The organism is Candidatus Galacturonatibacter soehngenii (assembly GCF_008830185.1).
GTDB classification, from domain to species: Bacteria; Bacillota; Clostridia; order Lachnospirales; family Lachnospiraceae; genus Lachnotalea; species Lachnotalea soehngenii.
Map to the genome: position 1 here is coordinate 346,030 of NZ_WAGX01000007.1, position 57,671 is coordinate 403,700.

Sequence of the window (57,671 nt, forward strand, 5' to 3'; positions counted from 1 at the left end):
TTAATAGATACCTTGAAATTAGGTGTATTGGTATGTATGAAGAAATAGAAGAAGTGACATTAAGTAGCTATTTATTTAATAAGAGCAATGGCAATCCTCTATATGTTACTTATTTAGTCAATGAACTTTCGAGAGCTAGTATTCTAGATTCATGGATGGATATCCTTGACTCAATTCCAGACTATAATGATGATTTAAAGGGGTACTACGATTATTTATTAGAACAGATTGATGAAGATCATAAAGTAGTATATGTATTATCTGGAGCATCTTTCTATTTAAGTATTGAAGAACTGAAAGATATAACAGGTTTAGGTAGCTATGTTGAAAAGAGGATAAAGATACTACGCAGCATACTTAAAGAAAGTGTTGTAAATGGTGGTTTTATAATTTACCATGAAAGTTTCCGGCGATATATACTAGAATTACTTGAAAGAAATGGGCTATCAATTTATGAGAATATATATAAAGATCTTATCATGTGGCTTGAGAGTATAGGTGTATATAGCAATAATAAAGCATACAACAATTTGTTTCGCTTGTTATATGAATTAGGCCAATATGATAGACTATTGGAATATGCTAATGTTGAGTTTGTTAGTGAAAGTTTATTTAAAGGATATGGATTTAATGCAATAAAGAAAAATTCAGATTATCTTGTGAAAGCTGTAACTAAGAAAAAGTCATTCGATAAATTGGTAATACTTTCAGAATTGTCCAATATAGTATTAAATGCAGAATTTGACTATGAAATTTATGAAGGAAAGTACTCGATGTGCATTGGACAAATTCATGGGTTTCAATGGTTAAGTGAAATACTTATATATGAAGGAAAAGCGAACATGCCTTTGAAAGAAGGATTGAGAGTCTGCTACTCCTGCTCACGTAATTATATTACTCCACCGTGGGATCTATATATAAATGAGATGCTAGAGGAAAGTAAACATAATAGAAATATCAATTGGGAAGAAGAAAAAGAACAACTTAAATATTTGACAGCTGCTTCAGTTGATATTGACAAAAATCGAGATAGTGTTGTTCGCTATGCAACTGATAGTGGAAATATAGAATATATGAAAATTGTATTAAATGAGTATGTTCATAGAGACAGATTAGTTGAGCTCATCTCACTTATTACAGATATGGGATTAATAGAACAATGGCATGGCTTGATAGAGGGCACTGATCAAGACGAGTTAGATGTAGTATATGCAAAAGATATTCTCAATACAGTAAAAACTTCTGATAGTATTTATGGTGATGCGGAAAATAAAATTAAATATCTGGTTGAAAATGCAATGAAAATTTATGAAACATATCCTCATCATGTAGATAGATTAATTGAAGACATTACTGATTTAAGTTGGTTTCATAATTGGATTATCTTTGTTTTTCAAGCTAGTAAGATTGAGAAAAAAAGTGAAATTACCGGAGATGATTTAGTAGAAATTTATTCAAATCTAAATAGGGTAACAGAGGTAGCAAATCACAGTATACGCACTATGGACTTATATGGTTTAAGAGAAGAAATTTATGATACTATCCAAAAGCCACTGAGAGATGTAAGTTTATGTGAGGCTGAATGGAAGGAAATTCTTGATATAATTGTTGAGTTATCAAGTGACACAATGGTAACTTTTCAAAATGCAATGATGGGTCCATTAACGACTGATAGGTTATTTGACTTAGTTACAGAGATAACTAATGATGAAAACTATGACCTTGTTTTACAGCATTTTGGTGAGATTACAGAAGAACAAAAAACAAGAAGAATACATATGGATTTAGCTGATTACTATATGCAGAAGTGTATTTTCCTATGCAAGAATAGTAATACAGATCAAGGAATCAATGAATTCCGAAATGCTATAATAATGATAATGTCATATGGACAACGTAGAGATAGAACACTTAGTAGATTAATGGATACAGTTGAAGATGTTTATAGCATAGATTCAGAAAAGGGCAGGGAGTGTATAAAGCGGTTAGGTTCAATGTCAGTTGCAGTAGTAAGACAAACTGATGGAAAAGAAACAAGCAATTATGAGAATGAGTGGTCTCAATTGTTGTGTAAATATGAGCCAGAATTAGCATTGAGGAAATTCATCGTAGATTCGGAAACATATAAAAGATCTTGGATATGTGAAAATACACTAGAAGCAATACTTACTAATTGGCTAACATCAAAATACTCAAGAATCGGAAATGCATTGTTTAAGACTATGCCTAATAAAAGCAGCAGTGATTTTATACAAGCTTACATCAATAATATTGCCTTGTTAGACAATGAGGGAGAAGTACTTTTAGCAAGAACTTCTATCATTGATTTAATAAGCAAATTTAAATTTAATGATGATGCATATGAAGTAGAAAAGCAATTTATAGATCCTATAACCGGTTTTTGCGAAAAACATGGTATTGATTGCAATTTGATTGAATCAGAAGGGTATACAGTGACACCTACTACTAATCAATATAATCACACTCAAATAACAGAAACTTTTAGTAATAAATATATGGATGAGAGCAATATATATGAGGTTTTAGACTTCATGAAATTATATGGATATTCTGAAGAGGTAAGTAGTGCTGTTAAGACATATTTGGTGAATAAAGAAGAATTATCTCAAGAAGTTGTGTTTGTTATTAATCAACTTGTTGATTTTGCTTTTGAAAATCCTGTTTCTAGTCAGTATTCTAATATTCAAGAGGAAGTAATCTATCTAGGTGGAATGGACGAAATAATAAATAGCATAAAGGCATATATTAATCTACGGATTTATCTTACTCAGAAGGATAGTTGGTATCATAAATATAGTAGTTATGAGTTTTTCGAAAAGGCTTATAATCTAGATAAAAGATTGGTTATTGATTCATACTTTGATTATTTTGGGAGCTTGAATAAGCCTTTTGAGGGTCTTAACGGGTTGTCAGGAAATATAATAAAAATGCTATCATGCGTTGACAACGGTCGAGAGGAAGTTCTAGATTTGTGGGACATAGTTTATGATGTTATTGATTTACGATTGAGTTGTAGATCAGAGATTGAATGGGAAAAAATTGAAAGAGAATTTGAAGGATACTGCATTGAAGAGTTGCTGCATCAGGCATTATTAACGAGATTGCGTTATGGTACAGCGGATATACATAAATCGGTTTTTGCTTCTCTCGAATCAATACTTACGCAAGATACAGAGAGAGCCATGTTTATAAGACCATTTAAACGGGTTTTGACCAATCATTCTAAATATATTAACTTAAGTGTGACTATGTTGATTCAGTTAGTTGAAGATATGTATTCTTATGAGGAAAGAGAGCAATATCAATTACTAGATCTTGATGACTATATTTGCACTAATGAATGTGGAGATGAAGGATTCCTATTAAAGTTTCTGTTGGGGAAAGAGATGATTGAAACTGTCAAACCAAATGTTCAGACTACTGATCAAGGATTTAATGATTTCATTCTACAAGAATTCAAAAGTATATACCCAAGATATAAGTTGCTAGAAGATAGGGGTATATCGGTAGATGATTATATTCTTGGTTTCTTCGGTGAGCTTCATAGTGAAATAAATAGGAAAATTTTATCTGAGACATACATGGACAGCAAATCTAGTTTATTGATGGATAATATCCAGATTCATAGTGATTATCTAAAGTCAATTGGAAATGCGGTTATAAATCATTTGAGTTGCGAAAACAAACCTGGAAATGTTTTTTCAATATTGAGAAGTCTTGAAGAAAGAGAATACTTTTACCATAGTATTAGAGAAGATATACTATTGTTAAATGCAATTAGTAATTCAACAATAACAAGACCTAATGGAATACCACACCCGAAGGATGTAAATGACAGTGTGTCTAGTGTAGATGAAGGAGACTGGATTAGGTTAGCATATATTGAACGAGAATATGTGTATACGGAAGATTTATGGAGAGCCAAGCATATTGGTGATAACTGCAAGATATTTCAGACATGTTCTGCTGTGGGGTTTGGTAAAAGTAATAGATTGCCTTTATATCATGATTCCTATAGAGGTTCTGTTCTTGAACATATATATCCTAAATATATGTATCCGGCAGGTCTTAAGGGTAAAGAAATCGTAGTTTTTACTGATGCAAACATTGGTTATAATCCATTTATGACATACTTTCGATATGATTATTTAGCGCTTACCTTTGAAGTACTTAGTTTATTGGAAATAACAATGACAAGTAATGATAAAGGTTTGATTGGAATAGATTCAGAGGGAAAATGTGTACTTAAGTATCAAAATTGGTGTACGTATAAACACTTAACTGGCGAACATGAAAGAACTCCAGTATTAAGAGGAAGTCAGCTCCTTCTATCAAAAGAGATTTTTGATAAGCTAGTTAGTGAAATTGGTCATGAACCATATTGTCATACTACAAGTGAATTGATTTTTGGTAAATAAGTTTACAGATAATGTAATGAATACTATTTCTATTTCTCAATTGGTTCATTATTGTCACGTCTCTTCTTCGAACGGAGTTTAAGTAGGTTACACTTATTAGGATAGTTATTTTAAGATCATGTAAAATATAATAACCCTTCCGCTAATGAACCAGTGGGTACCAACGACATCATTATTGTCACCTCAAGTCATGTTGAGTGCGTAGCATTGATGTCAAGGGTGGAGGTATATTATTAATAACTTACATGTGATTGATTATTGTTTATGTTTATATTCCCTCAGACTATTTAAAATGTCTTGAGGGACTTTTTCTATGAGGGGACGGTTCTCTATATACTTTTCTATTATCTTCACTTTAGTCATAATTTCAAAAAATATATAAAAAAAACTATTGCATATTACGTTACGTAATGTGATTTAATTTTTACTGAGGAGGAGCTGTGATGAATAAAAAGAGGCATTTTTCTATAGGTGAGATTGCAAATTTAACAGGGGTGACTATAAGAACCTTGCAATATTACGATAATATTGGGTTAGTTCCATTGAATAAGGAATTGACTAATGGCCGTAGATACTATGAAGAAAGAGATCTTACAAAGTTACAGCAAGTTCTCTTTTACAAATCTTTAGGACTTCCTATAAAGGAGATCAAAGAACTTGTGGTTGAAGCTGTTACCGTGGAGCAAGTAGCTGATGTGCTTCAAAAGCAGAAGCAGATTTTTTATCAAAAGTTAAATGATGTGAAAATGAGTATATCTTTAATTGATGCTAGTCTAAAAAGCTTAGGAAAAAACCAAGGACTGATTCCAGGAGAATTAGTGCAGTTAATGAGTACATTAAATAAGGATTTGATCTTTGAATATAAGGATGTTCATTATGATGAAAAAACCGAAAAAGTTTTTATAAATCATTATGAAAAAACAGAGGAAGTTATTGAAACTTATTGGAAGTGGAAGGCTCTCGTAGTAGAAGCTGTTACACATATTATTAATGGTGTTGATCCAAAAGATAGCCAAGGACAGGATTTTGCTAAAAGGTGGGTGGAAATGGTAGCACAGGTGACAGGAGGAAGGCTTGAATTGCTCGAAGCCCATAAAGCAGCTTATGAAAATCGTAATCAATGGCCTGAAGAAGATAGAAGGCTAATGGAGTTTGCTGATGAGTTTATTGATAAGTCTGTGGAAAGCTATTTAACAGTGGAAAAGGAGAAAAAATATGATTGAAATAAAAAGCTTAACAAAAGTTTATAAAGACAAAGTTGCAGTGGATAACTTGTCTTTTGATATTAAGCCTGGTATAGTTACAGGCTTTTTAGGACCTAATGGTGCAGGAAAATCAACTACCATGCGAATGATTCTAAATCTAGTTAAACCATCTAAAGGAGAGGTAATTATTGATGGAAAGCACTATATAGATTTGAATCAGCCAATTTCAAAAATAGGCGCATTAATTGATGCTGATGCTCTTAATCCAAAACTGACAGCACTGCAACATCTGCGATTGATGACTACAGCGAGTGGAATTCCAAGCAGCCGAATAATTGAAATGCTTGAAAAAACCGGGCTGGAAAAGGTAAAGGATAAGCAAATTGAAGAATATTCTTTGGGAATGAAACAACGTTTAGGTATTGCTGCAGCACTCTTAGGGAATCCCGAGACTGTTATATTAGATGAACCTTTTAATGGTTTAGATGTGGATGGTATCAAATGGTTAAGGAGCCTGGCTAAGAATTTGGCAGAAGAAGGGAAAGCTGTTTTAGTCTCTAGCCATCTAATGAGTGAAGTGCAAGCCATAGCAGAAAGAATTATAGTTTTAGCTCAGGGAAAGCTGCTGGCTGATATGTCAGTAGAAGAAATATCTAAAAAAAGCTACAGTGGATATTTAAAAATAAAAAGTGAAAATAATTCTAAGCTAGAAGATTTATTGAAGAAAAATGGAGCCTATATAAGCAAAGGGGAAGAAGGTTCATTGCAGGTTAGAAATGTAGAGAGTGAAAAAATAGGTATTATAGCTAAAGAAAATTATATTGCAATCTTCGAGCTTACAAGGGTTCAACCTTCCTTAGAAGAGCTTTTTATAGAGCTTACAGAGGGTAAAGTTGATTATAAATCTAAGTAGCAATCAATTATATGAAAGGAAGTTAGATAATGACAATTAATAATAGAAAAAGTTCTTTAAGAAATTTGATTAAAGCAGAGTACCAAAAAATTGTGTTTCTTAAATCTTCAAGAATATTTTTAATAACTCTAATTGCAGCAAGTTTAATGCTGGGGTTGATTTTTTCTCTGACAACCAGCGTAACACAAGGAAAGGCTATTACTGAATTATCACCTGTTGATGTGATTTCTGCATGCATGCTGGGAGTGGATGTAACAGCAATCATGTTAATTATTTTTGCAGCTATTTCAAACGCGAAGGAGTTTTCCACAAAACTAATTCATGTTACGTTAGCTGTAACTCCAAATCGAAAAAAATTATTTTTAAGTAAATTAATCACCTACTTTTTGCTAGGTACAGTCATAAGCTTAATTGTAACTGTTTTAACGTGTCTCGCCGGACAGCTGATTCTTGTGGCAAACGGAAGACCAATGGTTTCTTTAGCGGATCCTTTCTTAAGACAGTTTATATTAGGGACTCTTTTTATGCCAGTGTTTTACTGTCTATTAACTGTTGCAGCAGTATTTGTTTTTAGAAGTAGTGGAGGGGCAATCACTTTTTCCTTAGGTATTATGTTTGTTCCAGCTCTAGTAAAAATGTTCTCCCAAAGTATTCAAAAAATAATATTACCACTGTTACCGCAGGCATCCTTGCATAGTTTATCGGGTACAGCATCGAAAGGATCATACGAAATATTAGGTATTGGTGCAAGTATTCTTTTACTGCTTACGTGGATAGGTATTACTTCATTAATAGCTACTTTTCAATTTTTAAAGAAAGACGTATAGGCAATCAACAAGCAAAACATATTATAGATAATTTACGAGGAGTGTTCAAAATAGAAAAAGTAATACCGTTCTTAATGTAACAAAATGGTAAGGCGGAAGAAGCATGAATTTTTATACCTCACTGATTGAAGATTCAGAAATTACAAGCATAGTTTGATACGGTGCTAATGAAAATGGAGAATGAAGGGACAATTATGCAAGCCACTTTTACCTTAAAAGGACAAGAATTTATGTGTATTGATAGTAATGTAAAACATGAGTTCACCTTTACACCATCGTTCTCAATATATGTTACTACTTGCAATACTGAAGATGAAATTCGGAACCTTTATCAAAGGCTTAATGAAGGCGGACAAGCACTTATGCCTTTAGGTGATCATGGTTTTTGCAAAAAGTTTGGCTGGTTAAATGATCGCTTCGGAGTTTCATGGCAACTAAATCTCCTGAAATAAACACAAGAATTTCTTATTAAGTGAATAAAATACTCTCTAATGCGATTGATATGTTCCCGTCTACCGATAACTCCAAAAACGTAGTAGATATGTTTCCGAGAACGGGCAGTTTCAAATGACATTCATTTTATCCTCTCAAGCCACGTTGAGAGTATAATTCTGATGACGTATTGTGGTAATGATGAGAAAAAATAGGGTTTGACCACAACATATAGTGGTTTGAGGGCGAAATTCGGGTCAAAAATTGGCTAAAAAACACCGATTTTTGACCCTTTTAAATAGGGCATTTGACAGATGACATTGGATAATTGGAATGATGACAACGGATATGTAACATTAGATACTTTAATTATTCTTTTATAAAAAGATTGAGTTAATGGATGATATTTATGTCATTGATCATCTCATTTAGATTTAATATCATATAGATTATACATACACATAATTTCTCTTTTTAAACTATCGATTAACTCCGAAGGTTGAATTACCTTTGCATTTGTTCCAAGCTTTAAGAGGAGTTTTGTATAAAAAGGAATTTCATTTGAATCAATTGTCTTTTTAAGTGTGTAGTAATTATTATCAATATACTCTAGATCATTTTGCAAAAAATAGATGTCTTTACATTCTAAATAGGCAATTCTATTTAATTTCACATGTAAATCAATTGGATTGTTAATTGGATAGTTTGATAACCATTCTTTTAAAGACATGAGATTTTCAAAAGTATCCATACTTTTTTCAAAGTCTATTATTCTATCTACACGATATAATCTGTATTCCATTAAGTCTATATCAAGAGCAGGAGAATACCATTTGCCATCATATGCATAAATTCCTAGTGGAACAATCTTCTTATGTGTCTTTGATTTGGGGGAGTTATATTGCATCAATACTATATTCTTATTTATAGCAGCAGCTATTATCTCTTTTAAAAAAGGTGTATCATGTTTAAATCTATATTCATTAATTTGAAGTGTATTATCTAATTCTTTAAATTCATTTAAAGTATCTTTAGGCAAAAGTGAGTATATTTTTTCTTTAACTGAGCTAATGCTTAAATTAAAAGGTAAATTATTATAATTGCCAAGATAGTTAAAAGAGAAAAGAATTGCAAATATCTCATCTTTTGAAAAAAGTATAGGGGGATATACTTGATTATCTAGTACTTTATAACCTCCATTTCTGCCTTGCTTTGAGTATATAGGTATGCCCATATCTGAAAGATCAGTTATATATCTGTGAGCAGTTCTTACGGATATATTAAACTCATTTGCAACTTCTCTTGCTGTAAATTCTTTTTTTGAATTCACAAACCAAATTAAATCGAACAATATTGTAGTTTTATTCATATTTCCTCCCTAAAGTGACAATTAGTGTCATGTTTACATTATATACTAATTTTATTAAAAGTTTAAGGGGGATGTTATGAAAGATAAAATTATAGTAAAAGGAGCAAGAGAAAAGAATTTAAAGAATATTGATGTATGTATTCCAAAGAAAGAAATCACAGCAGTAGTTGGGCCATCTGGTTCAGGAAAATCTGCCTTAGTATTTAATACCATTGCTGCAGAATCACAAAGGCAGATGAATGAGAGCTATTCCAGTTTTATTAGAACAAGATTAGGGAAGTTCCCACAGCCAAAATGTGATGAGATTAAAAGACTATCACCATCAATTATTATAGATCAAAAAAAGATTGGAGATAATAGCAGGTCTACAGTAGGAACAGTAACTGATATATATTCAAAACTTAGACTCTTATTTTCTAGGTTTGGAAAGCCCTTTGTAGGATATTCAGATAGCTTTTCTTTTAATAATCTAAAAGGTATGTGTGAAGTTTGTGAGGGAATTGGAAAAATAAGGGATATTGATACAGAAAAGATTATAGATAAAAATAAATCGCTAAATGAAGGAGCAATTCTATTTCCTACATTTCAAGTAGGAGGATTTAGATGGAGTAGGTATGTAGAGTCTGGTTTGTTTGATAATGACAAAAAAATCAGTGATTATAATGAGAAGGAACTTCATCTGTTATTATATGCAGATGAAATAAAATTAGAAAATCCAAGTGATAAATATCCAAAATCAGCAATTTATGATGGATTAATACCAAGAATAGAAAAAGCTTTCTTTAAAAAGGATATTAGGGAAGGTAGAGTTTATAAACATGAAATAGATAAATATGCAAGAGAAATTATCTGCCCAAAATGTAATGGAGCAAGGTTAAACGAAAATATCTTAAAATGTAAAATAAATGATAAAAACATCTATGATTATTGTAGACTAAGTATAGAGAATTTAATAATTGAGCTAGAGAGTTTAAGCATAAAGAATGCAAAAGAATTGATAGATTCAATTTTAAAAGATCTATATAATTTTAGATTAGTAGGGCTTGATTATTTAAGTTTAAGTAGAAATACTGGAACTCTTTCAGGAGGAGAATCCCAAAGAATAAAGATCATAAAGCAACTTGGAAGCAGTCTTGTAGATCTATTATATATCTTAGACGAACCAAGTGTAGGTTTGCATCCAGAAGATATATTGAGGATAAATAGATTATTGATAGATTTAAAGAAGAAAGGAAATACAGTATTAATTGTTGAACATGATATTGATATGATAAAGATTGCTGATAATATAGTAGAATTAGGACCAAGATCAGGAGAAAAAGGTGGAGAGTTAATTTTTTCAGGAAGATATGAAGATTTTCTAACTGCAGAGACGCTGACATCAAGGGAATTTAAAAAGAAGAATGAATTAAACAATGAAATAAAGACTTTTAAAGAGTGGATAGAAGTTAATAAAGCAAAGGCAAACAATCTAAAGAATATAAATATTAAGATACCTAAAAATGCAATTACTGTAGTAACTGGAGTTGCAGGTTCAGGGAAATCATCACTTATGGATATCGAATTTAGAAAGAGATATCCTGAAGCTATTTTTATTGATCAAAAGAAGATATATACAAATGTCAGATCAACAGTTTCAAGCTATATAGGGATATTTGATAACATTAAAGATATCTTTGCCAAAAAAAATAACATATCTCCATCTTACTTTAGTTTTAATTCCAAGGGTGCTTGCCCAGAATGTGGAGGCAAAGGTTATATAAAACTAGACTTAGCATATATGGATGACATAGTTAGCCAATGCGAAGCATGCAATGGAAAAAGATACAATGATAGATCACTTAAATATAAGGTAAATGGTTTGGATATAAGTCAGGTATTGGATTTATCAATTGAAAATGCTTTAAGCTATTTCAAATACTTTAAAATTAATAAAATTTTACAGCAATTAATAGATGTAGGGATTGGATATTTAACTTTAGGACAGAGCTTAGATACACTATCTGGAGGAGAACTACAAAGATTAAAGCTATCTATCAATTTAAATTTAAATGGAAATATTTATGTCTTTGATGAGCCAACAACAGGTCTACATGTAAAGGATATTGATAGATTGATAGGGATATTTAAGAGATTATCTAGAGATAACACAATAATAATTATTGAACATAATTTAGATATAATGCGTATGGCCGACTGGATTATAGATTTGGGACCATATGCTGGAGAGGAAGGTGGGTATTTATTATATCAAGGGAGAATTGAAGGGATATTGGAATCCCAAAAATCAATTACAGGAAGACATTTAAGGAAATATCTTTAGGAATAATCATTTTAGATAATGAAGGATACAGAGTGGATTTAATTGCTTGTTAATCTATCCTTGCCAAGTAGTAAGGGTATGATAGGTTGATGGATAGAAAACTTATTCATTTACTTTCAAAATACATTGTACTGGTGTTGCTGGACGGCTATAAATTTTTACTAACTTTACCATTGCATAGTAACCACTAAGGGTATAATATCAATCTACGACATCTTTATTGTCACCTCAAGGCATGTTGAAGCCGTAACACTGCTTGTGAAGGAGTAAAACGATTGAAGAAGCAGATGTACGTCTCATGTCAGGAATGTCCAAGAGCACGAGTGAAGCGAATTGGGATTGGAAACATTCTACGGCGGAGTGTGTTGTGTTGATAGAAAGGAAATAGGCTGATATAAAAGACCTTGAAGGTTTTTAAGTGAAAATTAAAGTGTATATTATGTTCCCTCAGACTTTGGTTTGGGATAATCAATTATCTTGTTGACATTGACGTAACGTCATAGCCTATAATTGAAATTGCTCTAAGTGATATCACGATTTCAATTGAATAATAAGGAGATGATTTAAATGGAAATAATTATACAAGACACTTTAAATTTATATAAAGAAATGCTTAATTTGCCTGAAGGGGAAAGAATTGAATTCTTTAGCAGCGAATTACTGAAGCCTTTTAATACGATGTTTGAAATAATGCATATGCCTAAGACACCTGAAGCCATGGGGTGTATACAGCTATCCGGCCGTGACTCCAAGATGGTAGAGATGCTAGAAAAGCTTGAAAAGGCTGATGCATGGAATAATGCCAAAAGAACCATGGAAGCTGCAGCAGCTCGCTTTGAAGAAGCCTGCATTCCAGTACCGGAAAAAGTTGTAGTAGGAATCTTCTTAGGAAACCCAGAATGCTTAGCAATGGTAGAAGGATACACTGGTATGGGGTCTATACCTGGCTATATACAAATAGTGATAGATCCTAATGAAAAAAACCTGCCAAAGCTGAATGCATGTATAGTTCATGAGTTTCATCACAATGTGCTTTTCCATAATGTAAAATGGAACTTTATGACTGATGTAACAGTTGGGAAGTACGTTGCTATTGAAGGCTTGGCTGAAAGCTTTGCAGCGAGCATGTTTGGAGAAGAGTACGTTGGCCCATGGGTAACAGGTATACAAGGAGCAGATTTAGAAACTTCAAGAAGAATAATTTCAAAATCGCTTAACGTAAAAGGATTTATGGAGGTTCGTAAATATATATATGGAAAGCACCCAATGATGCCAGAGACTCAAGACTTTGGAATGCCTTTTTGTGGAGGCTATGCCGTAGGATATCATGTTATACAGGCATATCTAAGAAAGACCGGTATTTCAATAGAAAAGGCTACGATTATTGATGGCGATGAAATCATGAGGGCATCTGGCTATTTTGAAAATTAAATTAATGTAATAAAGCATGCTGATTGTGCAGCATGCTTTATTGCTACCTGCTAGTTTTACAATAATACATAATTGCCAGATAAACGAATTCACTCAAATCTTCATCACTGAATTGGTTGAAATAGTTTTTCCATCTTTTATCAGATTTATAGTCATTAGCAATACATTTCAAAATTTCTGTATCACAAGTCATATTTTGTTCCAGGTAACTTTTCCATTCTGAAATTAATTTCTGTACCTCCTTGGAAGAAGGCGGGGTATGAATTTGTTTTGCTAATTTTTTAAATACTTTTTCCATATTGTTTGCAAATTCATAAGATAAGTTTTCTTTTTCCTTATCAGATAGTTTTTCTAGGTTTTTCTCATATTCTTTGTATTTTTCTGTTTCACCATATACTATTTTAGCTTCACGACTATATTGTTGTTGTAATGGCAAAATTGGCGAGTTATTAAAGATATTCAAATTAAATATTTCTTTTCCTGATACATACTCCTCTAAGGCACTAATAATTGTACCTAAGCGCTGCTGTTTTGCTAGTAAGGTTTGATGATGCATCTTTAAAATTTGTAGTTGTTCCACTTTTGATAGCTGCATAATATCTGATATTTCTTTTAAAGATAAATCCATTTCTTTTAAAAATAAAATAGTCTGCAGACTTGCCAAATCTTCTCTGCTATAAGCTCGGTAACCTTTATCCGATAATCGTGTCGGTTTTAATAAATTTATTTTATCATAGAAATGTAATGTCCTGGCTGTGACACCAGTTATACGTACAATATCTTTAACTGCAAAAAATTGTGTTTTCATTTCAAAAATCCTCTAATCCTTTAAGAATAATATAAAATAGGTCAAATTTTATCTCAAGCTCAGTAAATTAATTGCTCAATTATATCCATCTAATCTCCCCATTTTTGTATTATATAATACTCTATAACCTTATGCCATAAGATTCTTTGGGAGATGAACAAAATTTACACTTGACTATGACGTAAGGTCATAGTGTACTATATACTCGTAATAATAAAGTAATATGACATTCATATCGTATTAAATTATATACTTCATATTTTAATACGATATGAATCATTTTAAACAGACCGAGAAATCGAAATTTTACGAAAGGAAATGACACATATGAACAATACACTGATTGTTTTTTATTCGCTTTTTGGAAATACAGAAAATTTAGCATTAGAAATAGCAATACAGACTGGTGGTGCATTAAGAGAATTAATTCCTGATAAGAATTATTCTTTTGATTATAATACAGCCTGTAAAGAAGTAAGAAATCAAATTTCCCGAGGATTTTCCTCCAAGTTAATATCTGGAAATGAGTCGATACAAGATTATCAAACAATATTTATAGGTTCACCAAACTGGCTTAAAACATTAGCTCCGCCAGTTTTGGGTTTCCTTAGAGCACATGATTTCACGGGAAAAACAGTAATTCCATTTTGTACTCATGGAGGCGGCGGATTTGGCCAAATTGAAAATGATATAACTAGAGAGTGTTCAAAATCCATCATTCTACCAGGTATTGCTGTAAATGGTACTGTTGCGCCGGAAGAGGTTGCAAATTGGCTTGAGAAAATTGGATACGAATTATAATAAACCCTAGATATGGAAAGGGGTATTCAAAATGGAAAAAGTAATGCCATTCTTAATGTTTCAAGATGGTAAGGCAGAAGAAGCAATAAGAAACATGAGTTCTCCTTTATACCATCGTTTTCAATTTATGTTACTTGCAATACTGAAGATGAAATTAGCAACCTTTATCAGAGACTTAATGAAGGAGGACAAGAACTTATGCCTTTAGATGATTATGGTTTTAGCAAAAAGTTCGGTTGGGTAAATGATCGCTTTGGAGTTTCGTGGCAACTAAATCTTCTAAAATAAAAGCAAGAAAGATTACACAATAAAAATAACACTTTAAATTGTGATGAACAAAGCCTTCAAATAAATAAATATTTGGGGGTTTTGTTGCTTACAATTTTAATACAAAGAGTATTAGAATGTAATAGCAAATATCAAGTATCAAATTACCAAGATAATACTTGCCTAAATGTAAAGAGTAATATTATGGTTGAAATCAGAAATTCAAAAAAAATGTAGGAGAATTGCTAGAACTTCAGAAATATACTATTCCACCAAGGGGGTACTAGATACTTACGACATCATTATTGTACTCTCAAGGCATGTGGAGACCGTCTGTTGTCTACAAAGGGTGAATATGTAGAAATCCTTGAATTTACGCACTTTGCGAGGGTTTTTAAGTTCACTGGGAAATCGAATTTTGGAAGAAAAAAAGAGATTTCCAATGAGATTAAAGTCTCAGTAGTTATAGAACTGGTATGAGTGGACACAAAAATATATCGTTCATAAATCGGATGCTTTCAGTAAAATAAACCATCAACAATTTCATAAGAAAAAGTCGAAAGACCGCTTGTTTTCAACATCTTTGATGTGAAAGCAGGCGGTCTTCTTTTTTTGCCAGTTTTCACATGACACCTAGAATAACAGGAGGAATGAGAAGATGAAGAAATCAAAGGAATTGTGTTCATTATGGAACAACGAACAGGAATTACAGACGGGAAACGTCAAAATCAGTGAATTGCATGAGTTTAAAGGACATCCTTTTCGAGTGGAGCATGATATGCAGTTGTTTGAATTATCCAAAAGCATTGATGAAAAAGGAATATTGGTTCCGCTGATTGTTAGACCTAATCCTGATGGAGAAGGGTATGAGATTATTGCAGGTCATAGAAGAAAAGCTGCCTGTGAATGGGCTGGTGTTGATATAGTTCCTGTCATGGTTATGCAGATGGATGATGCAGAAGCCACAATAGCCATGATCGACAGCAATCTCCAACGAGAGCATATCAGACCTAGTGAAAAGGCATTTGCTTATAAAATGAAGTTGGAGGCAATGAAGCAGCAAGGAAAACGAAATGATTTGTTTCAAGATGGAACTTTGTCCCCAGTGGGGACGAAGTTAGAAAATTCTACTTTGGAATTGAATCAGCTGGTCTGTTCTTATGATGATTCGGGAAAATGGCAATTAGAAAGTCAGCCATTAGAAAAAGAAAGAGTACGGACAGATGAATTGTTGGCAAGACAAATAGGAGAAAGCAGGAATCAGATCGCAAGATATATTCGTCTTACGAATCTGATACCTAAGATTTTGGATATGGTAGATGAAGATAAACTGGCATTTCGCTCCGCAGTAGAACTGTCTTATCTGTCAGAAGAAGAACAGTATGAGCTTCATGCAGTTATGGAATTGGAGCAGGTGATTCCGTCTTTATCTCAAGCAAATCGGATGAAACGGATGAGCCAGTCAGGAAAGTTAGATATGGATATGATTTATGAAATTCTTGGGGAAGAGAAACCAAATCAGAGGGAAAAGCTAAAGATCTACGCTGATTCATTAGAAGGGTATTTTCCATCCGATTTTACACCAAAACAGAAAGTGGAACTGATTGAAAAGCTTGTGAAAGAATGGAGCCTAAATCAAGCCAAGACTAAGACAATGGAGAAGAAGGGAAGGTAATTATTATGAATGAAGAGAAATCATTATTTGATTCCATGGGAGTTCGTTATGAAGAAAGAGAAGGATTATTTTATCCAGTAATTACAGAGACGGAAATACAAGAACCAATTCATGCAGGAAAGTATGGACATCTTTGGATGAATTTTATGAAAGAGAACCATACGGATCGTTATCGTCATTTATATCGATTTGGGAAAATAATGGAAAAAGCAGCAGAGGTTGATGAGGAAGCTTATCAGATGCTGGATTCCATGACTGAGAAATATTTAATGAGTCATTCCCTTAAAGATTCCAGTTCTACCATGGAAATGTGGAGACTTCGGGAAGAAGCCAAACGAATAGCGGAAGAAGTTATATTTCAAGATATTGTTAATCAGTTTCACTAAAGGGAGGGATTTTATTTATGAATGAGAACTTAAGGATAGCAGGAAGTCAGAATAATTTTATGGGAAGAACAAAGCAAACAGAAATTACAACAGCACCTAAGGGTAAAGGAGAAGAACGAATGAGAGATTATACTATGAATGGAACTTTAATTATTGGCTGTGACCACGGTTACGGCAACATTAAGACAGCGAATTTTTGTTTCAGAGCATCCGCCGAAGCAAGTGAAACAGCACCGATTTTTAGCAAAGATTATGTGAAATTTGAGGATAAATATTATGTAATATCAGAAGGGCACAAGAGTTTTCTGGCAGACAAGATTGCAGATGATGATTATTATATACTGACGCTGGCGGCAATTGCAAAAGAACTGGAACTTCGAGAATTGCATGAGGCAAAAATTCATCTAGCGGTAGGATTACCGCTGAAATGGGTAAAGGCACAAAGAGAATCGTTTAAGTCGTATCTGCTTCGCAATCGCTACGTGAATTTTGAATATCGTGAGAAGAAATATCTAGTAGAGATTGTAGATTGTACTGTAATGCCACAGTGCTATTCTGCGGTGGCAGAGACTTTAAAAGAATTTACTGGAATTAATATGCTTGTGGATATTGGAAATGGAACCATGAATATCATGTATCTTAATGACAGAAGAGCGATGGAAAATAAATCCTGGACTGAGAAATTCGGAGTCAATCAGTGTGCAATTCGAATTCACAACAAAGTTCTGGATGAAACAGGAACCAATCTTATGGATGATGTGATTGAGCGTTTTCTAAGAACAGGAGTAACGAAAGTAGATGAACCTTATAATTCCTTAATCATAAATGCAGCAGCAGAGTATGTGGCTGAAATATTTGCGAAACTGAAAGATTATGAATATAACGATAAGCTCATGAATCTGCATATTATGGGTGGTGGTCATAAACTGGTGGAAACTGTTGGAGAGTATAATCCAGATAAGACCTTTTTTATCACAGATATCTGTGCAACGGCAAAAGGATACGAGTATTACTGTTATATGGGACTTCGCAGACAAAACCAGAATCGTAATTAGAAATATTTCTGATAAATTGATATGGTTAAAATCTTATGAGAAAGGAGTTTTCAATGATTAGGAATACGAATATCCGATTCTATGAGGAAGAAGAGGAAGACAAAAGGGCATGGGAAATCTTACATGCCCTTGATAAGAAACAATTTAAGTCCCAGAGTAAATTCGTTGTGTTTGCCATACTGGATTATTATGAAAAATGCATGAAGCAAGAGCAAGATCCGTACTTTGAGATAGTCAAGCAAAATTGTAACACCAATACTGATATTTTTATCGGTAACTAAATCTCTTTTCAAATGGTGTTAAATACCCATTTGATGAATGTGGTCTCACATGATTGTAATATACAAAAATATAATCATAAGTTGCTTCATTTAATGCCTCATCTGTTTCAAAGCTATGGTGATTTGCAAAATCTGCTTTAAATGTTCCGTAAAAGCTTTCCATGGGAGCATTATCATAAGGGCATCCTGCCTTACTCATACTTTGAGTAATATTTTGCAAAGAACAAAATTCTGTAAAAGCTCTCGATGTAAACTGCGACCCTTGATCACTATGAAGGATAAGCCCCTTCTTAACGGTATTATGATTCAGTGCATAGGTCAGAGTTTCAATTGCTAATTCTGCATTAATACGATTACTATTTAAAGTTGCCACTGGTGAACGATCATATAAATCAATAATAGTACAATTATATCTTTTCGCTCCATCCTCTCTCCACATATACGTAAAATCCGTACACCAAATCTTATTGGGTTCATCTACTTTAAAGTTTTGATTCAATAGGTTATCAAATTTTTTATAGCAATCGCCCTTTTTGTACTTTGGTTTTTTGGGTACCACAATTGACCTAAGTCCAAGCTCATTCATATATTTATGAACGGTTGGATTACTTAAGCTTATAGATTTTCTATTAAGAAAGATACGCATCATTCGATATCCTGGTCGCCCCGCATACTCATGATAAATCTCTTCAATGGTTGCTTTGATTTCTTCCTTTTTCTTATAATAGTCAGCTTTTCTATGTTTTTTGTAATTATAATAGGCATTTGGCTTTATATTAAATCTCGATAAGAGCCAACGTACACCATAATTTTCATGGTAGAAATCAATGAAATGGTATTGTTCTAATCTAGTTCCTTTGCGAAGAATGCGGCCGCTTTTTTTAAGAAATCATTTTCCTTTTTGGATTCAGCAAGTTCCTTACGAAGTCTTAAATTTTCTGCCATTAAATCTTTCTCATTATTTAACTCTGGATTTGATTCGCATTCTTCACTGTACTCGCGTATCCACTTGCGCAAGCTACCTTCTCCTAAATTGTATTCCTGATTTACGCTTTTCATTTGGCGTCCTTCTTCAAGGACTAATCTCACTACTTTTTTCTTAAACTCTGGGGTATAAGTTTTTTTGATTCCTGCCATTGTAATAGCCTCACTTTCATATGAATTATTTTATCATAAATATCAGTGTTACTGTTACAACTTTAGTTTAGCATCTCAAAGAAAGGTTGGTGAATTAGATGGGTCACACACCCTTTGGATATAGAATTGAAGATGGAAAGGCTGTTGTAGATGATAAAGCAGCAGAACAAGTAAAAGAGTTATTTTCAGGTTACTTGTCAGGGTTATCCTTGAAGAATGCTGCAATAAAAGCTGGGATAGATTGCTACCATGCCACAGTAAGTAGGATGCTACAGAACAAGCAATACCTTGGAGACGAATTCTATCCTTCAATTATTGATGAGGAGATATTTGAAAAAGCAAGGTTAGAAAAACAAAAGCGAGCAGAAAAACTCGGAAGGATATGGGAGCCTAAAGATGTACCGAAAACGGATTATCCTGTAAAGTTCAAAGCAAAACCTCTGGTACAAAAATATGACGATCCATATAAGCAGGCAGAATATGCTTACAGTTTGATAGAAAGTGAGGTGTAACCAGTGGCAGTTAGCAGGAATGTAACAGTAATTCCAGCAATTAAACGAATCGGAAATAATAAAAATAGTGAGAGTAAACCCAAAATACGAGTAGCGGCATACTGCCGAGTTTCAACGGATAGTGAGGAGCAGGCCTCAAGTTACGAAATTCAGATTGAGCATTATACAAACTATATTAAGAGGAACAAGGGATGGGAATTGGCAGGTATTTTTGCGGATGACGGTATCACCGGTACCAGTACGAAAAAGCGTGATGAATTTAACCGCATGATTGAAGAATGTATGGCAGGAAATATTGATATGATCATCACAAAATCCATCAGCCGATTTGCTAGAAATACGTTGGATTGTCTTAAATACATCCGGCAGTTAAAGGATAAAAACATTGCTGTGTTCTTCGAGAAAGAGAGTATCAACACCATGGATTCTAAGGGTGAAATATTACTGACTATCATGGCATCCCTTGCCCAGCAAGAAAGCCAATCCTTAAGCCAGAACGTTAAGCTGGGTATTCAGTATCGATACCAGCAAGGTGAAGTTCAGGTCAACCACAAGCGTTTCCTTGGTTACACCAAGGATGAAAACAAGCAATTAGTGATTGATCCAGAGGGTGCTAAAGTTGTTAAACGGATTTACAGAGAATACCTTGAAGGAGCCAGTCTTTTACAGATAGCCAGAGGACTAGAAGCGGACGGCATTCTCACAGCGGCAGGCAAAGCAAAATGGAGACCTGAAACACTAAAAAAGATACTACAGAATGAAAAGTATATTGGTGATGCCCTTCTACAAAAAACATATACAGTTGATTTCCTTTCTAAAAAGCGAGTAAAGAATAATGGCATTGTTCCCCAGTATTACGTAGAAAACAGCCATGAGCCTATCATTCCACGTGAACTTTTTATGCAGGTTCAAGAAGAGATGGTTCGAAGAGCCAATCTTCGCGGCGGCAAGGGTGGTAAAAAGCGAGTTTATAGTAGTAAGTATGCCTTATCAAGTATTGTTTACTGCGGACAATGCGGTAATATTTACCGACGAGTACATTGGAATAACCGAGGTTACAAGTCTATTGTTTGGAGATGTGTCAGTCGTTTAGAGGAAAAAGGCTCTGAATGTACGGCCCCTACCATAAACGAGGAAACATTACAGGCAGCAGTGGTTAAGGCTATTAACGAACTTTTGGATAACAAAGAGCCCTTCCTCTCAACGTTACAGAAAAACATAGCTACCGTCCTTAATGAAGAAAATGATAATACCACCGATGATATTGATAGAAAATTGGAAGAGTTACAACAACAGCTCCTTATACAAGCAAAATCAAAGAATGACTATGAAGATGTTGCTGATGAAATTCATCGACTTCGGGAATTAAAGCAAAATGCACTTGTAGAGAATGCAGAGCGAGAAGGAAAAAGGCAACGAATCAATGAGATGACAGACTTCTTAAATGAGCAGTCCCATGAGCTGGAGGAATATGATGAGCAGATTGTTAGAAGGCTTATTGAAAAAGTTACGGTATTTGATGATAAACTCACCGTTGAATTCAAATCAGGTGTTGAAACTTATATAAAAGTTAAAGAATAATTTGCAAGTGAATTGTTTTACTAGTCTCTGAACAACAAAAATATTATATTGACATAGGCGTAAATGTTGTTTATAATTAAAAACGACATTAATGTCGTTTTTGGTTATAAAGAAATTTTGGAGGAAACTATCATGTCTCCTAGGGTAAACGATAATTATAAGATAAATAAAAAACAAAAAATACTTGAAGCTGCCAAGAGGGTATTTATAAAAAAAGGTTATATTCAAGCGACCATGCAGGACATTATTGTTGAGGCGGGTATTTCAAGAGGCGCTTTGTATTCGTACTTCAATAATATTGAGCATGTATTTGAGGAACTTCTTAAGTTAGACGATGAAAAAGATATTACTTTTATTAATATTGATGATGACTACACTTCTTCTTGGAAGCAACTCGTAGATTGGATCAGATTTCAACAACATATTATATCGTCTAACAATGAATTTTTACTCTGTAAAAGTGAGTTCTTTTTAATAAAACACCGAGAATCTAACAAGTCAAGTAGCTCTTATATTACAGAGAGATATAAGAAGTTGATAACCGCAATCAGGGATTTTATAGATAAAGGAATTAAGAAAAAGCAATTCCATCCTTGCAAGTCATCAGAATTGATAGCTCTATATATGGTTTCATTTTTTGATGGATTAATGATAGATACATTTAATTTAAGTTTGGAGTTGACAAGGGTAAATGATCAAATTGATATTTTAATTTTTACATTAGAAAATATGCTTAGGCCAATTAAATAATATGAAGGAGTGTTTTTATGTTATTTCAAACTAAGAGAATCATTTTACGAAAAATGACTGCCCAAGATACAGAGATTTATCATAAATGGAGAAATGATATAGATGTTATGCAAACTACTGCTCCGTTGTTAGATGTTTACCGTATTGAAGAAACAGAAGAATTTGTTAATCAAATAATCTTAGGATCCTGCTCTTCAAAATGCTACATTATACTTGAGAAACAATCTAAAAAGCCAATTGGAATTACTTCGTTAATAAATATTGATCATAAAAATCGTAATGCAGAATGCATTATTGATATTGGAGAAAAAGAAGTCTGGGGGAAAGGGTATGGATTAGAGGCAATGAAATTACTTCTTGATTTCGGATTTCTGGAGATGAATTTACACAGAATATCGCTGAGAGTTTTTTCTTTTAATGGAGGGGCAATAAAATTATATGAGAAACTAGGCTTTCAGCAAGAAGGAAGAGCACGCGAAGCTATTTTCCGCGATGGAGTATGGCATGATATCATTCATATGGCAATTATACAAAGTGCATATATAGAACAAATGAGAGAAAAGTAAAAAAATCATACAGAGGAACAGATTTCTTGAGTGAACAGTCATGTGAGTTGTAGGAATATGATGGGTAGTTGGTAAGGCAAATTATTGTGAAAGTAATAGTCTTAATTGCAGGAATAACAGGAAACGGAAAATTCCACTAGAATGAGTTACAGGAATATCGCAGAGGGGTTTATAGCAAGGGCATATACTCAAAATAGGCACGTCCCCACTGTCATGCGGAGGAGGGTTGTTAATGCTGAAAGATTATCAAAAACTTGCTATTGAAAAGGTAAGGGAAAATGCTAAAGGTAAAATTAAAGAAGATAGGGTTTATTTGGAGCAAATTTGTAATCAGTTTAGTGTTGATGTTGAAAAACTGATTAATCAAGTAATGCAAAGTCCTATTACCATAAACTTTCATCCGGATAGATTATCAAACAATAATAAAACAGTCATAGAGAATTTGTTGGAGCAAGGGCGGTATCATGGACAATTTCGTACCGGTACTACTAATGGTGGTAAAACAGCTTTTGTTGGCGGCGACCGCTTTATGTGGGAACAGTGCCTATTTCACAGCGCATATCCGAATAATTCGTTTGATCGCCCTAAATATGGCGCCTTGAATATTTTTAAATATATTGATGGAGCTTCTGTTCGTTTTGGTTCATGTTACCTTGTTTTGAAAAAAGAAATAATTGATAGATGTACTTTTTCATATGGAGACAGTTCGACTAATCCAACAACTTTATGCACAAATGACACTTTTGTTTGTGTTTTGGCAGATTTACTTAGAAATGTACAAAACAATGGAAAACTCCTAAATCAAGTAGTTTCATCAGAACAAGAAGCATTAGCGATTTTATTAAATAAAAGAGATGTTAAAGTCATAGGAAGAAATCTTGATTATTGCATTGAAACGCACATTCATGGAGATGTTTATCTTTTAGATGATGTAGATAGCTTTTATATGGATGAATCTTATCAGGAAACAACATTTGAAGAAAAAGCTAATGAGTTGTGTCATAGGTATGGGATAAAACTTAAATGGATTCCAAAGAGACAGATTAAGCTTGAAGAAATAGGCGATCTATTTCGCGGTCCAATGATTCCGCTATTAGCCAAGAAGATTGATACTATTTGGGGTAATAATCAAGGCGTTATGAACGCTGCCCTTCTGGGGAAAGCATCTCAAGATAGTGAACTTAACCCGGAAAAATGGAATGATATTGGAAGTCAATCAGAGGTTTTCCAATACATAAAGCAACTTTGGCATAAAATTGGATATTTTGGTTGATATAAATGGTTTTATAATAAATCAGATTGTGGTTCTACAACCGCAGGAAAACATGATGAATATTCCAGCGATGCAGGATGAAATGCGCCGTCCCATGATGCTGATTGTATCGGCGAACAAAAAAGTGGATAGATAGAACTAAAACACCTATAAGGTATAAATGGAGGTAATTTATGTTTAAAGAAAAAATTATTATAGAGATGAAAGAAGTATTCAAAGAAATTCCTTTTGGCATAGAGCATACTCTCAAAGTTTTGAAAAATGCAGAAGATATAATGAAAGGAGAAAATATCGGAGAGGAAGAAAAAGAATTCATCAGTATTATTGCTATACTACATGATATTGGTGCGGTTGAAGCACAAAAAAAATACGGTTCTATTGATGGTGTCTATCAAGAAAAGGAAGGACCAGAAGTAGCGAAAGAAATATTAAAAAAGGTAGGCTATAACAAAAATATTGATAGAATATGCTTTATAATAGGCAACCATCATACTCCATCTAAAATTGATGGACTTGATTTTCAAATACAATGGGAAGCTGATTTGCTTGAAAATTTAACGGTTATGGATAAAGAAAAAGAACAGGAAAAGATAAAAAAGTGTATAGATGAAAACTTTAAAACAAACACAGGAAAAAGGATAGCTTATAATCGCTTTATTTTAGATTAGTAGTAGATTATTACAGTTATGTATTTTATATCGCAAAGAAAAAATAGTAGTTAAGTTTAACCCTAGATAATAAGCAGCAAAGGAGTGCGATAAGATGATATCTAATAATACCTCCATGCCTACAACGGATGATGAGTTGCAAAAGAATACGGTTGGTTGTTAAGGATTCTGCTGATGAGTCATCCTACGTTCCAGTGTTGGAAGCGGCCGGATATGTGCTACAGATTCGAGAACCTGACTGGTTTGAGCATCGTTTGTTTAAAGGACCGGATACCGATATTAATCTGCATGTGTTCAGTTTGGGCACATCAGAGATTGATAGAATGTTACGCTTCCGTGATTGGTTGCGGACTAATGATACTGATCGGGACAAATATGCACAAGTCAAACGAAGCTTGGCAAAGAATAAATGGAGGCATGTCCAGCACTATGCGAATGCTAAAACATCAATAGTACAGGAAATCATGAAAAGAGCGAATGGTAATAATGCTTAAGGAGAGTGTCATGTTTTCTTGGTTTGTTATAGGAGGTTATATCAATGAAAAATACAGTAGATAATTTGTCAAAAAGTAAAGTTATTTTAATGTGCGGCCCTGCGGGAGCAGGTAAATCAACACTAGCAAAAAAATTTGAAAGTACCGGGATGACAATACTATCTTATGATGAAGAATCATTCAAACGAGGTTTGAATGAACATCCTTTACCTCAGGAGGTTTTAGAAGATATTAAAACCTATCTTGATGAAAAACTAATTTCACTTATCATGCAAAACATTGATATTGTTCTCGATTATTCATTTTGGTCTAGAGAAATGAGAAATGAATATATTTCATTATTAAAGAAATACGACATAGAACCCAAAATCTATTATATAAAGACACCTAAGGAAGTTGTTATGGAACGTATTCGAAAAAGAAACGGAAATCATCAAAATGATATCATATTGACGGAGCAAACAGCTTCCACTTATTATGATCATTTTCAACCCCCAACTGCTGAAGAAGGTGAAGTTATAGTAGTCGAGGGATATTAATATTGTGGTTTTAGGCATGGAAATTGTACTAGATGATAAGTTTTGTCAAATTTTTTGAAAGATATACTTCCAACAAGGGGATACCAGCTTCAGGTGATATCATTATTGTCATCTCAGAGCATGTGGAATGTGCGGTATTGATGTCAAGGGTGGATAAATAGAAAGGCTGAAAAAAGCTTATAAATAAGGGTTTTCCAGACATTAGGTTTTTCTTCCGGCTATTTTGCCAGAGGAAGTCGTGTTAAGGAACCCTTATTTTTATTGTTTGGGAGATGATGTCAGCTACTAAATAAGGATATGGATGAGTAATATTTCAAATAAAAAAATGAAGAATAATGTAAACTGAACATAACAGGATATGTTATGTTTAATTGATTGATTAATAGAAAGGTTATAATATAATAAGTATAAAGGATGTGAAAAGTATGATAAATATGAATCTGAAAGAATTGCGAAAAGCCCATAGATACACACAAGAAGAGGTTGCTGAAAAGATAAGTGTTTCAAGACAAGCGGTTGCAAAGTGGGAAAATGGTGAAACTGTACCTGATATCAATAATTGTATTGCGTTGGCAGAATTGTATGGAGTTACCTTGGACGACTTAGTAAATCATTCGAAACAAAAAAACGGAATAGGTATTCAGCCTGAAGGGAAACACGTATTTGGAACGGTAAAGGTTGGAGAAAGGGGACAAATTGTAATTCCTAAAAAAGCCAGAGAAATATTTAACATTTGTCCTCAAGACAGTTTGTTGGTTTTAGGCGATGAGGCACAGGGAATTGCCTTGGTGAAACAAGATAAATTTATGCATTTTGTAGAAGCTGCTTATAAAGCGAAAGAATGCAAGGAGTAGTAGATACCTTTAATGCAGAATGAATTTTAAGGGATCCATAAATGTAGTTATCTAATTAAGGAAGGACACGATATAAAGATGAAAAAGAAAAAGAAAATAATATTAAGCGGAATTTTAGTATTTATACTATTTATGGTGGGAAGTTACTTCTATAATAATATTACTTATATTGAGAACCCCCTTAAAAAAATGTATAGAGCTGGATTTGTTGAAAAACAAATAGAGCTAAAGGATGGCACCATATTAAATTATGGAGAAGGTCCAAACAATGGAAAAACACCGCTTCTACTCATTCATGGTCAAGGTATGTCTTGGGAGGATTATGCAAAAGTATTGCCTGAATTATCAAAGCATTACCATGTATACGCTGTGGATTGCCACGGGCATGGAGAATCTGATATGAATCCTGAGAAATATTCGGCTAAAGAAATGGCGGAAGATTTTATAGAATTTATTGATGTAGAAATAGGGCAAAAAACAGTAGTTTCCGGTCATTCCTCAGGTGGAATGATTGCTGCATGGTTGGCTGCATATGCACCAGATCGTATACTGGGTACAGTTATTGAAGATTCCCCCTTCTTTTCAACGGAACCAGGTAGACGAGAAAAAACATATGTATGGGTATATGGTTTTCAATTATATGAAGACTTTAAAAATCAAGATGAAGAGAAGGATTACTTCAAGTATAGTTTAGAAAGAAGTTATTGGAGAAATATGTTTGGGGATTTTCTTTGGAATAAATTTTCTAAAGATGCAGTAGCATATCATAAAAAGCACCCTAATGAGCCTGTACACATAAAGTATTTACCACCACAGATAAATAGGATATTTGAAACCGCGACTTATCCATATGATCGCAAGTTTGGAGAAACATTTTATGATAATACCTGGTTTGAGGACTATAATCAATCCGAAGTGTTATCAAAAATTAAAAGCCCTACAGTATTCATAAAAGCTGCAACAAGTTACGATGGAGATTTACTAGTAGCAGCCTTATCGGATGAAGATGCTGATCATGTGATTGAGTTGTTGGAAAATGGAAAACGGATTAATGTGGATTCCCCTGGACACGATATACACTACGATAAACCCGAAGAATTTATTGAGATTATGATTGAGTTCTTAGATGAAGTTCAATAATGATATAGAAAGAATACAAAGATTGGATAAAAGAGTAATGAAATCAACGATTAATGAATTTTTAAAGAAGGTTAGGAACTTATAATCAATTAGATATGGGGAACTATCAATTTATTTTCAAAATGTAAATTGATAGTGGCTTCTATATTTTAAATATTGAATCCATCAAACTATTGTGTTAAAATATACGTTGATAAAAATAAGAATTTAGGAGGAATCGAAAGGATGACAGCCTCAATACGTTTAAGATAAGCTGGCAATAAAAAAGGCAGAATCTATCCTCGATGATAGGCTTTTTTGTTGTGCTTATTTATACGATATTGAGCATTCATTAGTTACGGTAAGCTATAATTTCTTTAGCTGTGCCTTTATTTGACTATGTCTTTTTAAAGAATGTTTCCATATTGTATGTATGCAGACTAAGCCACATTGTGGATTTTGGCCTGCATTTTTTATTGCCTCGAATATTGTTTAAATAAAATTTAATCAAAATAATGAATGTAGGAGATGATAAAAAATGGAAAAATACAATTGGAAACTTAAGTTTTTTACAATATGGGCGGGACAGGCAGTATCTTTAATCACTAGTGCCATCTTGCAAATGGCGATAATTTTTTATCTTACAGAAAAAACAGGATCTGCGATGGTTTTGTCTATGGCCTCGCTGGTTGGTTTTCTACCCTATGCGGTCTTTGGACCAGCTATTGGTGTGCTAGTGGATCGCTATGATAGAAAAAAGATAATGATTGGTGCTGATTTAATTATCGCAGCAGCTGGAGCAGCACTAGCTATTGTTGACTTATATATGGAATTATCTGTTTGGATGGTTATGGTGGTATTATTTATCCGTAGCCTAGGAACAGCTTTTCATACCCCTGCGTTAAATGCAGTTACACCTCTTCTAGTACCAGAAGAACAGCTGACCAAATGTGCTGGCTATAGCCAGTCCTTGCAGTCTATCAGTTATATATTAAGTCCAGCAGTTGCGGCATTGTTATACTCTGTTTGGGAATTAAATGCCATTATAACCATCGATGTACTAGGCGCCGTAATTGCTAGTCTCACAGTAGCATTGGTGAATATTCCAAAGCTTAAAGTAGAAGAAAAAAGTTTGAAACAAAATTTCATCGGAGAGATGAAAGAAGGGTTTTTGGTCTTAAAGGATAATAAAGGATTGTTTGCTTTATTACTCATAGGAACACTATATATGTTTGTTTATATGCCTATCAATGCACTATATCCTTTAATCACCATGGAATATTTTAATGGTACACCGATGCATATTTCTATTACGGAGATTGCTTATGCATCTGGTATGATGGCAGGTGGTTTGATATTGGGGTTATTTGGGAACTACAAAAAGCGAATCCTATTAATTACAGCATCCATTTTTATGATGGGGATAAGTTTAACCATTTCAGGCTTACTTCCTCCAAGTGGATTTTTAATATTTGTAGTTTGCTGTGCGATAATGGGGCTTTCGGTACCCTTTTACAGTGGTGTACAAACGGCTCTTTTTCAGGAGAAAATTAAGCCTGAATATTTAGGACGGGTATTTTCTTTAACTGGAAGTATCATGTCTCTTGCTATGCCAATTGGGTTAATTCTTTCTGGATTCTTTGCTGATAGAATCGGTGTAAATCATTGGTTTTTACTATCAGGTATTTTAATTATTTGCATTGCAATAGTTTGCCCAATGATAACTGAGATTAGAAAATTAGATGCAAAATAAAATAAAGGAGTGTGTTCGTATGATATATAATATTATTCAATCAGTGACAGAAAAATTATCCTCTTTGCCTTATATAGAAGGCATCGTATTAGGGGGATCCCGTGCAAGAGGTACCCATACAGAGGATTCTGATATAGATATCGGAATTTATTACAATCAAGAATCATTTGACCTGACAGCGATTAACCAAATTGCTACAGAGTTGGATGATGAGAATAGAAACAACCTTGTTGTACCTCCCGGAGCGTGGGGTGATTGGATCAATGGCGGCGGATGGTTAGTTATGAACGGGTATCATGTTGATTTGATTTTACGTGATATAAAACGGGTGGAACAAATAATCAAGGATACGGAGCAAGGAATTGTTACTGCAAATTATCAGACCGGGCATCCCCATGGTTATATAAGTGCTATGTATCGTGGAGAATTGGCTATCAGCAAGATACAATATGCTAAAAATGAAAGCTTATGCGAATTAAAAAATCAGGCGGAAATTTACCCTGGTGCTCTAAAGAAGAGCTTGATAAACTTTTTTTTATTTGAAGCAGAGTTCTCTTTAATGTTTGTAAAAGCAAATGCGGGAGCAGAGGATAAATATTATATTGCAGGCCATGTTTTTCGTATTATTTCATGCTTAAATCAAGTACTATTTGCATGCAATAATGCTTATTGCATTAACGAAAAGAAAGCTATAAAACTGCTTGAAACTTTTGAATATAAACCTAAAAAATATGCCGAAAGGGTAAATCATATTTTTGAAGTACTCGGTCTTTCACTTTTTGAATGCTACGATATGACCGAGAAGCTTTATAAAGAAGTGAAAAAAATTGCAACGGAGATAAATAACTTTTTAAACGAGGGGGAATTCAGATGAAAGAAAACAAATATGATGATAATATATTTTTTCAAAAATACAGTCAAATGAGTCGCTCACAGCAGGGACTAGCCGGTGCAGGAGAATGGGAAACATTGAGAAAGCTGCTGCCGGATTTTAAAGATAAGCGTGTGCTTGATTTAGGATGCGGCTATGGATGGCACTGTATTTATGCGATGGAACACGGAGCGTCTTCTGTTGTAGGTGTTGATATTTCTCATAAAATGCTCGAGGTAGCCAAAGAAAAAACACATTTTCCACAGGTTGAATATAAATGCTGTGCTATAGAAGATGTGGAATTCCCAGAGGAGAGTTTTGATGTAATATTAAGTTCACTTGCGTTTCACTATGTAGCAGATTATGAGATTTTAGTAAAAAAGATATATAGAATACTGAAGTCTGGTGGTAAGCTAGTTTTTACGGTTGAACATCCTGTTTTTACTGCCTATGGAACACAAGACTGGCATTATAACGAAAAAGGAGAAATACTGCATTTTCCGGTGGATAATTATTATTATGAGGGCAAACGGACAGCTGTGTTTTTGGGAGAAAAGGTTACAAAATATCATAGAACACTGACCACATATCTAAATACACTGCTTTCAAATGGTTTTATAATAAATCATATTGTGGAGCCGCAGCCGCCGGAAAACATGATGGATATTCCGGGGATGCAGGATGAAATGCGCCGTCCCATGATGCTGATTGTATCGGCCAACAAAAAAGAGAAAAGATAAAATTGAAACACCCGCAACATAAACAGCAAAGGAGTGCGATATGATGCTATCTGAAAATAACTCCACACCAAGGAGTGAAAATAATAATCCATGAGGTATATTGATATGTTTCCGTCTACCGATAGCCGTGGATATGTTTCCGAGAACGGACACACTCAAGTGACATTCATTCTATCCTCTCGACCCATGTGGAGACGGTCGTATTGATGTCACATAGGGATAAATAAATAAGCTTCAAAGGCTTAAAATCAAAGGTTTCAGACTTTCAGTGAGAATACCGATTGTTGGGAGCCTTGTTTTTGCCCTCCGAACATGACTTGAAACATAAATGTAAGTTAGGGTTGAAAGACTAGAGAACTGTTGTCAAATAAACATAGCGAAAGGCAGCAGTTCTTTTACAGAATTACTGCCTCATTTTTGTTATTTTGCTAAATCATCTAGGCGAGTACGATGTTGTAAAGTATTAAGAATCCAATCAGCATTTTTTGATTTTTATTTCGTTATTCTTAACTAAAATTGCCCCTTGATTACTGATTGGGGATAAATTTAGTTTAGAAGAGTAGGTGTCTATTATAGTTTGCACAACTTCCTTAAAGGGTGAACTTTCAAAATGTGGCACTGGGTAAAACTCGACTAATCCTAAGGCACAATAGTCCGTCAAATCGGGAGCTTTTTTTACACTGTCTATTCCTTTAGCGTATTCTATATTTGGTGATGCAACCATTGCTCCAGCTGATTCACCAATGTAAAGCCTGCCTGCATTCACTTCTTCTACAATCATTTTGTCAGCCCCGGTTCTTTTTAGCTCTTGTAAAAGAAAAAATGTGTTTCCACCAGTTACATAGATAAAATCATTTTTTTTAACTTCACTCTTATTTCATCCTGGCTGGCTGTAGATATATCAAGTATATCAACAACAAGTCCCATTTTTTCAAGTTCCTTTCTGCCAGATGATACATAAAACACAACTTTTTCCACCATACTTGCAGTAGGAATAAAGGTTACCCTTTTACCTGTTAAATCTGTTTCGAAATTTGCAAAGATATCTGCAACATCTTTAAAGGAAGATGCCAAAAATAGTTTTTTCATAAAGCTGTTTTCTCCTTTTATTTTCCATGTAATTGTAGTATAGTACAAAAAGGTATCATAATATGACATATTTATATTATTATGGAGCCAATCGCCCCTTGGAAAGAGAATTTAGACTTCCTGAGAGTAAAAAATACAGAGCGCAGTTGATTGATACTTGGAATATGAGTATAGAAGAATGTGGAGAAGTCAGTGGCAGATTTGTTCTTAAAATGACTGGAAAACCATATATGGCAGCTCGTTTTATTGCAATAGATGAATAAGTATAAGGCAGCATACGTAATAGAAACGTACGCTGCCTTATACTTTATTCTAAAATGAGTGGTAACAATATGCATGCATGAAATATTACGAGGATTAGAGGCTTAAAGTCCATATTTTCATCCTCGTAAACCTATGATTGTGTTATAATATAGTATTATATTAGTTAATATAAATATAAAATATGGTATCTATGGCTATAGAGTGATGATACTTGAACAAGATGAACCTACTACAAAAGAAGAGATGTTAAAATAGTTACATAGTGCAGCAAAACTTCTTCATATGGATAAGATGAATAGTGAGTTTAAAATAAAAGAATAGAAAAAAGGAGAACATTAAATGGCAGAAATAGCATATGAAATCATAAAAGAACTAGGTGTTTTGTCAGAAAATTCAAAGGGATGGAGAAAAGAAATCAACCTCATTAGCTGGAATGGTGCAACTCCTAAATATGACATTAGGGATTGGGCACCAGATCATGAAAAGATGGGAAAGGGAACAACTTTATCAAAAGATGAGGTTGAGAAATTAAAAGAAGTATTGAATCGTGTCTGTGAAGCATAGTGACTTTGGATTAAGAAACATTAATGTAATATGTGATGTAATTGTCCAATTGAATTCTTTCAAAAAATATCATAAAATGAGAGCATGCCTTTTAAGGGTATTATGCTGAATGAAAATGAGGAATACAATAAATGAAAAATAATAAAAACTACTATATGCCAGCTGAATGGGAGAAGCATGAAAGAACGTTTATCGAATGGCCAGTAAAAGAATCTTTAGTCTGGCCGGATAATCACGAAGAAGTAATCAAAGGCTATGCGAATGTAATCAATGCCATTGCAGAGTTTGAGAAGGTAACTCTGCTTGTAAATGAGGATACCTATGAAGAAGCAAAAAGCAGGTGTAAGGAAAACGTAGAGTTTTTAACGATACCGCATAACGATGCATGGTGTAGAGATAACGGTCCTACTTTTGTATGGGATGAGTGTAAGAATTTAGCGGCCATTAATTGGAACTTTAATGCATGGGGAGAACGATTTACTCCTTATGATTTGGACAACCAGGTGGCAAGTAAAATCATAGATCATGTAAAGGTAAAAGGATTTGATGCAGACATTGTCTTAGAAGGTGGCTCCATACATGTAGATGGAGAAGGAACATTACTAACAACAAAAGAATGCTTGCTTAATAAGAATCGAAATCCGAATTTAAGTATGGCTCAGATAGAAGAACAGCTTAAATCCTATCTTGGAATCAAAAAAATTATTTGGCTAAATCAAGGGTTATATGGGGATGAAACGGATGGACATGTGGATAACGTTGCTTGTTTTGCAAAACCAGGTGTAATACTTCTTCAAACCTGCAAAGATCCATTAGACCCTAATTATAAAATCAGTGAAGAAAACCTTGAAATACTTCGAAATGCTACGGATGCGAGAGGAAGAAAAATTACAATCATTGAAATTCCACAGCCACCAGCAAGATATTATAAGGAAGTTCGCTTAACATTAAGTTATTTAAATTTCTATATCGTAAATCAGGGAATTATTTTACCGATTTTTGGACAAGAGGCGAAGGAGACAGATAAATTAGCCATAGAGATTCTTAGTAAGGTATTTCCTGAACAAAAGGTTGTAACAGTAGACGGTATGTCTTTAATCAAAGAAGGTGGGAATGTGCATTGTATCACGCAACAAATGCCAGCGGGAAATATTATTTAGATAAATAGTTTGTGAAAGAATGGAGGTAATGATGAGAAAAGTAAAAGTAGCGGCAACTCAAATGAGTTGTACGAATCAGATAGAAGAAAATATTGTGAAAGCAGAACGATTTGTACGAGAGGCAGCAGCGCAGGGTGCACAAATTATTTTGTTACAGGAATTATTTGAGACCTTATATTTTTGCCAAAAAGAGCTGGAAGATAATTATGAATATGCGACTGAAGTAGAGAATAATAAGGCAGTAAAACATTTTCAAGCAGTGGCAAAGGAATTAAAGGTAGTACTTCCAATCAGTTTTTATGAAAGAAAGAACAATGCGAGGTATAATTCCATTGCAATCATTGATGCGGATGGAGAAGTGCTTGGAGTTTATAGAAAAAGTCATATTCCAGATGGACCAGGTTATGAAGAAAAGTATTATTTTAATCCTGGAGACACTGGGTTTAAGGTGTGGGATACCAAATATGCTAAAATTGGGGTTGGTATATGTTGGGATCAGTGGTTTCCAGAGACAGCCAGATGCATGGCACTCATGGGAGCAGAAATACTATTTTATCCGACCGCAATTGGCTCAGAACCTCAGAATCCATCGATTGACTCCAAAGATCATTGGCAACGCTGTATGATTGGCCATTCTTCTTGTAATTTAGTTCCAGTGGTAGCATCAAATCGTGTAGGATTAGAAACCATTGAAGATTCTAGTATACATTTTTATGGTTCCTCGTTTATCACCAATGGTACAGGTGAAAAAATAGCCGAAGCAAATCGCTTGGAGGAAACCATATTGGTAGCTGAGCTTGATTTGGATCAGATAGAAAAACAAAGAACCGAATGGGGAATTTTCCGTGATAGAAGACCAGATTTGTACAAGGTTTTATTAACCTATGATGGAGAACTTAAGTAGAGGAGAAGAATATGGGGAATACAGATAAATTCGAAATGATAGCGAGTTCTTATGATACTCCTGAAAGAATTAACATTGCAAAAGTTTCTTCTGATGCAATTCGAGAATACTTAATTGATTCTAAAAATAAGAGTGCGATTGACTTTGGGTGTGGCACTGGATTAGTTGGAATGAATTTATTAGACGACTTTTCTACGGTAACTTTTTTGGATACTTCACAAAATATGATTCATCAGTTAGATCAAAAGATATCCAATTTAAAGCTTGAGAATGCCAAAACACTTTTATTTGATTTTGAAAAAGAGGAGCAATTGGATATACGAGCAGACTATATCTTTATGGCACAAGTTTTGCTTCATATAAAGGATATAGAGTTAATTTTATCAAGGCTATATCAGATTTTAAATGATGAAGGGCATTTGATTATTGTTGATTTTATAGAAAATGATAAAGTCATATCCGACATCGTTCATCCAGGATTTGATGTATCAAATTTATCAGACAGGATGTCTGCGATAGGCTATAAAAAGATTCAATGCAAGACGTTTTATCATGGAAGTAAAATATTTATGGGGCAGGATGCATCCTTATTTGTCCTAGATGCAAAGAAATAAAGATTGAAATAAAAACATCAGTTTTGTACTTTTCGTATTTGACTGATGTTTTTATTTTGGTTAAATTAATACAAGATATATTTTGTATATTTTCATATTATTGCAAAAATAAAGGAGATGGCTTCGCAAAAAGGCATCATATGCCTATAAAACAAACTTTTGGTATACAATCGTTGACGGGTGTTTATCAGAGTGCTATAATTTTCCAAAGCATTATTGATTATCATATGGTACCACAAATTAATGGATTGTGAAAAAGATGTAAAAATAATACCAATTGATAGAAACTGTAAATGAATATAAACATAAAAGAAAGTGAGAAACGCATGAAACCAATCATACAAGTAAAGAATTTTACAAAACGATATGGTGATTTTATAGCTGTGAATGATATATCTTTTGAGGTGGAGGAAGGAAGCGTATTTGCATTTCTAGGCCCCAATGGTGCTGGAAAGAGTACAACGATTAACACCTTATGTACGATATTTGAAAAAACAAAAGGTGCGCTTTTGATTGATGGTAAGGATGTAAGTGATCAAAAGAGTGAAGTAAGAGCCGCGATTGGCGTTGTATTTCAAGATTCCACACTCGATGCCAAGATGACAATTGAAGAAAACCTAAAAATGCATAGCGTATTTTATAACATTCCCAAAAGAGAAGTAGAAGAACGTATACAATTTGTATTAGAATTAGTGGACTTGGTAAACGAAAGAAAAAAGATGGTTTCAGCGTTGTCAGGGGGTATGAAGCGACGTGTAGAAATTGCCAGAGGCTTGATGCACTATCCAAAAGTTCTTTTTCTAGATGAACCAACCACTGGATTAGATCCGCAGACACGAGCTCATATATGGGAATACATTATTAAGCTTCAAAAGGAACGAAACATTACCATCTTTCTTACAACGCACTACATGGAAGAGGCAGAGATATGTGATAAGGTCGCAATCATCGATGGAGGCGTTATCGTAGCTCACGATACACCTTATGCCTTGAAAAAAAAGTACACAAAAGACACGGCATATATCAATACAAATAATGAGGCTGAACTAGAGAATTTGCTAGTAAAGCACCAATTGAATTATAAAAAGAAAGACGGATATTACCGAGTAGAAGCAGAAGACTTATCTGGCCTTTTGGAGGTTTTAAGTAATCATAAAGATAATATAACCAATATTGAGATTAAAAAAGGTACATTTAACGATGTTTTCCTAGAGATAACGGGAAAGAAAATCAGGGAGGAGGCATAGGATGAGTACAGTAGTAGCGTTATGGAAACGAGGATTAAAGGCTTTTATCAGAAATAAAACAGGACTTATATTTTCTCTTATATTTCCTTTCTTCTTTGTTTATGTATTTGGGGCAATCTTTAAAAATGATTTTATAGAAAATCCAATTGCCTACATGCTATCAGGTGTTATAATTACGACAGTATTTGAAAGTGCACTTAATTTGGCGTCTTCTACCGTTGATGATATGGTTAGTGGATTCATGAAAGAGGTATTGGTATCTCCAGCCAAACGAATATACGTAGCATTGGGACAACTATTATCCGCTGCCACAGTTGCAACGTTACAAGGAATATTAATATTGGTAGTTGGATTATTCATTGGAATTGAGTTTCATGATATTACAACACCAATCTATGTTCTAGTATCAATGATATTCATTGGTATTGTTTTTTCGGGAGTCGGACTTTTCATGGCAACTAAGGTACGTAATGGGCAGACCTTTCAGATTATTAAGACGGCAGTTACTATGCCCCTTACCTTTCTTTCAGGAGCATACGTTCCGTTGTCGTTGTTACCTGGTACACTTAAATTTGTAGCATATTTTAATCCAATGACGTATGCAACAGCATTTTTTCGCATGATTATTTTAGAAAAAACGAACCTTTCTACGGCTGAATTAATAAAGGAAGGATTAGTAGTTGATATAAATGGATTTATTATAACTCCATTTATGACCTTCGTAGTTATTTTAATTATTGGAGTAGCGTTCTTATTGTTATCTACGATTTCATTTGTGAAAACAGATTTTTCTAAATTAAATAGAAGCGCAATGGATGGAAATGCTATTTGGAGCTAGTATTAATAATTCAAACCTTATGGGCTACCTTGTGTAGCTCTTTTTTTTATGTATAAGAATTGCGTCCTACTACATAAAACCCTTCGGGCTATCTCAAAAGAGAGTTCTCTTTAAGTTGGGAAAATTAGGAACACAGGATTGACAATGCAAATATACTATGTTACTGTTCAAATATAGACCGACAGTCAGTCGGTTGGTAAGGAGATTAGTATGAGAACGGTAAAAGATGCAAAAGAACGTAGAGATGAAATATTAGATGCGGCAGATGAGCTTTTTTCTCAGAAGGGGTTTGACAAAACAAGTACGAATGAAATTTTAGAAAAGATAGGAATCGCTAGGGGAACACTTTATTATCATTTTAAATCAAAAGAAGATATTATGGATGCATTGATTAAACGCTATGAAAAAGTACTTTTTGAAAATGCAGAAAAGATTGCGAAAGATAAAAGCATACCAGTGTATGAGCGAATCGTAAAGGTAGTCAAGGCTTTAAACATAAGTGAGCAAGGCAATGGACAGATTATAGATCATATGCATAAACCACAGAATGCTTTAATGCATCAAAAGACACAGGCTACGATAATCAAGCGTTTAACACCACTGCTTACAGGAATAATAGAAGAGGGAATAGAAAAGGGATTATTCCAAACACCGTTTCCATATGAATGCATGGAAATGGCTATCATTTACGCAAGTACAATTTTTGACAGTGATATGATTGTTTTAAGCAATGAACAGCGAAAAGAACGAATGCAGGCATTTATTTATAATATTGGAAGAATGCTTATGATTGAGGAAGAAGGGGCATCCTACTTGAAGCAGATATTTGAAAGGAAAGAGGTGTAAGATGAAGGAAAGGAATCATTCTTTTCACAAATTCTTATTGTTATGGTCGGGCGAATTTATTTCTGCAATAGGAAGTGGACTTACCTCTTTTGGACTTTCTGTTTATGTATTTGAACAGACAGGAAAGGCATCTATCGCGGCACTTATTACCTTGTTGGCATTCTTGCCTTCCCTTTTGTTGAGCGCGGTTGCGGGCGTACTTGCGGACCGCTATGATAGAAGAATCTTAATGGTTCTTGGAGATAGTCTGTCAGCTTTAGGACTGCTTTATATTCTGGTTTGTATGTTAACTGGAAAAGCATCAATCTGGCAGATTTGTATTGGGGTTACGATTAGTTCCGTGTTTTCTTCATTACTAGATCCCGCTTACAAAGCAACCATTACCGACTTGCTAACGAAGGAACAGTTTACCAAAGCAAGTGGTCTGGTTCAAGTTGCGGGTTCAGCAAAATATTTGATATCTCCGATTCTTGCAGGATATTTGCTTCATGTATCAGATATTAAATTCTTACTTGTGTTAGATATCGGTACTTTCTTTATTACGGTGACAGCAGCATTGGTTGTTCGAAAAGGTTTAAAGGCCAAAGAATACATTAAGGCAAAATCCTTCATGAGTGAATTAAAGGAAGGATGGGGAGCAGTTTCTGGGAACAAAGGAGTCCTTCTCCTTGTTATAATGGCCTCTGCAATCACTTTTTGCCTTGGTTTTATTCAAACATTATCCACACCTATGATACTGGCTTTTTCTAATAGTAAGATGCTAGGAAACATTGAAACCATATCTGCAACGGGAATGCTTGTATCCAGTGCGCTGATTGGCTTCTTTTCCATAAAGAAAGGATATGTCAAGATATTATCACTTTCTTTATTTGGTGCAGGTATCTTTATGGTGTTATTTGGTTTACGTGAAGATATTGTTTTGATTGCGGTTGCTGGCTTTTTATTTTTTATGATGCTCCCATTTGCTAATACCAGTCTTGATTATCTAATACGTACCAATATAGAAAATGAAATGCAAGGAAGAGCTTGGGGCTTCATTGGAGTGATTTCTCAGTTTGGATACGTTGTTGCTTACGCTATTTCGGGTGTACTTGCTGATTATGTATTTACACCTCTCTTACTAAGTGAAGGTATCCTTGCTAAGAGCATAGGAAGCATTACAGGTACGGGCATTGGAAGAGGAACGGGACTTCTTATTTCGTTTGCAGGAATCTTACTTTGCGTTCTTGCATTTGTTTTATATCATTTAAAAGCGGTAAAAAAGCTTGAAATGCAAGGAGGTAAGAGCAATTATGTATTACAGAATAATTCGTAATGACTTTATGAAAAATAAATTAATTACTGGAACAATTATGGTATTTATTAGTATTTCAGCTATGCTTGTTTCACTTGCAGCAATATTAATCGTTAACCTTTCAGGCTCGATTGATACCTTAATGACAAAGGCAAAGACGCCTCATTTTATGCAAATGCATACAGGAGAAATAAACGAGGAAAGATTGTTAGAATTTGTATTACAAAATAGTAAGGTTGATGAGTTTCAAGTGGCTGAATTTCTCAATTTAGAAAACAGTAGAATTTTTATCAATGAAAATTCGCTTTCACACAGTGTGCAAGACAATGGAGTAGCAGTACAAAATAAAACATTTGATTACTTGCTAGATCTTGAGGGGAATGTAATTACCGTATCACCAGGAGAAATCTATGTTCCAGTTAGCTATAAAAAAGATGGGACAGCAAAGTTAGGGGATAGCGTTTTGATATATGGCCATAAATTTCTTGTGGCCGGCTTCCTTCGTGATTCCCAAATGAATTCATTATTAGCATCCTCAAAACGGTTTTTGATACATGAAGCAGATTACTCGCAACTAGAAGACGTTGGGAGTAAGGAGTATTTGATTGAATATCGGTTAAAAGATAAGAAGGATATAAATGTTTTTGAAGCAGAATACACAAAAGCAAATCTAGAAAAAAATGGTCCAACTCTTACGTATCCGCTATTTCAAATGTTAAATGCGATATCGGATGGAATCATGATTGGAGTATTACTACTTGTTTGCATACTTGTAGTTGCTATCTCATTTATGTGTATACGATTTACGCTACTCGCTAAAATTGAAGAAGATTACAAGGAAATTGGTGTGCTAAAAGCAATTGGGCTACGAGTTACTGACATTAAGAAAATTTATCTAGCAAAATACGCTGTTATAACAGCCGTTAGTTGTATTCTGGGTATAATTTTATCCACTGTATTTCGTGGAAAGCTTCTTTGGAACATACGTCTTACTTTGGGAGAAAGTGCTTACTCTTCCTACGCATTTTGCTTTGGAATCATGGGTGTTATACTTGTATTCTTTACTATGATAGCTTATGTGAACAAAGTGCTCAAACGCTTCAAAAAGATTTCACCTGCGCAGGCAATTCGATTTGGAATGAATCAAGAAAAATCGATAGAATCAAGAGGTTTTACCTTAAGTAATAACGTGCTGCTTCCTACGAATGTATTCTTGGGTCTGAAAGATGTTTTCGTAAGAAAAAAGCTTTATATAACCATGCTTTTGGTATTTGTTATCGCATCCTTTATTATGATTGTTCCACAAAACTTATATCATACAATAGCAAAAGAAAGCTTTGGAACCTACATGGGAATTGGTCAAAGTGATCTTCGTATTGGTATTATGCAAACAAAGGGAAATATGAGGGAAAGGGCAGAGGAGATCGCTCAGATATTATCAAAGGATGAGTATGTATCAGCATACACCATACTTACCACGAAGACTTTTCAGATTCAGAAGTTGGATGGTTCTATTGAAAATATGAAAATAGAGTTAGGAGATCATACTACATTTCCTTTAAAATATGCAAAGGGAAGAGCGCCTATTAACGAAGATGAAATTGCACTTTCTAAATTAAATGCAGACGAGCTTAAAAAGGTGGTAGGAGATACTATTATACTGTTAAGCGAGGGAACAAAAAGAGAATTAAAAGTATGTGGAATCTATTCTGATATTACAAATGGAGGGAAAACGGCAAAGGCAACCTTTACAGATGATTCGGCCGATATTATGTGGTGTTCAATCGATGTTTTGCTTTCAGACGCAACCATGATTGCAAAAAGGGTAGTGGAATACAAAGAATGCTTCCCATATGCGAAGGTTTCTGATATAAAAGAATTTATGCTTCAAACCTTTGGACCGACCATTCGCTCCATTCATATGGTTTCAGTTGTTTCTCTTAGCATTGCATTATTAATCAGCCTTTTTATTACTCTTTTATTCATAAAAATGCTTATGGCAAAGGATCAATATGCGATTGCTGTAATGAAATCTTTTGGATTTACAATATACGATGTCACCATTCAATACATAACGCGTTCTTTTTTTCTTTTATTTATGGGGGTAACTATTGGTGTTCTTATGGCAAACACGTTTGGAGAGACGCTTGCTGGAATGATTCTAAGTGCACTTGGAGCTTCCACGTTTCGATTTGAAGTGAATGTGGTTTCCTCCTATTTGATTAGCCCATTAATGATGGTATGTTGTGTATTGATAGCAACATTACTGGCAACTTCTTGCATGGGAGAGATTAAGATATCTGATAATATAAAGGAGTAGGATATGAGTAAGATTATAATGAGCAATCGTTTGATAAAGGCATTTGGTAAAGAAGAAGAGAAACGAAATGTTTTAAATGATGTATCTGTTTCAATAGAAGAAGGAGAGTTTGTTTCTGTCATGGGTCCTTCTGGATCAGGCAAATCAACATTAATGTTTTGCCTTAGCGGAATGGATACTGTTGATAGCGGAAGCATTCAATTTGATGGAGAGGATTTAACAAAACAAGAAGAGCAAAAGCTATCCGATATACGTCGAACAAAGATGGGCTTTGTATTCCAGCAGCCTACTTTGTTAAAGAACTTAAATATTTTTGATAATATTATTCTTCCTTCTATACATGAGAACAAAAAAAACAAAGCTGTAATTATAGAAAGAGCTAAATTACTAATGAAACAAACAGGAATCGAAGCACTTACGAAACGAAACATTAAACAGGCCTCTGGAGGACAGCTTCAAAGAGCTGGAATATGTCGAGCGCTTATGGGAAATCCAAAGATAATATTTGGTGATGAGCCTACTGGTTCTCTTGATTCTAAATCGGCACAAGAAATAATGAAGCTCTTTTCCAAAATATCAAAAGATGGTACGACCATCCTCTTAGTAACACATGATGCAAAAGTAGCGGCTCAAACAGAACGCGTATTATTTATGAGTGATGGAAAAATTGTGAATGAAATGCATCTTATGAAATACAATGGAGCGAATCTAGAAGAAAGAGTAAGTAAGATAACAGAGCAAATGAAAATGATTGGGATGTGAACATAAAAAGAAAGGCCGTAATATACGACCTTTCTTTTATCTTTTATTCGTTTACATTCGCAATGTATTGATTTAAAATGGATTCTAACATTTCCTGACGTCCAGAAGTGTTCTTAGTTACTCCGTTTGAAAGAGCAAATGCTTCTAATTCTTTAAAACCTACTTTACCGTCAATAATATCTTTACCAATTCCTTCTTGGTAGCTTGCATAACGCCTTGCCTTAAAGTCTTCTAGTACTCGGTCTTCTAGTAATGCAGCGGCAACCTTTAAGCCATGTGCAAAAGTGTCCATTCCAGCTATGTATGAAAGGAATAAATCATCTTCTTCAAATGAACCACGACGTACTTTTGAATCGAAGTTCAAACCACCTTTTCCTAAACCACCTGCTAATAGAATTTCATACATTGCAAGTGTTGTGTCATAGATATTGGTAGGGAATTGATCAGTATCCCATCCAAGCATTGGATCGCCTTGGTTGGCATCTACGCTTCCGAGTACACCATTGATTCTACATTGATTTAATTCATGTTGGAACGTATGCCCTGCCAAAGTTGCATGATTTGCTTCTATGTTTAATTTGAATGAATCGAGTAAATCGTATTTTCTTAAGAAAGATAATACAGTTGCAGTATCAAAATCATACTGATGTTTCGTAGGCTCCATTGGCTTTGGCTCAATTAAGAATTGACCAGTAAATCCGATTTCCTTTGCATAATCAACAGCCATCTTAAGAAGACGTGCCAGATTATCAAGTTCTAAGCCTGTATCTGTATTTAGTAAAGTTTCATAGCCTTCACGACCACCCCAGAATACGTAATTTTCACCACCAAGTTCCTTGGTAATTTCCATTGCTTTTTTAATCTGAGCAGCAGCGTAAGCAAATACAGTTGCATTGCAAGAAGTACCTGCGCCATGAACGAACTTATCGTCACCAAAAGCGTTTGTTGTTCCCCACAAACATTTGATACCAGTGCGGTTCATCTCTTCTTTAATAACTGCTACAATTTTATCCAATCTTTCGTTGGTTTCCTTTAAATCTTTTCCTCTTGGCGCAATGTCTGCATCATGGAAACAGAAAAATGGAATCTGCATTTTATCCATAAATTCAAAAGCAGCATGTACACGCTCAATTGCTTTTTCCATGGTATCATTTGTATTATCCCATGGACGAAACATGGTAGGGCCACCAAATGGGTCATTTCCCATATAAGTTAAAGTATGCCAGTATGACATTGCAAAACGACAGTGTTCCTTCATTGTTTTACCAAGTACAATCTCATCTGGGTTATAATATTTAAATGAAAATGGATTCTTACTCTTAGGTCCTTCATAACTGATTTTCTCAACATTAAAATATGACATATTAAATCCTCCTTTTAATATATAGATATTTTAGCTTCTAACTTTATTATATAGGATTTATCTATAAAATCATGGGTTTTCTTATCCAAAAAAATAGTACAATCTTGTTTTATCTCTTTCTTTTTCTTTTGAATTCAACTATACTATAACTATCGAAAATAAAATGAGGAAAACTTTATATAACTAAGTAGATGAGGAGAGATTGGAGGGGTTATATGAGTAATGAATTCGAAGTAATTCAACCAGATAATATTAGATATATCAATATGATATTCAATAAAATTCAATATCGCTCCCCGCATATGCATAGGGAATTTGAATTAGTCTATAACTTAGGTTGTGATGCAGTCTATCATGTAGGTTCGGTTAGTAAGCGCTTTGAATCAGGTACTTTTGTCATTTTTAATCCCAATCAGGTTCATGAAATTGTATCTGTAGGACCCGATCCATTTATGATATGCCTTCAGATTGCACCTGAGTTTTTCGAGAATATTAATTCCGATATTTCTTTTTTAGAATTTGATTCCTTTTATCTACCTACTTATGAAAACAATAACGTTTCAGAACTTATATTAAAATTATCGGATTCCTATTTAAGTCAGAATAAAAATTATACATTTGAATGTGCCTCCTACATCTATCAGATTTTTAAGGAGTTATTGGATGTATTTCCATATCATATATCCACCGCTTCTGAGCGAAAGAATAATGAAGAAAAGGCACTGCGTTTAAAGCGAATCATTAAATATGCAAAAAACCATTACATGGAAAAAATAAGTTTACAAACACTGGCAAAGGAAGAGAACCTTTCACTTACCTATCTTTCACGTTTTATTAAAGATAATTTGAATCGTTCTTTTCAAGAATACATCGGAGAGCTACGTTATAACCAAGCAAAATACCTCATTAAGCATACCAATAAAAATCTTATGGAGATATGCCAGGAATGTGGTTACTCTGATTATCGATACCTTTATCAAGTCTTTATGAAAAACTATCACTGTTCTCCAAAGCAGTATAGAAATATGTCTGTAGGGGACGGTACTGTTTCATCGCCAGATTCGATTGAAACAAAACTATCGAAAAAAGAAGCACTCGAAATGATGAAGAGCAGATTTTAGATACAAATATAACAATAAGAAAAAACAAATCATAGCTATTTTTATAAGAGGTACCGATTATGATAATAGAAAAGCTACAAGATAAATCAAGCTTTACAGAAAGTGAGAAATGTATTGCCGATTATATCTTAAAGAACAAGAATCAAGTACAACAATTAACTGCAAAGGAGCTAGCAAAGGAAACATTAACAAGTAAATCCTCCATTGTACGTTTCTGTAAAAAACTCGGTGTATCAGGGTTTCAAGAGCTAAAAAAACATATTTATACAGAAATTGTATTAGAAGTAAAAGAAACAAAGAATCATAAATTGCTCATGATCGATAATAAAAGTACGTATTCAGATTACTTACAATCAGTTGATTTCCTATATCAATTTGTTGTTAACAGAATGCATGGGCAATTAAATCACAATGTAATGAAGCGGATTATGAATCGTCTTAATAAGATGGAGCGCATTGACTTTTACTCGTCTGGACTAGGCCATTCCATTGGTGAAGCAACGGCACATAAGTATAGTGCATTGGGAATTGAAAGTATGGCCTATAGTTCAATCAATGAAGCTTTTTGGGTAACGAATAAAAACAATCAAAAGACCGCTGCATTTGTTATCAGTTTATCAGGTAAGAACCCCTCCGTAATTCATATTGCCAAGTCCTTAAAGCGTTATGGTATTTATGTGATTGGTATTGCAGGGCATTCCTCTAAAGAAATGAAAGAACATTGTGATGAGGTGGTTCCAATGATTGAGGGGAAAATACCAACAGGCATGGAACATATGGCTATTGTGTTAAGCTCAAATTATATACTAGATCTTATCTTTACGAGCCTTTATGCACAAAGATATGATAGACAGATTGAGTTATATAAAAAAGTGAATCAAGTGTTTGACAAATAAATAAATGTCTTTTAAAAAGTTTTCTTTCGGTGACACAAAGGTGCCAGAAAAGAAAACTTTTTTTTGACATCTTAGTCCAACTTGCTTTTGGCTAACAGCAAATAAGTTTTGCTTATGTTATACTTACCCTAAGATAAACAGAAATAATTAAGAAACGATAAGGAGGAGCATTATGAGTTTACCAAGAAATTTTTTATGGGGCGGTGCAACCGCGGCAAATCAGTTTGAAGGTGGCGTTTACGAAGGAGGTAAGGGCTTAAATACGGCAGATGTAATTACAGCAGGCAGCCATACCGTTTCTAGAAAAATCACCTTTACAACAAAAGAAGGTGAAAAACGCAGCCAAGATATTATGCCATTTAAAGATTTACCAGATGGTGCAATCTGTGACGTACAAGATGGTTATTATTATCCAAGCCATGTAGGAATTGATTTCTATCATCGATATAAAGAAGACATTGCAATGTTTGCAGAGATGGGATTTAAGTGTTTTCGTCTATCCATTAACTGGGCTAGACTCTTTCCAATGGGAGATGAGACAGAACCAAACGAAGAAGGACTTTTGTTTTACGACAATGTATTTGATGAGTTAAGAAAATATCAGATTGAGCCAGTAGTAACCATTTCACATTATGAGACTCCACTTGGTTTGGTTAACAAATACGGTGGATGGCTTGATAGAAGATGCGTTGACTTTTATGTAAATTATTGTAAGACGCTATTTACTCGCTACAAAGGTAAGGTAAAATACTGGATGACCTTTAATGAAATAAATATTATGGGTATGCTTCCTTTCTTTGCAGGCGGTGTGATAAAGAATAATCCACAAGTTCAGGCACAAGCGGTACACCATCAGTTTGTTGCCAGTGCAAAAGTAGTAAAGCTTGGTCATGAAATAGATCCTGAAAATAAAATTGGTTTGATGGTTGCATATGGTGCTACCTATGGACTTACTTGTAAGCCAGAGGATCAAGTGCTTGCTATGGAGGACACAAGGCGTCGTCATTTCTATTCTGATGTAATGGTAAGAGGATATTACCCAGTTTATAAATTAAAGGAATATGAAAGACAAGGCGTAACACTTGTGATGGAAGAAGGGGATGAGCAAATCCTAAAAGAAGGATGTGTTGATTATCTTGGATTCTCTTACTATACATCAAATTGTGTGACATCGGAAAAGGGTGAAGCAATTGGAGGTAACTTCTCCATGGGTGTAAAAAATCCATATATCAAAGCAAGTGATTGGGGCTGGCAAATTGATGGTATGGGACTTCGAATTGCACTTAATACATTATGGGAGCGTTATCAAAAACCATTATTTATAGTGGAAAACGGACTTGGTGCAGTAGATAAGATAGAAGAAGATGGTAGCATACAAGATGATTATCGAATTGCTTATCTAAAAGAGCACATTGAACAAATGGATATTGCAGTAAATAAAGATGGGGTAGATTTGATTGGATATACGCCATGGGGATGCATTGATCTTGTATCAGCAGGAACGGGAGAAATGAAAAAAAGATATGGCTTTATCTATGTAGATAGAGATGACCAAGGCAATGGTACGTTAAAACGCACTAAGAAAAAATCATTCGATTGGTATAAAAAGGTCATTGAAAGTAATGGCGCAGATTTAGAAATTAAATAAATATAGAATCATATAAAAAGCAAGGGCTAGGTTAAAAACTTATGCCCTTGTTTTTTGGTATATTCTTTATTTTTAAATCGTACTATTAATAAAATGAAATCATCAGTGAGATAATCATGCAAAATTTAGTGTTACAAATTATGAGTCAATATGGTTATATTGGAATCATGTTTCTCATAGCAATTGAAAATATATTTCCTCCCATACCTTCTGAAGTAATTTTAACATTTGGTGGATTTATGACTACATATACTTCGCTGCATGTAATCGGAGTCATAATCTCGGCTACATTTGGCTCCTTAATCGGTGCCATATTTTTGTATGGAATAGGCAGCTACTTATCACCAGAGCGTCTAGGAAAGCTACTAGATGGCAAACTTGGTAAGATACTCAATTTAAGAAAAGAAGATATGATGAATGCTTGTGAGTGGTTCAATCAAAAAGGAAAAAGTACAGTATTATTTTGCAGATGTATTCCAATTATAAGGAGCTTGATATCAATTCCTGCTGGAATGGCAGAAATGCAAATGAGTGTATTTTTGCTATTTACGACCATCGGTTCACTCATATGGAATACTGCTTTGGTTTGTCTTGGTGCAGCACTTGGAGCATCCTGGGAAAAGATTATAGAAAAGACAGGTGTATTATCTCAAATCATATTAATGCTACTTTTATTTGGTATTACATTCATTGCTATGAGGATTGTGAAAAAAAAGCTTTGTCTGATGGAAGAAAATAAAAGTATTAGGAAGAAATAAATATGTAAAAAATTACCTGTAAGAAATTAGCGTCTCTATATTTAGGAATGTAATAAAAATGTCGAAATAAGACAGACAAAAATAAAATAAATTATCAGTAGAATAAACCCAGGGTTATTAGTATAATAGCGGAGTAAAATCTAGCTGTTTTTGGTGTTTCATTTTTTAGAGACTTATAAGGAAACGTACAGCGGCAGCCTGCTATCCTAAGGCTGCCGTATGATAATTATATTACAGAAAGACGTTCAAAAGACTCAAATTTTCACAAGAAAACATACAAAAATAGGACGCAGTATGGATTATACTGCGTCCATATTAAATAGTCGACTGTATTATTATTCCTAACTCAAAAATTAAATATACATAGGAATAAAGGAGAAAAGAAAAGTCCGAATTTAACTACTTCGAGTATTTAAATGGGATTACTGCTTCTACTAGTTCAAAATTTAACATCCCATTAAATATTAAAATAACAGGAGGCGTTTCATGAAGAGGTTTAAGGATTTTAGTATTGCACGTAAGCTATTAACTGGTTTTTTTGCTATGGTAATCATAGCGCTCATCATTGGTGTAATGGGAATATATGGTATGATTCAGATCAATAACATGGATACCTATCTATATGAAAATCAAACGGCACCCATTAAAAATCTATCAAATGCTATAATAAGTTTATATAAGATTCGAGTGAATACGAGAGAGGCAGTAATTTATTCAGGAGATAAGGAAGCCGTTGAAAAGTTAAAACAAAATTATTTTCTAGAAAAGGAACGTTTTTTAACCGAGTCAGAAGAATATAAAAAATCAATTGTAAATAAAGATACAATGGATTTATTTGTGCAAGCAAATAAATTGTTTGAAGAAAGCTTTGATCCAGTGATTCAAAAATGTTTAGAGCAAGCTCTTTCGGGTAATACAGAAGGAATCCTTGATATACTTGACGAAGCGACTGGCATTATACAGCAAATATTTGATAATTATGATAAAATACTTGAGAATCGAATGGAATCAGCAAAGAGAACCAGTGATTCTAATGGAACAACCGCACTTATATTGACAATCATATTGCTTGTAGTATCCATAGTGGGTGCAATAGCTGCAATGTTGTTAGGCTTGAGAATATCTCGTATTATAAGCAAGCCAATTGAACAAGTAGTTAAAGCAGCCAAAGAGATTTCTAAGGGACGTGTGGATGTTGAAATAGTCGGCATTGATTCAAAGGATGAAACAGGACAACTTGCAAAAGCTTTTATGGAAATGGTAGAAGGTATACAAAAACAGGTAAGTGTAGCAGAGCTTATCAGCGCAGGTGATTTTACACAACAAGTACCACTACGTTCCGAAGAAGATGTATTTGGTTTGGCTTTATTAAAAATAGAAAAGGATTTAAGTGAAACATTAAATGCCATTAGTGAGGCATCCAATCAGGTAAATGCTGGAGCGGAACAAATAGCAGATGCAGCACAGTCATTGGCATCAGGGGCAGCAGAACAAGCTGCCACTGTGGAAGAATTAAATGCTTCGATTGAAAATGTAGCAGAGCAGGCAGAACAAAATGCCATCAATGTACGAAAGGCTGCAGAGTACGTGTCACAATCAGAAGAAGGCATACAAAATGGAAATTCACATATGCAAAGTTTAAATGGCGCTATGGATGAAATCAGTAAGTCTTCAAGTAGAATTTTTGATATTACAAAAATGATTGAAGAAATTGCTGCACAGACAAATTTACTCTCCTTAAATGCTGCAATTGAAGCGGCTCGAGCAGGGGATGCGGGAAAAGGATTTGCAGTGGTTGCTTCAGAAGTAAGAGATCTTGCAACACAGTCTGCAGATGCGGCAAAGCAAACAGCGGAGTTAATTCAGAAATCGGTAGATACTGTTTCAGAAGGTGAAAGACTTGCAGCTGAGACACTTCAAATATTAAATAAAGTGGCACAACAGTCTCAATTAGTAGGAGATGCAATACGTGATATTGAATTAGCATCAACAGAGCAAGCGGCAACCATTGAACAAATCAATGAAGGAATAACACAAGTATCAGCCGTTGTACAGACAAATGCTGCAACAGCAGAAGAAAGTTCTGCTTCCAGCGAGGAGCTTGCAGCTCAGGCACAAACATTAAAAACCGAAATTGGTAGATTTAAATTACAATAGTGCAAATAACGAAGGGGAAGTTACTTTACAAACAGCGCTTCATTACGATATAATAGTCAGGAAGTATACGTAAAAGAGAGGTGCCCTATGGCATATCGTGATTTGCAAAGCTTTCTAAAGAAATTGGAAGCGAATGGAGAATTAAAGAAAATTAAAATACAGGTTTCACCAGAACTTGAAATGACTGAAATAGCGGATCGTGTGAGTAAAGCGCACGGTCCTGCTTTGTTGTTTCAAGATGTAACAGACTCAAACTATCCTGTGGTGATGAATGCCATGGGAAGCTATAAACGTATGAGCATGGCGCTAGGCGTAGAGAATTTAGATGATATAGGAGAAGAGATACAAGCTTATCTTAATCTTGAAAATTATCTTTCGATTCGTGGATTATGCAAAAGCATACCAAGACTACTTCGTCTTGTACATGTATTTCCAATAAAAGTACCAGGAAGAGGGGCTTGTCAGGAAGTGATAGAACATAATCCTGATTTGTCTACACTACCCGTTTTAAAATGCTGGCCAAAGGATGCAGGACGTTTTTTTACCTTACCACTTGTTTTTACAAAAGAGGCAGACAGTAAAAAACAAAATGTTGGAATGTATCGCATGCAAATACTTGATAAAACAAGTACAGGGATGCATTGGCATAAGCATAAGGATGGTTCGAATATCTATGAATCCTATGCGAAAAAGGGACTTAAAATGCCAGTATCAGTCGCACTTGGATGTGATCCTGCTATTACCTATGCCGCAACGGCTCCACTACCCAAAGAAATAGATGAGATGATGCTAGCTGGTTGGCTTAGAAAGTCAAATGTTAAGATGGTAAAATGTGTGACCAATGACATTTATGTACCCGCGAATGCAGAATTTGTACTTGAAGGCTATGTCGATCCAAGTGAAGAATTGGTTTGGGAAGGGCCATTTGGAGATCATACAGGGTATTATTCACTGGCAGATTACTATCCACGCTTTCATGTGACTTGTATCACTCATAAAAAGAATGCTATTTATCCAGCAACAGTAGTAGGAAAACCTCCTATGGAGGACTGTTATATGGCAAAAGCAACAGAGCGAATTTTCCTTCCTATACTTCGCATGCAAATTCCTGAGCTAGTCGATCTGAATCTTCCCTTAGAAGGAGTATTTCATAATTGCGCCATTCTATCCATTAAAAATCGTTATCCTGGAGCAGCACGAAAGGTAATGAATGCAGTGTGGGGAATGGGACAGATGATGTACACTAAATTGATTCTAATAGTGGACGAGTCTGTTGATGTACAAAACTTATCCAGTGTAAAAGATGCAGTACTTAAAAATATCAGTGGAGCAGATAGCTTATTCTTTTGCCAAGGGCCTTTAGATGCACTTGATCACTCTTCAGCAAAGGCATTGTATGGATGCCGTCTTGGTGTGGATGCGACAAGTCAAAGTAAAATGAAGGAAGAGGGAGTAACCGACACGTTTGCAGTTATAACCATTGACAAGAAGGAAAATTATCAAGGAAGAAATGCCATAGAAGAATATATGAACCATCATGAAGATAAGTTTGTAATCTGTGTAGATGCAAGTGTAGATCCAAAGGATATGTCAACGGTAATGTGGAAAGTATTTAATAACATTGATGCCCAAAGAGATATTATAATACAGGGGTATAAAATTGGGATTGATGCGACCAAAAAGTTTACAGGAGAAGGAATCACCCGTGAATGGCCAGATGATATCACCATGACAGAGGATGTTAAACAGGCAGTAGAGGAAAGGTGGAGTAAATATGGAATTGATGAAGTTCTTTAAAAGGGTCATTAATAAAATAAAAGCGTATGGAAAATTGGTGATGTTTTCTCATACAATATTTTCCTTTAGCTTTGCACTAGTATCCATGGTTCTTGCAGCAAACGGACTTCCAAAACTTTCTATCTTAGTATGGATTTTGGTTTGCTTTATGGGAGCTAGAACAGGCGCCAATGCAATTAATCGTGTGATTGATGCTAAAATAGATGCTAAGAATCCCAGAACAGCAAACAGACAATTACCAAAAGGAGAAATGAAAGCAGGAGAAGTAATTGCTTTTACTGCTATTTGTTTTCTATTTATGCTTTTTGGCGCATATCGGTTAAATTGGCTTTGTTTTGCACTTTCACCAATTGCACTTTTTTTACTAATTATTTATTCCTATTGTAAGCGCTTTACGTATTTTTGTCACTTAGTCTTAGGAGTTACCTGCGCTTGTGCGCCCGTTGGGGCATGGCTTGCAGTAACAGGAAAATTCGAATTTATCCCTTTAGTAATGGGTGCGGCTAATACTTTGTGGGTTGCGGGCTTTGATATCATATATGGTTGTCAAGATTATGACTTTGATACAGAGAATGGATTACATTCTGTACCAGTGCGATTTGGAGTAAAAGGAGCTTTATTCATTGCTAAGCTCTTTCACATCATAACCTTATTTTGTCTGGTTCTAATTGGATTTTTAGTACCTGAATTTGGCCCAATCTACTATACAGGAGTAGCAGTGATAGCTGCCTTATTTGTCGCAGAATATCGTATGGTTTCACCCACCAATCTAACAAATGTTAATATTGCCTCCTATAGTGTAAATCAGCTGGTAAGCTTGTCTTTGCTATGCTTTGGATTATTGGACGCTTTTATATAGTAGAATATGGCTTTTAGAAAGGTGATGGAAATGAGAAAAATTATAGTTGGACTGACAGGAGCAAGTGGTAGCTTGTATTTTGTACATCTGATAAAGCAACTGTCATTGCAAGAAATAAAACTACACGTAATAGCATCAAAGCTTGGAGAAGAAGTATTAACTTATGAAACGGGTCTAATTCTTCAGGAATTTATAAAAGATATGAGTAAAAATAAAGCAGAGATTACTCTAGAGAAGAATGACAATTTGTTCTCCGCTTGTGCAAGTGGTTCAAGCCGATTTGATGCAATGGTTATCATACCTTGTTCTATGTCAACCATAGGAAAACTTGCGCATGGAATAACAGAGTCTTTGCTTACAAGAGCAGCCGATGTTATGTTAAAAGAAAGAAGAAGGCTAGTCCTTGTACCAAGGGAAACTCCTTTTTCTACCATACACTTACAGAATTTAACTAACCTATCAAAGCATGGAGCCATCATTCTACCAGCCATGCCAGGATTTTACACAAAGCCTCAAAGCATGGAGGAGCTAATTGATTTTATGGTAGGAAAGACGCTTGATTGCTTAGAAATAGAGAATAAATGTTATGAAAGATGGGAAGGTATCAATGAAAAATAAAATTATTATAAGTATGATTATCGCAGTTACATTAGTTATGTTTGGAGGATGTGCCAAAAAAGAAAATACCGCTTCTAATACGCAAAAGCAAGTGATACGCTTTGGGATGATGTCATCAACAGACGTAATTCCTCTTGTGATTATGAATGAAAATAAGATTTCTGATAAATATAACTTTGAACTTGATCTACAGGTGTTTACCTCAGCAAAAGATCGAGATGCAGCCTTTCAGGCAGGAGAGTTAGACGGAGTAATAACCGATTATATTGGTATTTGCATGTACCAAAATGCAGGCTTTGATGTAAAGATTACAGGTATCACAGACGGTGATTATATCTTGATGGCTGGTAAACATACAGGAATTACAGATATCAGTCAGATAAAGGGAAAGAGCATTGCCATTTCAGAAAATACCTTGATTGAATACACTTTGGATACCATTTTGAAGAAAAACGGCTTAGAAGAGGCGGATGTAGTAAAAGAAGTAGTACCTCGCATTCCAGACCGTTTGGAACTACTTCGTAATGAACAAATTGATTTAGGACTTATGCCAGAACCATTTGCAACCCTTGCACTTTCTGAGGATGCCGTTTTGCTATCAACTGCGAATGAATGTGGACTTTATCCTGCTGTTTCTGCATTTTCAATTGGAGCATTAGAAGAAAAGAAAGAGGCAATTCAAAACTTTTACAAAGCATACAACGAGGCTGTTACTTATTTGAATCAGACAGACATCTCAGAGTACGAGCAAACTGTCATTAAAGCGGTTGGATATCCAGAAGAAATGGCTGGAACCATTGAGGTTAAACCATTTCGTACCAGTACACTTCCTTTAGAAGAAGACGTGTTAGATGCGATAGGCTGGGCGAGTAGTAAAGGCTTATGTAAACCTGATCTTTCCTATGAACAAGTAACTTACGATGTAACAAAGTAACAGGAGATGAAAATGCTTTCAATCGATTGTATAGATGTAAGCTATAAGAATAAAAGAAATGAAATATCTGTATTAAAAGATTTTTCATTAGAACTTTCCAAGGGGGAAATTCTTACGATATTAGGGCCATCTGGTTGTGGAAAGTCTACTTTGATACAAGTGTTATCTGGAATGCACCCTTTTACAAATGGAAGTATCAATATGACAACAAATGAAACGTCATTACCGCTTAGTACCAAACAACATAATATAGCGGTAATGCCGCAAAACTGTGGTTTACTTCCATGGAAAACAGTACGTGAAAACTGTCTTTTACCTCTTAAGCTTCGAAAGATTCCCCTTGACATAGCGAGGGAAAAAGAGTTAAAAGAACTATGTTCCTCCTTAAAGGTGGAAGATTTACTAGAGCGTTTTCCCAAAAAACTAAGCGGAGGACAGGTTCAAAGAGTGGCTTTAGTCAGAGCGTTTTTACAAGAACCAGACTTATTATTAATGGATGAGCCGTTTTCATCCTTAGATGCTATTACAAAGGCAGATGCCTGGGAACTTTTCTTAAAGGTATTTGAAAAAAAGAGTCCTACCACCATATTGGTTACGCATAGCATTGAAGAAGCGATGTATCTTGGAAAAGAGATTATAGTACTTGGAACAAAAGGAAAACAGCTTGCACGGTTTTTAAATCCATACTTTGGTAAAAACCAAATGGAAGAAAAGGATTATTTCCTTTTAAAAAGCAACCTTCATTCTTTGTTAAAGCAAACGCAGGGAAAGGAGTAGGCTATGAAAAAATTATTACAACAACTGTATCTTTTTATCCAAGGCTTTCTTTTGATTCATCTGTTTTGGTATTTTTGTTATTTGTTTCTAAAAACTACGGTTATTCCAAGCCCTATATTGGTTTATCAAAACTTTAGTAAGGTAGTCGAGAGTCAAATTTTTTTGCATATTTTATATAGCTTAAAAAGAATTGCAGTTGGTGTGTTTTTGTCACTTTTAGTAGGTATTCCTTTAGGAATCCTTATGGGATACTCAAAGAAAGCAAATAAAATATTATATCCACTTGTGTATTTTAGTTATCCAATTCCAAAGACGGCGCTACTTCCAATCGCGATGCTTTTATGGGGGATGCGTGATGGATCTAAGATTGTAATTATTTTCTTAATTATTGTATTTCAAGTAATTATCGCTGTAAGAGATAGCGTAAAAAATATTGATTCCTCTCTTTATCTGGTAACGATAAGTGCAGGAGCTTCCAAAATAGAAATTGTTCGCCACGTTACATTGCCAGCTATTCTACCAGAGTTATTGACCAGTCTTCGGGTTTCAATTGGAACTGCGGTTTCTGTTTTGTTTTTTGTAGAAGGATATGGGACAAGATATGGCATGGGCTATTATATCGTGGATGCATGGTCGAGAATTGATTATATCGGCATGTATCAAGGTATAATAATTATATCAATTGTTGGTTTTATTCTTTTTGCATCAATGGATTTATTGGCAGAGAAACTTTGTGTGTGGAAGTAAGTATGGAAGTAAGTAGAATAAAAAAGTGTCTGCAAAAAGGACACTTTTTTATTTATGGCATAAGGAACTAAGGTTATGACTGAGTTCAATGTATCGCTGTTCTGACGTAAGTATGATAAGATAATCACCGTGAAGTACTTGCGTGTTTCCATTTGGTACAAATTCTTTTTCTCCGCGTTTTAATCCAACCACCAAAGTGCCAGTCGGCCACTGAATATCCATAATTTTAAGTCCATCAATTTTACTTCCAAGCTCAACTGGTATCTCTACAATCGCTCCCGTTTCTTGTTGCTTAAACTGCTCTTTATTTTCTAAAGTAAGTCGGTCTAGCAGTACTTCATAGATGGGTGAAATTTTTAATACATCTGATGTAAGTAAGGCAACTAATGAAACAGCCGCTACAGGAAATAGGTGTACCAAAGAGCCTGTCATTTCCGCCATCAAAAGAATACTGGTAATTGGAGCCTTAACAGATGATGACATGGTTCCTGCCATTGCGCAAACACAAAAAACAACAACATAAGAAGAAGGAAGCCCAACAATCATAACTGACTTACCGATTATGCATCCTGTAAGTGCACCAATGGATAGAATAGGCATAAAAATTCCACCTGGGATTCCACTTCCGAAACATAAACAGGTAAACAGCAGTTTGGTAACGAATAGAATAATAAGTAAAATAAAACTAGTATCGGCTCTTTCTGATAATTCAATTAAGCTTTGACCACCACCAAGAATTTGAGGAATAAGTAAGCCACAAGGCAAGGCAATTAATAAGGCGAGAGTTGGACGTAAACAGGCAGGTATTTTGTTATAAAATAACGAAATCCCAAGTAATCCTTTGTTTGTGATTGAGCCAACAAAACCAGATAGAATCCCAAGTGGTAGTAACCAAATGTAATATTGAATTGGTAGCTGAGGTATTTTTAAAAAACTAAAAACTGGTTTTAAGCCAAAAAAATACTTCGAGGTAACATCAGCAACCAAGGCTGATGTTGTTGCGGCGATTAATATATTAGGTGAAA

53 protein-coding genes and 1 pseudogene (2 of these 54 only partly in view) are annotated in these 57,671 nt (G+C 34.5%); 48 read left to right on the plus strand and 6 right to left on the minus strand.

Translation table 11 applies throughout. From position 1 onward, the window contains the following. The 5 genes from F7O84_RS16350 to F7O84_RS16370 all read left to right on the plus strand — a co-directional run. Positions 1 to 4,439, plus strand: partial view of a P-loop domain-containing protein gene (locus tag F7O84_RS16350; RefSeq protein ID WP_151147743.1) — the 3' portion only. Its footprint begins 1,354 nt before the window's first position; only the last 4,439 of its 5,793 coding nucleotides appear in the window; its start codon lies beyond the left edge, outside the window; it ends in the stop codon at positions 4,437 to 4,439. A gap of 443 nt (positions 4,440 to 4,882) precedes the next feature. Continuing rightward, positions 4,883 to 5,662 carry a MerR family transcriptional regulator gene (locus F7O84_RS16355; protein WP_151147746.1) on the plus strand — a complete coding sequence of 260 codons (780 nt, stop codon included), beginning with the start codon at positions 4,883 to 4,885 and terminating at the stop codon, positions 5,660 to 5,662. Next, positions 5,655 to 6,557 (plus strand): ABC transporter ATP-binding protein, encoded by a 903-nt coding sequence (locus F7O84_RS16360; protein ID WP_151147749.1) that lies wholly within the window; start codon positions 5,655 to 5,657, stop codon positions 6,555 to 6,557. Before F7O84_RS16355 ends, F7O84_RS16360 begins: the two co-directional genes overlap by 8 nt. Before the next feature lie 29 nt (positions 6,558 to 6,586). Continuing rightward, a complete protein-coding gene (locus F7O84_RS16365) occupies positions 6,587 to 7,384 on the plus strand; it encodes an ABC transporter permease (protein ID WP_151147752.1) in 798 nt (265 codons plus the stop codon). 173 nt (positions 7,385 to 7,557) lie between these two features. Then, positions 7,558 to 7,836 carry a VOC family protein gene (locus tag F7O84_RS16370; protein ID WP_243140921.1) on the plus strand — a complete coding sequence of 93 codons (279 nt, stop codon included), beginning with the start codon at positions 7,558 to 7,560 and terminating at the stop codon, positions 7,834 to 7,836. Positions 7,837 to 8,240: 404 nt separating this feature from the next. Here F7O84_RS16370 and F7O84_RS16375 read toward each other — a convergent pair whose 3' ends face one another. Beyond that, positions 8,241 to 9,185, minus strand: a complete 945-nt coding sequence (locus tag F7O84_RS16375) for a helix-turn-helix transcriptional regulator (protein WP_151147755.1) — start codon at positions 9,183 to 9,185, stop codon at positions 8,241 to 8,243. 76 nt (positions 9,186 to 9,261) lie between these two features. On the opposite strand from F7O84_RS16375, the gene F7O84_RS16380 reads away from it, so the two are divergent. After that, complete coding sequence (locus F7O84_RS16380) at positions 9,262 to 11,508, plus strand: ATP-binding cassette domain-containing protein (protein ID WP_151147758.1); 2,247 nt, start codon at positions 9,262 to 9,264, stop codon at positions 11,506 to 11,508. Positions 11,509 to 12,075: 567 nt separating this feature from the next. Further along, entirely contained in the window at positions 12,076 to 12,939 is an 864-nt protein-coding gene (locus F7O84_RS16385; RefSeq protein ID WP_151147761.1) for a DUF2268 domain-containing putative Zn-dependent protease, read from the plus strand. Between the two features lie 43 nt (positions 12,940 to 12,982). Here the strand turns inward: F7O84_RS16385 and F7O84_RS16390 are convergent, their stop codons facing one another. Next, on the minus strand, positions 12,983 to 13,747 hold the full coding sequence (locus F7O84_RS16390; RefSeq protein ID WP_151147764.1) for a MerR family transcriptional regulator: 765 nt from the start codon (positions 13,745 to 13,747) through the stop codon (positions 12,983 to 12,985). Between the two features lie 327 nt (positions 13,748 to 14,074). On the opposite strand from F7O84_RS16390, the gene F7O84_RS16395 reads away from it, so the two are divergent. The 6 genes from F7O84_RS16395 to F7O84_RS16420 all read left to right on the plus strand — a co-directional run bounded on the left by F7O84_RS16395 (position 14,075) and on the right by F7O84_RS16420 (position 18,212). Then, on the plus strand, positions 14,075 to 14,548 hold the full coding sequence (locus tag F7O84_RS16395) for a flavodoxin (RefSeq protein WP_151147767.1): 474 nt from the start codon (positions 14,075 to 14,077) through the stop codon (positions 14,546 to 14,548). Positions 14,549 to 14,671: 123 nt separating this feature from the next. After that, positions 14,672 to 14,836, plus strand: a complete 165-nt coding sequence (locus F7O84_RS19635; RefSeq protein ID WP_243140930.1) for a VOC family protein — start codon at positions 14,672 to 14,674, stop codon at positions 14,834 to 14,836. Between the two features lie 637 nt (positions 14,837 to 15,473). Then, complete coding sequence (locus F7O84_RS16405) at positions 15,474 to 16,490, plus strand: ParB/RepB/Spo0J family partition protein (protein WP_151147770.1); 1,017 nt, start codon at positions 15,474 to 15,476, stop codon at positions 16,488 to 16,490. 5 nt (positions 16,491 to 16,495) lie between these two features. Continuing rightward, positions 16,496 to 16,876, plus strand: coding sequence for a TnpV protein (locus tag F7O84_RS16410; RefSeq protein WP_151147773.1), 381 nt, complete (start codon positions 16,496 to 16,498; stop codon positions 16,874 to 16,876). A 17-nt stretch (positions 16,877 to 16,893) separates the two neighbouring features. Then, a complete protein-coding gene (locus F7O84_RS16415; protein ID WP_243140922.1) occupies positions 16,894 to 17,931 on the plus strand; it encodes a ParM/StbA family protein in 1,038 nt (345 codons plus the stop codon). A gap of 53 nt (positions 17,932 to 17,984) precedes the next feature. Further along, positions 17,985 to 18,212, plus strand: coding sequence for a hypothetical protein (locus F7O84_RS16420; RefSeq protein ID WP_151147776.1), 228 nt, complete (start codon positions 17,985 to 17,987; stop codon positions 18,210 to 18,212). Here F7O84_RS16420 and F7O84_RS16425 read toward each other — a convergent pair. Further along, a protein-coding gene (locus F7O84_RS16425; protein WP_151143866.1) for an IS3 family transposase occupies positions 18,199 to 19,349 on the minus strand; the annotation gives its coding sequence in 2 pieces (ribosomal slippage) (positions 18,199 to 19,082 and positions 19,082 to 19,349; 1,152 coding nt in all). The genes F7O84_RS16420 and F7O84_RS16425 overlap by 14 nt on opposite strands. Before the next feature lie 98 nt (positions 19,350 to 19,447). Between F7O84_RS16425 and F7O84_RS16430 the strand changes: the two genes are divergently transcribed. The 13 genes from F7O84_RS16430 (at position 19,448) to F7O84_RS16490 (ending at position 31,069) form a co-directional block, all read left to right on the plus strand. Continuing rightward, a complete protein-coding gene (locus tag F7O84_RS16430; protein ID WP_035150380.1) occupies positions 19,448 to 19,861 on the plus strand; it encodes a recombinase family protein in 414 nt (137 codons plus the stop codon). A gap of 3 nt (positions 19,862 to 19,864) precedes the next feature. Continuing rightward, entirely contained in the window at positions 19,865 to 21,442 is a 1,578-nt protein-coding gene (locus F7O84_RS16435) for a recombinase family protein (protein WP_151147780.1), read from the plus strand. Positions 21,443 to 21,574: 132 nt separating this feature from the next. Then, positions 21,575 to 22,192 (plus strand): TetR/AcrR family transcriptional regulator, encoded by a 618-nt coding sequence (locus tag F7O84_RS16440; RefSeq protein ID WP_085333687.1) that lies wholly within the window; start codon positions 21,575 to 21,577, stop codon positions 22,190 to 22,192. 17 nt (positions 22,193 to 22,209) lie between these two features. Beyond that, positions 22,210 to 22,758, plus strand: a complete 549-nt coding sequence (locus tag F7O84_RS16445; protein ID WP_151147783.1) for a GNAT family N-acetyltransferase — start codon at positions 22,210 to 22,212, stop codon at positions 22,756 to 22,758. 232 nt (positions 22,759 to 22,990) lie between these two features. Beyond that, positions 22,991 to 24,031, plus strand: a complete 1,041-nt coding sequence (locus tag F7O84_RS16450) for a DUF3626 domain-containing protein (protein ID WP_151147786.1) — start codon at positions 22,991 to 22,993, stop codon at positions 24,029 to 24,031. A 173-nt stretch (positions 24,032 to 24,204) separates the two neighbouring features. Continuing rightward, positions 24,205 to 24,699 (plus strand): HD domain-containing protein, encoded by a 495-nt coding sequence (locus tag F7O84_RS16455; RefSeq protein ID WP_008981870.1) that lies wholly within the window; start codon positions 24,205 to 24,207, stop codon positions 24,697 to 24,699. A 152-nt stretch (positions 24,700 to 24,851) separates the two neighbouring features. Continuing rightward, positions 24,852 to 25,193 carry a GrpB family protein gene (locus F7O84_RS16460; protein WP_243140923.1) on the plus strand — a complete coding sequence of 114 codons (342 nt, stop codon included), beginning with the start codon at positions 24,852 to 24,854 and terminating at the stop codon, positions 25,191 to 25,193. Positions 25,194 to 25,237: 44 nt separating this feature from the next. Continuing rightward, the gene (locus F7O84_RS16465; RefSeq protein ID WP_151147789.1) at positions 25,238 to 25,732 is read left to right on the plus strand and encodes a P-loop nucleotide/nucleoside kinase family protein; all 495 of its coding nucleotides are present in this window, start codon (positions 25,238 to 25,240) and stop codon (positions 25,730 to 25,732) included. Positions 25,733 to 26,157: 425 nt separating this feature from the next. After that, positions 26,158 to 26,586: a helix-turn-helix domain-containing protein gene (locus F7O84_RS16470; RefSeq protein ID WP_024832227.1), complete on the plus strand. Its 429-nt coding sequence runs from the start codon at positions 26,158 to 26,160 to the stop codon at positions 26,584 to 26,586. A gap of 78 nt (positions 26,587 to 26,664) precedes the next feature. Beyond that, positions 26,665 to 27,726, plus strand: a complete 1,062-nt coding sequence (locus tag F7O84_RS16475; RefSeq protein WP_024832226.1) for an alpha/beta fold hydrolase — start codon at positions 26,665 to 26,667, stop codon at positions 27,724 to 27,726. Between the two features lie 517 nt (positions 27,727 to 28,243). Beyond that, positions 28,244 to 29,458, plus strand: a complete 1,215-nt coding sequence (gene mef(A) / locus F7O84_RS16480) for a macrolide efflux MFS transporter Mef(A) (RefSeq protein ID WP_024832225.1) — start codon at positions 28,244 to 28,246, stop codon at positions 29,456 to 29,458. Between the two features lie 19 nt (positions 29,459 to 29,477). Then, on the plus strand, positions 29,478 to 30,332 hold the full coding sequence (locus F7O84_RS16485) for a nucleotidyltransferase domain-containing protein (protein WP_027625761.1): 855 nt from the start codon (positions 29,478 to 29,480) through the stop codon (positions 30,330 to 30,332). After that, positions 30,329 to 31,069: a class I SAM-dependent methyltransferase gene (locus tag F7O84_RS16490; protein WP_151147792.1), complete on the plus strand. Its 741-nt coding sequence runs from the start codon at positions 30,329 to 30,331 to the stop codon at positions 31,067 to 31,069. The genes F7O84_RS16485 and F7O84_RS16490 overlap by 4 nt, the downstream gene beginning before the upstream one ends. A gap of 475 nt (positions 31,070 to 31,544) precedes the next feature. Here F7O84_RS16490 and F7O84_RS19640 read toward each other — a convergent pair. Beyond that, positions 31,545 to 32,227: pseudogene (locus F7O84_RS19640) on the minus strand (Type 1 glutamine amidotransferase-like domain-containing protein). On the opposite strand from F7O84_RS19640, the gene F7O84_RS16500 reads away from it, so the two are divergent. The 11 genes from F7O84_RS16500 (at position 32,221) to F7O84_RS16550 (ending at position 42,971) form a co-directional block, all read left to right on the plus strand. Then, positions 32,221 to 32,421 carry a DUF5605 domain-containing protein gene (locus tag F7O84_RS16500; RefSeq protein ID WP_151147795.1) on the plus strand — a complete coding sequence of 67 codons (201 nt, stop codon included), beginning with the start codon at positions 32,221 to 32,223 and terminating at the stop codon, positions 32,419 to 32,421. The pseudogene F7O84_RS19640 and the gene F7O84_RS16500 sit on opposite strands and share 7 nt — an antisense overlap. Positions 32,422 to 32,761: 340 nt before the next feature. Then, positions 32,762 to 32,986 (plus strand): YdbC family protein, encoded by a 225-nt coding sequence (locus F7O84_RS16505; protein ID WP_151147798.1) that lies wholly within the window; start codon positions 32,762 to 32,764, stop codon positions 32,984 to 32,986. Positions 32,987 to 33,117: 131 nt separating this feature from the next. Beyond that, entirely contained in the window at positions 33,118 to 34,146 is a 1,029-nt protein-coding gene (locus tag F7O84_RS16510; protein WP_151147801.1) for an agmatine deiminase family protein, read from the plus strand. A 31-nt stretch (positions 34,147 to 34,177) separates the two neighbouring features. Continuing rightward, positions 34,178 to 35,050, plus strand: a complete 873-nt coding sequence (gene aguB / locus F7O84_RS16515) for an N-carbamoylputrescine amidase (RefSeq protein WP_151147804.1) — start codon at positions 34,178 to 34,180, stop codon at positions 35,048 to 35,050. Positions 35,051 to 35,061: 11 nt separating this feature from the next. After that, complete coding sequence (locus F7O84_RS16520; RefSeq protein ID WP_151147807.1) at positions 35,062 to 35,664, plus strand: class I SAM-dependent methyltransferase; 603 nt, start codon at positions 35,062 to 35,064, stop codon at positions 35,662 to 35,664. Between the two features lie 293 nt (positions 35,665 to 35,957). After that, on the plus strand, positions 35,958 to 36,911 hold the full coding sequence (locus F7O84_RS16525) for an ABC transporter ATP-binding protein (RefSeq protein ID WP_330578812.1): 954 nt from the start codon (positions 35,958 to 35,960) through the stop codon (positions 36,909 to 36,911). Position 36,912: 1 nt separating this feature from the next. Continuing rightward, positions 36,913 to 37,749 (plus strand): ABC transporter permease, encoded by an 837-nt coding sequence (locus F7O84_RS16530; protein WP_151147810.1) that lies wholly within the window; start codon positions 36,913 to 36,915, stop codon positions 37,747 to 37,749. A 210-nt stretch (positions 37,750 to 37,959) separates the two neighbouring features. After that, the gene (locus tag F7O84_RS16535; protein ID WP_151147813.1) at positions 37,960 to 38,595 is read left to right on the plus strand and encodes a TetR/AcrR family transcriptional regulator; all 636 of its coding nucleotides are present in this window, start codon (positions 37,960 to 37,962) and stop codon (positions 38,593 to 38,595) included. A gap of 1 nt (position 38,596) precedes the next feature. Beyond that, on the plus strand, positions 38,597 to 39,910 hold the full coding sequence (locus tag F7O84_RS16540; RefSeq protein ID WP_151147816.1) for an MFS transporter: 1,314 nt from the start codon (positions 38,597 to 38,599) through the stop codon (positions 39,908 to 39,910). After that, positions 39,888 to 42,209 (plus strand): FtsX-like permease family protein, encoded by a 2,322-nt coding sequence (locus F7O84_RS16545; protein ID WP_151147819.1) that lies wholly within the window; start codon positions 39,888 to 39,890, stop codon positions 42,207 to 42,209. The genes F7O84_RS16540 and F7O84_RS16545 overlap by 23 nt, the downstream gene beginning before the upstream one ends. 3 nt (positions 42,210 to 42,212) lie before the next feature. Beyond that, positions 42,213 to 42,971, plus strand: a complete 759-nt coding sequence (locus F7O84_RS16550) for an ABC transporter ATP-binding protein (RefSeq protein WP_151147822.1) — start codon at positions 42,213 to 42,215, stop codon at positions 42,969 to 42,971. A gap of 43 nt (positions 42,972 to 43,014) precedes the next feature. Here F7O84_RS16550 and xylA read toward each other — a convergent pair whose 3' ends face one another. Continuing rightward, positions 43,015 to 44,334 carry a xylose isomerase gene (xylA, locus tag F7O84_RS16555; RefSeq protein WP_151147825.1) on the minus strand — a complete coding sequence of 440 codons (1,320 nt, stop codon included), beginning with the start codon at positions 44,332 to 44,334 and terminating at the stop codon, positions 43,015 to 43,017. 215 nt (positions 44,335 to 44,549) lie between these two features. Between xylA and F7O84_RS16560 the strand changes: the two genes are divergently transcribed. The 11 genes from F7O84_RS16560 (at position 44,550) to F7O84_RS16610 (ending at position 56,646) form a co-directional block, all read left to right on the plus strand. Continuing rightward, a complete protein-coding gene (locus F7O84_RS16560; protein ID WP_192451801.1) occupies positions 44,550 to 45,455 on the plus strand; it encodes an AraC family transcriptional regulator in 906 nt (301 codons plus the stop codon). Between the two features lie 59 nt (positions 45,456 to 45,514). Continuing rightward, positions 45,515 to 46,351 (plus strand): MurR/RpiR family transcriptional regulator, encoded by an 837-nt coding sequence (locus F7O84_RS16565; protein WP_151147831.1) that lies wholly within the window; start codon positions 45,515 to 45,517, stop codon positions 46,349 to 46,351. Between the two features lie 169 nt (positions 46,352 to 46,520). Further along, on the plus strand, positions 46,521 to 47,999 hold the full coding sequence (locus F7O84_RS16570; RefSeq protein ID WP_478210078.1) for a 6-phospho-beta-glucosidase: 1,479 nt from the start codon (positions 46,521 to 46,523) through the stop codon (positions 47,997 to 47,999). Positions 48,000 to 48,115: 116 nt separating this feature from the next. Continuing rightward, a complete protein-coding gene (locus F7O84_RS16575; protein WP_151147837.1) occupies positions 48,116 to 48,757 on the plus strand; it encodes a DedA family protein in 642 nt (213 codons plus the stop codon). Between the two features lie 486 nt (positions 48,758 to 49,243). After that, positions 49,244 to 50,914, plus strand: a complete 1,671-nt coding sequence (locus F7O84_RS16580) for a methyl-accepting chemotaxis protein (RefSeq protein WP_151147840.1) — start codon at positions 49,244 to 49,246, stop codon at positions 50,912 to 50,914. Positions 50,915 to 51,001: 87 nt separating this feature from the next. Beyond that, positions 51,002 to 52,711: a menaquinone biosynthesis decarboxylase gene (locus tag F7O84_RS16585; RefSeq protein ID WP_151147843.1), complete on the plus strand. Its 1,710-nt coding sequence runs from the start codon at positions 51,002 to 51,004 to the stop codon at positions 52,709 to 52,711. Further along, positions 52,689 to 53,570: a 4-hydroxybenzoate octaprenyltransferase gene (locus F7O84_RS16590; RefSeq protein WP_207708067.1), complete on the plus strand. Its 882-nt coding sequence runs from the start codon at positions 52,689 to 52,691 to the stop codon at positions 53,568 to 53,570. Before F7O84_RS16585 ends, F7O84_RS16590 begins: the two co-directional genes overlap by 23 nt. A 30-nt stretch (positions 53,571 to 53,600) precedes the next feature. Beyond that, positions 53,601 to 54,188, plus strand: a complete 588-nt coding sequence (locus F7O84_RS16595) for a UbiX family flavin prenyltransferase (RefSeq protein WP_151147846.1) — start codon at positions 53,601 to 53,603, stop codon at positions 54,186 to 54,188. Further along, positions 54,178 to 55,122, plus strand: coding sequence for an ABC transporter substrate-binding protein (locus F7O84_RS16600; RefSeq protein WP_192451802.1), 945 nt, complete (start codon positions 54,178 to 54,180; stop codon positions 55,120 to 55,122). Before F7O84_RS16595 ends, F7O84_RS16600 begins: the two co-directional genes overlap by 11 nt. Before the next feature lie 12 nt (positions 55,123 to 55,134). Then, positions 55,135 to 55,899: an ABC transporter ATP-binding protein gene (locus tag F7O84_RS16605; RefSeq protein WP_192451803.1), complete on the plus strand. Its 765-nt coding sequence runs from the start codon at positions 55,135 to 55,137 to the stop codon at positions 55,897 to 55,899. Positions 55,900 to 55,902: 3 nt separating this feature from the next. Beyond that, the gene (locus tag F7O84_RS16610; RefSeq protein WP_151147854.1) at positions 55,903 to 56,646 is read left to right on the plus strand and encodes an ABC transporter permease; all 744 of its coding nucleotides are present in this window, start codon (positions 55,903 to 55,905) and stop codon (positions 56,644 to 56,646) included. 48 nt (positions 56,647 to 56,694) lie between these two features. Here the strand turns inward: F7O84_RS16610 and F7O84_RS16615 are convergent, their stop codons facing one another. Further along, positions 56,695 to 57,671 carry the 3' portion of a ClC family H(+)/Cl(-) exchange transporter gene (locus F7O84_RS16615; RefSeq protein ID WP_151147856.1) on the minus strand. The gene runs 568 nt beyond the window's last position, so only the last 977 of its 1,545 coding nucleotides appear in the window; its start codon lies off the right edge, out of view; it ends in the stop codon at positions 56,695 to 56,697.

What these genes read in the sequence shown, in the direction of transcription:
- F7O84_RS16590 (WP_207708067.1), top strand. Translation starts at nt 52,689, where the DNA reads ATGGAATTGATGAAGTTCTTTAAAAGGGTCATTAATAAAATAAAAGCG.
- F7O84_RS16360 (WP_151147749.1), top strand. Translation starts at nt 5,655, where the DNA reads ATGATTGAAATAAAAAGCTTAACAAAAGTTTATAAAGACAAAGTTGCA.
- aguB (WP_151147804.1), top strand. Translation starts at nt 34,178, where the DNA reads ATGAGAAAAGTAAAAGTAGCGGCAACTCAAATGAGTTGTACGAATCAG.
- F7O84_RS16450 (WP_151147786.1), top strand. Translation starts at nt 22,991, where the DNA reads ATGCTGAAAGATTATCAAAAACTTGCTATTGAAAAGGTAAGGGAAAAT.
- F7O84_RS16605 (WP_192451803.1), top strand. Translation starts at nt 55,135, where the DNA reads ATGCTTTCAATCGATTGTATAGATGTAAGCTATAAGAATAAAAGAAAT.
- F7O84_RS16420 (WP_151147776.1), top strand. Translation starts at nt 17,985, where the DNA reads ATGATTAGGAATACGAATATCCGATTCTATGAGGAAGAAGAGGAAGAC.
- F7O84_RS16520 (WP_151147807.1), top strand. Translation starts at nt 35,062, where the DNA reads ATGGGGAATACAGATAAATTCGAAATGATAGCGAGTTCTTATGATACT.
- F7O84_RS16490 (WP_151147792.1), top strand. Translation starts at nt 30,329, where the DNA reads ATGAAAGAAAACAAATATGATGATAATATATTTTTTCAAAAATACAGT.
- F7O84_RS16475 (WP_024832226.1), top strand. Translation starts at nt 26,665, where the DNA reads ATGAAAAAGAAAAAGAAAATAATATTAAGCGGAATTTTAGTATTTATA.
- F7O84_RS16390 (WP_151147764.1), bottom strand. Translation starts at nt 13,747, where the DNA reads ATGAAAACACAATTTTTTGCAGTTAAAGATATTGTACGTATAACTGGT.
- F7O84_RS16575 (WP_151147837.1), top strand. Translation starts at nt 48,116, where the DNA reads ATGCAAAATTTAGTGTTACAAATTATGAGTCAATATGGTTATATTGGA.
- F7O84_RS16380 (WP_151147758.1), top strand. Translation starts at nt 9,262, where the DNA reads ATGAAAGATAAAATTATAGTAAAAGGAGCAAGAGAAAAGAATTTAAAG.
- F7O84_RS16470 (WP_024832227.1), top strand. Translation starts at nt 26,158, where the DNA reads ATGATAAATATGAATCTGAAAGAATTGCGAAAAGCCCATAGATACACA.
- F7O84_RS16405 (WP_151147770.1), top strand. Translation starts at nt 15,474, where the DNA reads ATGAAGAAATCAAAGGAATTGTGTTCATTATGGAACAACGAACAGGAA.
- F7O84_RS16485 (WP_027625761.1), top strand. Translation starts at nt 29,478, where the DNA reads ATGATATATAATATTATTCAATCAGTGACAGAAAAATTATCCTCTTTG.
- F7O84_RS16530 (WP_151147810.1), top strand. Translation starts at nt 36,913, where the DNA reads ATGAGTACAGTAGTAGCGTTATGGAAACGAGGATTAAAGGCTTTTATC.
- F7O84_RS16525 (WP_330578812.1), top strand. Translation starts at nt 35,958, where the DNA reads ATGAATATAAACATAAAAGAAAGTGAGAAACGCATGAAACCAATCATA.
- F7O84_RS16595 (WP_151147846.1), top strand. Translation starts at nt 53,601, where the DNA reads ATGAGAAAAATTATAGTTGGACTGACAGGAGCAAGTGGTAGCTTGTAT.
- F7O84_RS16445 (WP_151147783.1), top strand. Translation starts at nt 22,210, where the DNA reads ATGTTATTTCAAACTAAGAGAATCATTTTACGAAAAATGACTGCCCAA.
- F7O84_RS16355 (WP_151147746.1), top strand. Translation starts at nt 4,883, where the DNA reads ATGAATAAAAAGAGGCATTTTTCTATAGGTGAGATTGCAAATTTAACA.
- F7O84_RS16545 (WP_151147819.1), top strand. Translation starts at nt 39,888, where the DNA reads ATGTATTACAGAATAATTCGTAATGACTTTATGAAAAATAAATTAATT.
- F7O84_RS16600 (WP_192451802.1), top strand. Translation starts at nt 54,178, where the DNA reads ATGAAAAATAAAATTATTATAAGTATGATTATCGCAGTTACATTAGTT.
- F7O84_RS16365 (WP_151147752.1), top strand. Translation starts at nt 6,587, where the DNA reads ATGACAATTAATAATAGAAAAAGTTCTTTAAGAAATTTGATTAAAGCA.
- F7O84_RS16535 (WP_151147813.1), top strand. Translation starts at nt 37,960, where the DNA reads ATGAGAACGGTAAAAGATGCAAAAGAACGTAGAGATGAAATATTAGAT.
- F7O84_RS16560 (WP_192451801.1), top strand. Translation starts at nt 44,550, where the DNA reads ATGAGTAATGAATTCGAAGTAATTCAACCAGATAATATTAGATATATC.
- F7O84_RS16370 (WP_243140921.1), top strand. Translation starts at nt 7,558, where the DNA reads ATGGAGAATGAAGGGACAATTATGCAAGCCACTTTTACCTTAAAAGGA.
- F7O84_RS16580 (WP_151147840.1), top strand. Translation starts at nt 49,244, where the DNA reads ATGAAGAGGTTTAAGGATTTTAGTATTGCACGTAAGCTATTAACTGGT.
- F7O84_RS16455 (WP_008981870.1), top strand. Translation starts at nt 24,205, where the DNA reads ATGTTTAAAGAAAAAATTATTATAGAGATGAAAGAAGTATTCAAAGAA.
- F7O84_RS16465 (WP_151147789.1), top strand. Translation starts at nt 25,238, where the DNA reads ATGAAAAATACAGTAGATAATTTGTCAAAAAGTAAAGTTATTTTAATG.
- F7O84_RS16565 (WP_151147831.1), top strand. Translation starts at nt 45,515, where the DNA reads ATGATAATAGAAAAGCTACAAGATAAATCAAGCTTTACAGAAAGTGAG.
- F7O84_RS16500 (WP_151147795.1), top strand. Translation starts at nt 32,221, where the DNA reads ATGACATATTTATATTATTATGGAGCCAATCGCCCCTTGGAAAGAGAA.
- F7O84_RS16585 (WP_151147843.1), top strand. Translation starts at nt 51,002, where the DNA reads ATGGCATATCGTGATTTGCAAAGCTTTCTAAAGAAATTGGAAGCGAAT.
- F7O84_RS16385 (WP_151147761.1), top strand. Translation starts at nt 12,076, where the DNA reads ATGGAAATAATTATACAAGACACTTTAAATTTATATAAAGAAATGCTT.
- F7O84_RS16430 (WP_035150380.1), top strand. Translation starts at nt 19,448, where the DNA reads ATGGGTCACACACCCTTTGGATATAGAATTGAAGATGGAAAGGCTGTT.
- F7O84_RS16375 (WP_151147755.1), bottom strand. Translation starts at nt 9,185, where the DNA reads ATGAATAAAACTACAATATTGTTCGATTTAATTTGGTTTGTGAATTCA.
- xylA (WP_151147825.1), bottom strand. Translation starts at nt 44,334, where the DNA reads ATGTCATATTTTAATGTTGAGAAAATCAGTTATGAAGGACCTAAGAGT.
- F7O84_RS16610 (WP_151147854.1), top strand. Translation starts at nt 55,903, where the DNA reads ATGAAAAAATTATTACAACAACTGTATCTTTTTATCCAAGGCTTTCTT.
- F7O84_RS16395 (WP_151147767.1), top strand. Translation starts at nt 14,075, where the DNA reads ATGAACAATACACTGATTGTTTTTTATTCGCTTTTTGGAAATACAGAA.
- F7O84_RS16550 (WP_151147822.1), top strand. Translation starts at nt 42,213, where the DNA reads ATGAGTAAGATTATAATGAGCAATCGTTTGATAAAGGCATTTGGTAAA.
- F7O84_RS16440 (WP_085333687.1), top strand. Translation starts at nt 21,575, where the DNA reads ATGTCTCCTAGGGTAAACGATAATTATAAGATAAATAAAAAACAAAAA.
- F7O84_RS16540 (WP_151147816.1), top strand. Translation starts at nt 38,597, where the DNA reads ATGAAGGAAAGGAATCATTCTTTTCACAAATTCTTATTGTTATGGTCG.
- F7O84_RS16410 (WP_151147773.1), top strand. Translation starts at nt 16,496, where the DNA reads ATGAATGAAGAGAAATCATTATTTGATTCCATGGGAGTTCGTTATGAA.
- F7O84_RS16505 (WP_151147798.1), top strand. Translation starts at nt 32,762, where the DNA reads ATGGCAGAAATAGCATATGAAATCATAAAAGAACTAGGTGTTTTGTCA.
- F7O84_RS16415 (WP_243140922.1), top strand. Translation starts at nt 16,894, where the DNA reads ATGAATGAGAACTTAAGGATAGCAGGAAGTCAGAATAATTTTATGGGA.
- F7O84_RS16510 (WP_151147801.1), top strand. Translation starts at nt 33,118, where the DNA reads ATGAAAAATAATAAAAACTACTATATGCCAGCTGAATGGGAGAAGCAT.